The sequence below is a fragment of the Enterococcus sp. DIV1208 genome (assembly GCF_050530455.1).
Classification (GTDB): Bacteria; Bacillota; Bacilli; order Lactobacillales; family Enterococcaceae; genus Enterococcus_B; species Enterococcus_B hirae.
In genome coordinates this window covers 922,501-980,171 of the sequence record NZ_CP172887.1, presented here as the reverse complement: position 1 = coordinate 980,171, position 57,671 = coordinate 922,501, and the positions used below count along the sequence as shown (strand labels likewise).

General features: G+C 37.0%; 50 protein-coding genes, 2 tRNA genes and 2 riboswitches (2 of these 54 only partly in view). Of the genes, 19 read left to right on the top strand and 33 right to left on the bottom strand.

Features of this window, described 5'->3' with window-relative positions:
* On the top strand, positions 1-967 hold the 3' portion of the coding sequence (gene mprF, locus IGK91_RS04565) for a bifunctional lysylphosphatidylglycerol flippase/synthetase MprF (RefSeq protein ID WP_010737339.1). It extends 1,619 nt beyond the left edge of the window; only the last 967 of its 2,586 coding nucleotides appear in the window; its start codon lies beyond the left edge, outside the window; its stop codon occupies positions 965-967.
* Positions 968-1,072: 105 nt separating this feature from the next.
* Here the strand turns inward: mprF and tuf are convergent, their stop codons facing one another.
* The 4 genes from tuf to IGK91_RS04545 all read right to left on the bottom strand — a co-directional run bounded on the left by tuf (position 1,073) and on the right by IGK91_RS04545 (position 4,699).
* Positions 1,073-2,260, bottom strand: a complete 1,188-nt coding sequence (gene tuf / locus IGK91_RS04560) for an elongation factor Tu (RefSeq protein ID WP_010719593.1) — start codon at positions 2,258-2,260, stop codon at positions 1,073-1,075.
* 263 nt (positions 2,261-2,523) lie between these two features.
* Positions 2,524-2,928 carry a GNAT family N-acetyltransferase gene (locus tag IGK91_RS04555; protein ID WP_010737338.1) on the bottom strand — a complete coding sequence of 135 codons (405 nt, stop codon included), beginning with the start codon at positions 2,926-2,928 and terminating at the stop codon, positions 2,524-2,526.
* Between the two features lie 44 nt (positions 2,929-2,972).
* Positions 2,973-3,353: a VOC family protein gene (locus IGK91_RS04550; RefSeq protein ID WP_010737337.1), complete on the bottom strand. Its 381-nt coding sequence runs from the start codon at positions 3,351-3,353 to the stop codon at positions 2,973-2,975.
* A 341-nt stretch (positions 3,354-3,694) separates the two neighbouring features.
* Complete coding sequence (locus IGK91_RS04545; protein WP_010719596.1) at positions 3,695-4,699, bottom strand: nucleoid-associated protein; 1,005 nt, start codon at positions 4,697-4,699, stop codon at positions 3,695-3,697.
* Positions 4,700-4,870: 171 nt separating this feature from the next.
* Here IGK91_RS04545 and IGK91_RS04540 point away from each other — a divergent pair, with 171 nt between their 5' ends.
* The 3 genes from IGK91_RS04540 (at position 4,871) to IGK91_RS04530 (ending at position 6,945) form a co-directional block, all read left to right on the top strand.
* Positions 4,871-5,722, top strand: coding sequence for an aldo/keto reductase (locus IGK91_RS04540; RefSeq protein WP_034700247.1), 852 nt, complete (start codon positions 4,871-4,873; stop codon positions 5,720-5,722).
* Positions 5,723-5,742: 20 nt separating this feature from the next.
* Positions 5,743-5,997 (top strand): hypothetical protein, encoded by a 255-nt coding sequence (locus IGK91_RS04535; RefSeq protein WP_010719598.1) that lies wholly within the window; start codon positions 5,743-5,745, stop codon positions 5,995-5,997.
* 231 nt (positions 5,998-6,228) lie between these two features.
* A complete protein-coding gene (locus tag IGK91_RS04530) occupies positions 6,229-6,945 on the top strand; it encodes a hypothetical protein (protein ID WP_081122892.1) in 717 nt (238 codons plus the stop codon).
* 249 nt (positions 6,946-7,194) lie between these two features.
* Here IGK91_RS04530 and IGK91_RS04525 read toward each other — a convergent pair whose 3' ends face one another.
* The 3 genes from IGK91_RS04525 to IGK91_RS04515 form a co-directional block, all read right to left on the bottom strand.
* Positions 7,195-7,971, bottom strand: a complete 777-nt coding sequence (locus tag IGK91_RS04525; RefSeq protein WP_010737334.1) for a phosphatase PAP2 family protein — start codon at positions 7,969-7,971, stop codon at positions 7,195-7,197.
* Between the two features lie 45 nt (positions 7,972-8,016).
* Complete coding sequence (locus tag IGK91_RS04520; protein WP_010737333.1) at positions 8,017-9,156, bottom strand: FtsW/RodA/SpoVE family cell cycle protein; 1,140 nt, start codon at positions 9,154-9,156, stop codon at positions 8,017-8,019.
* A 281-nt stretch (positions 9,157-9,437) separates the two neighbouring features.
* A riboswitch (M-box (ykoK) riboswitch) is annotated at positions 9,438-9,605 on the bottom strand.
* A gap of 219 nt (positions 9,606-9,824) precedes the next feature.
* Positions 9,825-12,266: a hydroxymethylglutaryl-CoA reductase, degradative gene (locus IGK91_RS04515; protein ID WP_010737332.1), complete on the bottom strand. Its 2,442-nt coding sequence runs from the start codon at positions 12,264-12,266 to the stop codon at positions 9,825-9,827.
* A 185-nt stretch (positions 12,267-12,451) separates the two neighbouring features.
* On the opposite strand from IGK91_RS04515, the gene IGK91_RS04510 reads away from it, so the two are divergent.
* Positions 12,452-13,603, top strand: a complete 1,152-nt coding sequence (locus IGK91_RS04510; RefSeq protein ID WP_010737331.1) for a hydroxymethylglutaryl-CoA synthase — start codon at positions 12,452-12,454, stop codon at positions 13,601-13,603.
* A 207-nt stretch (positions 13,604-13,810) separates the two neighbouring features.
* Here the strand turns inward: IGK91_RS04510 and IGK91_RS04505 are convergent, their stop codons facing one another.
* From IGK91_RS04505 to IGK91_RS04495, 3 genes are all read right to left on the bottom strand, one after another.
* Positions 13,811-16,036 carry a putative mucin/carbohydrate-binding domain-containing protein gene (locus IGK91_RS04505; RefSeq protein WP_228012152.1) on the bottom strand — a complete coding sequence of 742 codons (2,226 nt, stop codon included), beginning with the start codon at positions 16,034-16,036 and terminating at the stop codon, positions 13,811-13,813.
* 639 nt (positions 16,037-16,675) lie between these two features.
* Entirely contained in the window at positions 16,676-17,404 is a 729-nt protein-coding gene (locus IGK91_RS04500) for a class I SAM-dependent methyltransferase (protein ID WP_034867499.1), read from the bottom strand.
* 384 nt (positions 17,405-17,788) lie between these two features.
* Complete coding sequence (locus IGK91_RS04495; RefSeq protein ID WP_430605335.1) at positions 17,789-20,455, bottom strand: cation-translocating P-type ATPase; 2,667 nt, start codon at positions 20,453-20,455, stop codon at positions 17,789-17,791.
* Positions 20,456-20,805: 350 nt separating this feature from the next.
* Between IGK91_RS04495 and cls the strand changes: the two genes are divergently transcribed.
* Entirely contained in the window at positions 20,806-22,257 is a 1,452-nt protein-coding gene (cls, locus tag IGK91_RS04490) for a cardiolipin synthase (RefSeq protein ID WP_010737327.1), read from the top strand.
* A gap of 197 nt (positions 22,258-22,454) precedes the next feature.
* Here the strand turns inward: cls and IGK91_RS04485 are convergent, their stop codons facing one another.
* From IGK91_RS04485 to pfkB, 9 genes are all read right to left on the bottom strand, one after another.
* A complete protein-coding gene (locus IGK91_RS04485) occupies positions 22,455-24,185 on the bottom strand; it encodes a hypothetical protein (RefSeq protein WP_181934232.1) in 1,731 nt (576 codons plus the stop codon).
* Between the two features lie 13 nt (positions 24,186-24,198).
* Positions 24,199-25,212 carry a DUF916 and DUF3324 domain-containing protein gene (locus IGK91_RS04480; RefSeq protein ID WP_430605334.1) on the bottom strand — a complete coding sequence of 338 codons (1,014 nt, stop codon included), beginning with the start codon at positions 25,210-25,212 and terminating at the stop codon, positions 24,199-24,201.
* Positions 25,213-25,225: 13 nt separating this feature from the next.
* Positions 25,226-25,936 carry a WxL domain-containing protein gene (locus IGK91_RS04475; RefSeq protein ID WP_010737324.1) on the bottom strand — a complete coding sequence of 237 codons (711 nt, stop codon included), beginning with the start codon at positions 25,934-25,936 and terminating at the stop codon, positions 25,226-25,228.
* Positions 25,937-25,964: 28 nt separating this feature from the next.
* The gene (locus IGK91_RS04470) at positions 25,965-26,624 is read right to left on the bottom strand and encodes a WxL domain-containing protein (RefSeq protein ID WP_010737323.1); all 660 of its coding nucleotides are present in this window, start codon (positions 26,622-26,624) and stop codon (positions 25,965-25,967) included.
* The gene (locus tag IGK91_RS04465; protein ID WP_010737322.1) at positions 26,621-26,932 is read right to left on the bottom strand and encodes an LPXTG cell wall anchor domain-containing protein; all 312 of its coding nucleotides are present in this window, start codon (positions 26,930-26,932) and stop codon (positions 26,621-26,623) included. Before IGK91_RS04465 ends, IGK91_RS04470 begins: the two co-directional genes overlap by 4 nt.
* A 359-nt stretch (positions 26,933-27,291) precedes the next feature.
* On the bottom strand, positions 27,292-28,269 hold the full coding sequence (lacD, locus tag IGK91_RS04460) for a tagatose-bisphosphate aldolase (RefSeq protein WP_181934231.1): 978 nt from the start codon (positions 28,267-28,269) through the stop codon (positions 27,292-27,294).
* Positions 28,270-28,728, bottom strand: a complete 459-nt coding sequence (locus tag IGK91_RS04455; protein WP_010737320.1) for a fructose PTS transporter subunit IIA — start codon at positions 28,726-28,728, stop codon at positions 28,270-28,272.
* 11 nt (positions 28,729-28,739) lie between these two features.
* Positions 28,740-30,152: a PTS fructose transporter subunit IIC gene (locus tag IGK91_RS04450; protein ID WP_181934230.1), complete on the bottom strand. Its 1,413-nt coding sequence runs from the start codon at positions 30,150-30,152 to the stop codon at positions 28,740-28,742.
* Complete coding sequence (pfkB, locus tag IGK91_RS04445) at positions 30,149-31,087, bottom strand: 1-phosphofructokinase (protein ID WP_010737318.1); 939 nt, start codon at positions 31,085-31,087, stop codon at positions 30,149-30,151. Before pfkB ends, IGK91_RS04450 begins: the two co-directional genes overlap by 4 nt.
* A gap of 177 nt (positions 31,088-31,264) precedes the next feature.
* Here pfkB and IGK91_RS04440 point away from each other — a divergent pair, with 177 nt between their 5' ends.
* Positions 31,265-32,011, top strand: coding sequence for a MurR/RpiR family transcriptional regulator (locus IGK91_RS04440; RefSeq protein ID WP_081122900.1), 747 nt, complete (start codon positions 31,265-31,267; stop codon positions 32,009-32,011).
* 195 nt (positions 32,012-32,206) lie between these two features.
* Here the strand turns inward: IGK91_RS04440 and thiD (IGK91_RS04435) are convergent, their stop codons facing one another.
* The 4 genes from thiD (IGK91_RS04435) to IGK91_RS04420 form a co-directional block, all read right to left on the bottom strand.
* On the bottom strand, positions 32,207-33,055 hold the full coding sequence (thiD, locus tag IGK91_RS04435) for a bifunctional hydroxymethylpyrimidine kinase/phosphomethylpyrimidine kinase (protein WP_010737316.1): 849 nt from the start codon (positions 33,053-33,055) through the stop codon (positions 32,207-32,209).
* A gap of 280 nt (positions 33,056-33,335) precedes the next feature.
* Positions 33,336-33,776 (bottom strand): universal stress protein, encoded by a 441-nt coding sequence (locus IGK91_RS04430; protein WP_010719609.1) that lies wholly within the window; start codon positions 33,774-33,776, stop codon positions 33,336-33,338.
* 75 nt (positions 33,777-33,851) lie between these two features.
* On the bottom strand, positions 33,852-34,439 hold the full coding sequence (locus IGK91_RS04425) for a hypothetical protein (protein WP_223603422.1): 588 nt from the start codon (positions 34,437-34,439) through the stop codon (positions 33,852-33,854).
* Positions 34,440-34,911: 472 nt separating this feature from the next.
* Positions 34,912-36,309, bottom strand: a complete 1,398-nt coding sequence (locus IGK91_RS04420) for a glycoside hydrolase family 1 protein (RefSeq protein ID WP_010737313.1) — start codon at positions 36,307-36,309, stop codon at positions 34,912-34,914.
* A 153-nt stretch (positions 36,310-36,462) separates the two neighbouring features.
* Between IGK91_RS04420 and celB the strand changes: the two genes are divergently transcribed.
* From celB to IGK91_RS04385, 7 genes are all read left to right on the top strand, one after another.
* Positions 36,463-37,734 (top strand): PTS cellobiose transporter subunit IIC, encoded by a 1,272-nt coding sequence (gene celB / locus IGK91_RS04415; RefSeq protein WP_010719614.1) that lies wholly within the window; start codon positions 36,463-36,465, stop codon positions 37,732-37,734.
* A 214-nt stretch (positions 37,735-37,948) separates the two neighbouring features.
* Positions 37,949-38,668 carry a GntR family transcriptional regulator gene (locus IGK91_RS04410; protein ID WP_010719615.1) on the top strand — a complete coding sequence of 240 codons (720 nt, stop codon included), beginning with the start codon at positions 37,949-37,951 and terminating at the stop codon, positions 38,666-38,668.
* A gap of 157 nt (positions 38,669-38,825) precedes the next feature.
* Positions 38,826-39,800, top strand: a complete 975-nt coding sequence (locus tag IGK91_RS04405; RefSeq protein WP_113803531.1) for a VOC family protein — start codon at positions 38,826-38,828, stop codon at positions 39,798-39,800.
* A 63-nt stretch (positions 39,801-39,863) separates the two neighbouring features.
* The gene (locus tag IGK91_RS04400) at positions 39,864-40,472 is read left to right on the top strand and encodes an alpha/beta hydrolase (protein WP_010737310.1); all 609 of its coding nucleotides are present in this window, start codon (positions 39,864-39,866) and stop codon (positions 40,470-40,472) included.
* A gap of 458 nt (positions 40,473-40,930) precedes the next feature.
* The gene (locus IGK91_RS04395) at positions 40,931-42,289 is read left to right on the top strand and encodes an adhesive domain-containing protein (RefSeq protein ID WP_081115063.1); all 1,359 of its coding nucleotides are present in this window, start codon (positions 40,931-40,933) and stop codon (positions 42,287-42,289) included.
* Between the two features lie 21 nt (positions 42,290-42,310).
* Positions 42,311-42,919 carry a WxL domain-containing protein gene (locus IGK91_RS04390; RefSeq protein WP_010737308.1) on the top strand — a complete coding sequence of 203 codons (609 nt, stop codon included), beginning with the start codon at positions 42,311-42,313 and terminating at the stop codon, positions 42,917-42,919.
* A gap of 16 nt (positions 42,920-42,935) precedes the next feature.
* Complete coding sequence (locus IGK91_RS04385) at positions 42,936-43,931, top strand: DUF916 and DUF3324 domain-containing protein (protein WP_181934228.1); 996 nt, start codon at positions 42,936-42,938, stop codon at positions 43,929-43,931.
* A 155-nt stretch (positions 43,932-44,086) separates the two neighbouring features.
* On the opposite strand, the gene IGK91_RS04380 is transcribed toward IGK91_RS04385, so the two are convergent.
* Genes IGK91_RS04380 through srlA form a run of 6 tightly spaced genes read right to left on the bottom strand, consistent with a single transcriptional unit; the run spans position 44,087 to position 49,429 of the window.
* The gene (locus tag IGK91_RS04380) at positions 44,087-44,449 is read right to left on the bottom strand and encodes a PTS glucitol/sorbitol transporter subunit IIA (protein ID WP_010737306.1); all 363 of its coding nucleotides are present in this window, start codon (positions 44,447-44,449) and stop codon (positions 44,087-44,089) included.
* A gap of 15 nt (positions 44,450-44,464) precedes the next feature.
* A complete protein-coding gene (locus tag IGK91_RS04375) occupies positions 44,465-45,712 on the bottom strand; it encodes an NAD(P)H-dependent oxidoreductase (RefSeq protein WP_034867482.1) in 1,248 nt (415 codons plus the stop codon).
* Between the two features lie 40 nt (positions 45,713-45,752).
* A complete protein-coding gene (locus IGK91_RS04370; RefSeq protein WP_181934227.1) occupies positions 45,753-46,748 on the bottom strand; it encodes a 2-hydroxyacid dehydrogenase in 996 nt (331 codons plus the stop codon).
* Positions 46,745-47,818 carry a zinc-binding dehydrogenase gene (locus IGK91_RS04365; RefSeq protein WP_010737303.1) on the bottom strand — a complete coding sequence of 358 codons (1,074 nt, stop codon included), beginning with the start codon at positions 47,816-47,818 and terminating at the stop codon, positions 46,745-46,747. Before IGK91_RS04365 ends, IGK91_RS04370 begins: the two co-directional genes overlap by 4 nt.
* Positions 47,819-47,833: 15 nt before the next feature.
* The gene (gene srlE, locus IGK91_RS04360; protein ID WP_010737302.1) at positions 47,834-48,871 is read right to left on the bottom strand and encodes a PTS glucitol/sorbitol transporter subunit IIB; all 1,038 of its coding nucleotides are present in this window, start codon (positions 48,869-48,871) and stop codon (positions 47,834-47,836) included.
* A gap of 24 nt (positions 48,872-48,895) precedes the next feature.
* Positions 48,896-49,429, bottom strand: a complete 534-nt coding sequence (gene srlA / locus IGK91_RS04355; protein ID WP_010737301.1) for a PTS glucitol/sorbitol transporter subunit IIC — start codon at positions 49,427-49,429, stop codon at positions 48,896-48,898.
* Positions 49,430-49,675: 246 nt separating this feature from the next.
* On the opposite strand from srlA, the gene IGK91_RS04350 reads away from it, so the two are divergent.
* From IGK91_RS04350 to tenA, 5 genes are all read left to right on the top strand, one after another.
* Complete coding sequence (locus IGK91_RS04350; protein ID WP_010737300.1) at positions 49,676-50,623, top strand: sugar-binding transcriptional regulator; 948 nt, start codon at positions 49,676-49,678, stop codon at positions 50,621-50,623.
* A 113-nt stretch (positions 50,624-50,736) separates the two neighbouring features.
* Positions 50,737-50,835: riboswitch (TPP riboswitch) on the top strand.
* A gap of 75 nt (positions 50,836-50,910) precedes the next feature.
* Positions 50,911-51,714 carry a bifunctional hydroxymethylpyrimidine kinase/phosphomethylpyrimidine kinase gene (thiD, locus tag IGK91_RS04345; RefSeq protein ID WP_081122912.1) on the top strand — a complete coding sequence of 268 codons (804 nt, stop codon included), beginning with the start codon at positions 50,911-50,913 and terminating at the stop codon, positions 51,712-51,714.
* A 4-nt stretch (positions 51,715-51,718) separates the two neighbouring features.
* Positions 51,719-52,540, top strand: coding sequence for a hydroxyethylthiazole kinase (thiM, locus tag IGK91_RS04340; protein ID WP_010737298.1), 822 nt, complete (start codon positions 51,719-51,721; stop codon positions 52,538-52,540).
* Positions 52,533-53,162, top strand: coding sequence for a thiamine phosphate synthase (thiE, locus tag IGK91_RS04335; RefSeq protein WP_430599001.1), 630 nt, complete (start codon positions 52,533-52,535; stop codon positions 53,160-53,162). The genes thiM and thiE overlap by 8 nt, the downstream gene beginning before the upstream one ends.
* Positions 53,163-53,166: 4 nt before the next feature.
* Positions 53,167-53,850, top strand: coding sequence for a thiaminase II (tenA, locus tag IGK91_RS04330; protein WP_010737296.1), 684 nt, complete (start codon positions 53,167-53,169; stop codon positions 53,848-53,850).
* 419 nt (positions 53,851-54,269) lie between these two features.
* Here the strand turns inward: tenA and yqeK are convergent, their stop codons facing one another.
* The 4 genes from yqeK to IGK91_RS04310 form a co-directional block, all read right to left on the bottom strand.
* Positions 54,270-54,863 carry a bis(5'-nucleosyl)-tetraphosphatase (symmetrical) YqeK gene (gene yqeK / locus IGK91_RS04325; protein ID WP_010719632.1) on the bottom strand — a complete coding sequence of 198 codons (594 nt, stop codon included), beginning with the start codon at positions 54,861-54,863 and terminating at the stop codon, positions 54,270-54,272.
* An 889-nt stretch (positions 54,864-55,752) separates the two neighbouring features.
* Positions 55,753-56,766, bottom strand: a complete 1,014-nt coding sequence (locus IGK91_RS04320; protein WP_081122915.1) for an acyltransferase family protein — start codon at positions 56,764-56,766, stop codon at positions 55,753-55,755.
* Positions 56,767-57,534: 768 nt separating this feature from the next.
* Positions 57,535-57,619: transfer RNA gene (locus tag IGK91_RS04315), tRNA-Leu, on the bottom strand.
* An 8-nt stretch (positions 57,620-57,627) separates the two neighbouring features.
* A tRNA-Gln gene (locus IGK91_RS04310) sits at positions 57,628-57,671 on the bottom strand (it continues 28 nt past the right edge of the window).

Genomic DNA, 57,671 nt, shown 5'->3' with positions numbered 1-57,671 from the left:
GATTTTCTTAAAAGACAAGCGCATGTTTATTTACGAAAAAGACCAAGTTGGAACGGTTTTATTACAGTTTGCTTGTTACAATAATAAATGTATCGTGATGGGTGATCCTTCGGGTAAAAAAGAAGATTTTCCTGCTGCTATCGAAGCGTTTATTGAAGAAACTGATCGTTTGTGTTACCTACCCGTCTTTTATGAAACGAGTGAAGAAATCGTGATGATTTTACATGAATTTGGCTATGATTTCATCAAAATGGGCGAAGAAGCACATGTTGAATTAGCCAATTTCACTACTTCTGGAAAGAAAATGAAAGGGTCACGTGCGATCTTGAATCGGATTGACCGAGAAGGTTTTACTTTTGAGATTATTCAGCCACCTTTTTCTGCGACACAGATGACTGAACTCAAACAAATTTCTGATCAATGGTTAGGAAGCCGAAAAGAAAAAGGTTTTTCACTGGGGTTCTTCTCAGAAGATTATCTACAGCGGGCACCGATCGCTGTTTTAAAAGACCCGCAACAAGACTTAGTAGCATTTGCTTCGATCATGCCAACCTACACAGATAACAAAATCGGCACGATTGATTTGATGCGTTATGATCCTGAGAAAGCACCAGCTGGAAGTATGGATTATCTTTTCCTTCATTTATTTGAGTATATGAAAGAGGAACAGATTGAGTTTTTCAACTTGGGGATGGCGCCATTATCCAACGTTGGAACCTCAAGAAAAAGTTTTATTCAAGAACGAATCGCTTACTTAGTTTATGAATTTGGTTCACATTTTTACTCTTTCCACGGCTTGCGTGAGTATAAAGATAAATATGCGACTCATTGGACTTCCCGCTATACTTCCTATTCACGTGACAGTTGGATTGCCTATGTCATGATCGCATTATTGATCATTGATAATGCACCAGTTGACCATAAAAAGCGATTAGTAGGTTTAAAGAAATGGTTACAAAAACGCTGAATATGACAACTTATATCTAATGATGGATGAAAAAAAGACGCATGATTCTAAAAGTCATCTGACTTGTTGAATCGTGCGTCTTTTTTATTTATCTATCCTTTGTTCTTAGGCTTCGATTTCTGTTACGATACCTGAACCTACTGTACGACCACCTTCACGAATGGAGAAAGTCGTCCCGTTTTCAATAGCAACAGGATGAATCAATTCTACATCGATCGTTACGTTGTCGCCAGGCATGACCATTTCCGTTCCTTCTGGCAAAACAATTGTTCCTGTTACGTCAGTTGTGCGGAAATAAAATTGTGGTCGATAATTATTGAAGAATGGTGTATGACGTCCGCCTTCTTCTTTAGTCAAAACATAAACTTCTGCTTTGAATTTAGTATGAGGTGTAATTGAACCAGGTTTGGCAATCACTTGGCCACGTTCGATGTCTTCTCTTTGAATCCCACGTAATAACACACCTACGTTATCCCCTGCTTCACCGTAATCAAGCGTTTTGCGGAACATTTCAACTCCTGTTACTACGGCTTTTTGCGTTTCTGGTTTGATCCCTACGATTTCGATTTCGTCACCGACTCTAACAGCCCCACGGTCAATCCGACCAGATGCTACTGTTCCACGTCCAGTAATTGAAAATACATCTTCGACGGGTAACAATAATGGTTTGTCCGTATCACGTTCTGGTGTTGGGATGTATTCATCGACTGTGTCCATCAATTCCATGATAGCTGCTTCTGCATCAGGATCACCTTGTAATGCTTTTAATGCTGATCCTTTGATAACAGGTGTATCATCACCTGGAAATCCATATTCGCTTAATAGTTCACGAACTTCCATTTCTACTAGATCAATTAATTCTTCATCATCGACTAAATCTGTTTTGTTCAAGAAAACAATCAAATATTTCACGCCTACTTGGCGAGAAAGTAAAATGTGTTCACGAGTTTGAGGCATTGGGCCATCCGTAGCAGAAACAACCAAGATTGCTCCGTCCATTTGAGCTGCCCCAGTGATCATGTTTTTCACGTAATCCGCATGCCCTGGTGCATCGATATGTGCATAGTGGCGTTTGTCTGTTTCGTATTCCACATGAGCAGTATTGATCGTGATTCCACGTTCACGTTCTTCTGGTGCTGCGTCGATACTAGCATAGTCTTGAGGATTTGCTAAGCCTTTTTTACCTAGTACTGTAGTGATCGCAGCAGTTAAAGTAGTTTTCCCATGGTCGACGTGTCCAATGGTTCCAATATTTACGTGTGGTTTACTTCTATCATAATGTTCTTTTGCCATAATTAACAAACCTCCTAATTAATTTAGAGCTTTAAAGTTTTGCTCTCATCTGTTGTCCATTATAGACTTCTTTGGAAAAATCCAAAAAGAATCTGTCTGTCTTACTTTTTGTAAGTATCGAACAATTTGTATTATACGTCAAACTTGGTCAAAGTCAACCAAGAACACTTATGCTGATTAATGACTAATTTTTCATCAGCCAACCATGCGTAATTGTTGTGACTATCTCCTTGTTTTCACTACAATGGGCTCTTTCGTAACTATCAATATTCGCGATAAAAACAAATCATTTCTTGTGTCGCTACCGACTGAAATTGGCATTTTTCATAAAATCGACGGGTTCGTTGTTCATTTTCTGTCAATAAAACTTTTTGTCTGACTTTTGGATAAGCTTGTACCATTTTTTCGATTAATTGTGTCCCGATCCCCTTGTTTTGATAAGCAGGATGAACAAGCAAATCTTGAATATAAAGAATTGTTTCGCCATCTCCGACACTACGGATCAACCCAATCAATTGTTGTTCGTGCCATACCGTTATTACTTCGAGTGACTGCTGGATTCCCAGAGCTAATTGTTGGATGTCCTTCGTATAGGCTGACCATCCTACAGCTGTATAGAGCGCGAACAATGCATCAAGGTCAATTTTTTTCTCTTCGCTGAATTCCATGTGCTTCCTATCCTTTGCTATATTTTTGTATGATGTAATCTGTCTCAATCTGTCGTTAACTCAATCAGATTTCCTTCAGGATCTTGGATAACCGCTTCATAATAACCGTCGCCCGTAGTTCTTGGACCACTGATCAATGGATAGCCATCTTTTACAAATGTTTCAGCAAATGAATCCACCTCTGTTTTTGTTCCCACTGAAATTGCTAAATGAGCATAACCAAAAGTATCGACTGCACGATCTGATAAAAAAGGCTTTGTAATCAATTCAATCCGACTTCCTGAGGTGAAATTCAGGAAGTAAGATTGAAACCGGGTTTTAGGATTCGTGTATTTCTCTGAACTTTCTGCAGCAAAATAATTCTCATAAAACGCTCTCATTTTTTCTAAATCATTAACCCAAATAGCAATATGTTCAACTTTCATTTTGTAACACTCCTTTATATTTTCGTTATCTCTTCCTATCCTTTATACCATTTTCTCTTTATTTGATAAAGAATGATGTGATTATTTTGGCTTTTGCTCTTAGTGATCAGTTCATAAAAGAAATGGTGTTATCTGGTAAAAAGAAAGCTGTCATTCTGAAACATCTAAAGATATGCACTACTTATATAGTTTACACCTGCAAAAAAACCAAGAAAAACTTTATACTGACCGAAAAAAGTTAACTTTTTAATCCAACTTTTAACGTTCACTATAGTTTCTCTTGGCTCTTTTCTTGTCTGCTACATTTTATTGTATTCTCTGAATAAGCATTCTTTTAATAATTATAAACGATTTAATACTTCGTCTACATTTTTGATCATGACTGAGATTGTTCCATCTGGGTTATTAACAAATTCGATCAAATCTGGATTTCGGTAGACGTCTACAGGGACGATCAATTCGATTCCATTGGATAACTTGAATTTTTGTTTACCAAATTTTTTCTCAGAAATTTCTTGGACTTCTCTGACTGGCAAAGCTTCAGCAACAAATCCCTGTTCTTGGACTTCTTCTTGAAAAGCTAATTTCGCTGTGATATTTTCTTTGAAGACTTTTTCCGCAATCATTTCATGGTCTAGTCTGCCCTTTTCCTCGATCGTATCATAAACAGCCTCTTTTAAATCAGCCACTAGATCAAATTCTTCAGTTTCAAATTTTTTCCCTAAACTTTTAGCTACTTTTTGGATCACTTTGACATTCTCTTCTAATGAAGGCGCAGGAACACTTTCGATGACTCTCCCCGAAAAATAGAGTTCTTTTTTTCCAGAAAACTCATATTTTTTTTCAATCAATTCATAGGTTAAATCAGTTAATGCTACCGCAAACGCTTCATCTGCCTTTTGGGATTTTGCCCCCAATATCGCTCGATTCAAAATCAATTGATTGGCGATTCCTGTTTCGTCTGCCTCTACAAAATGTGTATAGGATTCTCGGTAATTGACTTTTAACAAAGCCACATACATCACCGTATCTACTTCATACAAAACAACAAAGACATCAGCGCTTGGCGCTTCTTCGCTTTCTTGATAGATCTCAAACCAGCGTTGAACGATCCCTTCACTTGCTGCTACAAAGTTTTCTTGACAGTCCTGGACTTGTTTCGCCATCATACTTTCAGGTGACAGCTGTCCTGTTTTCGTTTGTGCAGAAGAAATTTTTTGGATTTTCTTTTGTAAAAAATCTCGAATAAACTCTTTAGTCAGATCCAATTCTTGTTGAGAAAATACGGGTGATCCCGTTTCACGATCAATAATATGCATAATTGCTTTTTTTAAATAAATATCCATGTTCTCATTCCCTTCTGATTTAGTTTACGGAAAATCAATACAAAATACCAGAACGAAAATCATTATTTTCCTTTTTTTGAAAAAAATAATTGTCTCCTAAACAAAATGGATTCCTTTTTTGAGAAAATGCGCTACACTTAAAAGTGAACTAAAAATTAAGGAGTTGAGAATATGGATTCATTAACAAATACGTATCGTTTATCAAATGGTTATGAAATTCCGATTGTTGGTTTTGGTACTTGGCAAACACCGGATGGCGATGTCGCAGTTTCTTCAGTCAAAGAAGCGCTAGCTGCTGGTTATCGCCACATTGATACAGCACAAGGTTACAAAAATGAGGAAAGCGTCGGTCAAGCGATCAAAGAAAGTGGGATTCCCAGAGAAGAGATTTTTCTAACAACAAAACTTTGGAATGCCAATCACAGTTATGACTTAGTGATGTCTTCGTTTGAAGAATCACTACAAAAATTACAAACAGATTATATTGATCTTTTCTTGATCCACTGGCCTAATCCTGTGGCTTTCCGTGACAATTGGGAAGAAGCAAACGCCCAAACTTGGCGAGCTTTTGAAGAGCTGTATGAAGCTGGAAAAATCAAAGCCATTGGCGTCAGCAACTTCTTGCCCCATCATCTAGATGCGTTACAAAAAACAGCCAAGATCATGCCAATGGTCAACCAAATTTTCTTAGCTCCTGGTGAATTACAACCAGCAGTCGTTGACTATGCCAAAAAACACGAAATGATCCTGGAAGCTTACAGCCCACTTGGCACAGGGAAAATTTTCGATGTACCAGAGATGCAGGAAATTGCCAAAGCCCATCAAAAGAGTATTGCTCAGGTTGCTTTACGCTGGTCCTTACAACATGGTTTCTTGCCTCTGCCAAAATCCGTAACTCCTAGTCGGATCAAAGAAAATGCTGAACTTTTTGACTTTGAACTGTCAGAAGAAGAAATGCAACAAATCGATCAATTAGATGGCGTAGTTGGTAAAGCAAAAGATCCAGATACTACCCAATTTTAATTTAAGGATGTTTGATAACAATGACTCCGATTGAACGTTTAGAAAGGCTCTCAGAAGAAATCACTCGTACTTTTCATCCTGATTTTATCTTTTTGATCGGACCAGACAAGATCCAACACTTCCCAGCACGTAACTGGTCCCATGATCAAAAAATTCAAGAGCTAACCAACCGTTTCGATCATTCGCTAATGGTTACGACTTGGCAAGGACATGAAGTGATCTATTCACCTGAACTGTCTGTCTTTGCTTTGATTCCTTGTTCCAAAACAACGTAGCTGACTTCAATGATCGTGATAAGCCGATACACACTGAGTTTTTCTTGCCGGTGTCGTATCGGCTTATCTTTTGATATACACCTAAAAAGAGGAAACATTTCTGTTAAAAACAAATATTTTCCTAAAAAAATGCGTATAAATACATACATATCTAAGTTTTTTTCGTATAATCCTTTTCATTTCATCTTTTTTTTCTTATAATCGAAAGGGTATGAGCGAAGGAGAGAACATATGAAGAAAAAACAAAAACAAAAATTACTCAATCAATTCCGTCCTTCTTTAGATGGAATCAGAAGTCAATTATTTCATTCTTTAGAGGATGAAAGTCTACGTCGTTACGGCTTACCTTTACAAGTCATGCTTGATCCGAAAGACCGCCACATCTTAACGATTGGACTTGCAGGAAAAACAAATGAAGATACTCGCATCAATGTACCGATTGATGATAATTTCACAACTGTCTTAAAACGAATCCGTTCAGGAGAAAAAGACATCTTTGAACGCTTCCGTGACAACTTATTGATTGAAATCGTTTCTTATTGGAATGATCAACGTCTTAAAAATGATGAACCAACTGCTCAAGAGATTTCTACACCTGTTGCTGAAACAAAAGTTGCTGACTCAAAACCTGTGGAATCACCTAAAACAGCTGAAGTATCAAAAGCGGAAACAACTGAAAAACAACGCTCAACTGAAACTGCCGCTTTGAATTTCGCTGATTTTTCAAGCGCAGTAGCGGAATATCCAAAATTTTATGTAGAAAAAGAAGCGGATGCAGCAGTCATCTATGAAAAAACCTCAGATGAACCACGTAAATTAGCTGAAATTTCAATGACAGCAGAAAACCAATTTACAATTGAAAAAGCGTTAGAACGCAAATACAAAGTGAAACTGACATTGATCCCATTGATCGAACAGTTTGCTGCAACAGCTATTTCAGAAAGATAACCAGTTTCACAAATCTATCCACCGCATCAAAAAACGGATTTTTGTCAAATGATGCCGGTAATGAGAAATCATAAAATGTTAAATGAGCAGAAAGGCAATTGCCCTCTGCTCATTTTTTTATAGTAAAATATTTTTTCTATTACTTTGAATCACCAAAAGTTGTCAATAATCTTCACCAATCTTAAAAAAGATAGAACCAAAAAACCAAGCGGTCTCTTTCCCTTAGTTTATTGGTTATGTTTTCCCAGCTTACCCATGCGCATGATAAAAGACATTCAGTTCATAAGCGACACCAGAAATAATTACTGCTAGTAAAAGGACTAAAAGACCTAAAACTACTTTTTGCTTTTTAGAAAAAAGCGTTTTTTTCTTCTCTAATTGCCTTGTTTTCAATATTGAATCTGTGGAGATAAAAGAGAAACAAACAACATAAGACAATAAAACTACTACTGCACTTAACGAAAATCCAGCTAAAATATCACTTGGATAATGGACTCTTAGATATAATCGAGTTGCTGCAATCAGCAATGGATAGCTGATAAAATACCAAGCAACTCTTCTGGTATCCTGACGACTCCAAATAATACTTAACGATAAGATAATTGTTAGGAAAAGCGCAAAGGATAATAAAGAATGTCCACTAGGAAACGAGTAACTCGTACGTATTTCCAATTGTGAAACGGCAGGTCTGATTCGTGCAATGAGCTTTTTTAGAATATACCCAAAAAAACTAACCGCAAAGATATTACAGATATTCCAAATCGCTAACAAATGGTAATTCTTTTTCCAAATATAAAAAGCAAAAAGAAAGGCGAAACATAAGGTCGGACCAATCGTTGCTAACTTAGCAAACAAACGAACAATCGTTGTTAGTTGTGGAAAATTAGGTAAATCGATCTTTGTATAAACCGCTAAATCTAGTGTTTCGAACCATGGAGGATTGATTTTTACGCATAAAATCAATCCAATCAAAAGACATAATGGAACGATTGATAATTTCAGTGCTTTTTGTTGATAATCACTCATAAAACTTTCACTTACTTTCTAACTTCATCTGACTAAACAAATGACTTATTCTACTTTTTTAAAACCTAAAATCATACCTAATCCGCCTCCCATGATCAACAAGGAGGTTCCTCCTTGACTTAGAAAAGGCAAAGGAATTCCTGTTAAAGGCAGTAAACCAATCGAAGCGCCGATATTTTCTACGATTTGAAATAATAGTCCAAATACGAGTACTACCGCTAGATATAGATTTCCTTTATTGTTTGTCTGTATCGCAGTGTAAATAACTTGGTAGAAAAGATAGAAATATAGAAAAACGACGGTCACGCTACCTAAAAAACCAAACGTTTCGGCAATTACAGTAAATACCATATCTGATTCACGTACCGGTACATAGATTGGTGGTATTTCAGCTGGTCGTCCACTAAATCCACCTGCACTAACAGACAATAAGCTTTGTGATTGTTGGTATCCGATCGATTGACTGTAAGCAAAAGGATCGATCCAAGCTCTCACCCGGTCTAATTGATACGTCTTAAAGTTCAGACTATAAAGGATCTCATTACCGTATTTCGTAAAAACTAGACAAATCAATATGACCCCAATAATAAATAAAAAACTAGCACATACGGCCAAGATCTTCCAATGGACCCCTGCAATCATGAACAGAGCCCCCAAACAAATAATAAATACCAAACTTGTCCCAAAATCTTTTTGCATATACATCAACAAGAAAGTTGGTAAACTGATCAACAGAACTTGAAAGACATAGATCAGATCCGTTTTCACGGTACGTTCACTGACTTTCTTTTCATAAAGCAAGGTGAAATAAACGAGAACTAATGCAAAAGTCAATTTAACCAATTCAGAAGGTTGAAAAGTAAAACTACCCATCCTCAGCCAACGTTTCGTATCGGTTAATTGGTACATCACCGGATCATAAAATTTGTAGAGCAAACTCATAATTGCTAATGAAATGGCATAAAAATAAGGAGACAATCGTAACAATAACGCTGTCTTGATTTTTTGTGTCAGTAACAAAAGTCCTAATGAAGCAATGCAAAAGATCACTTGTTTTAAAACAATAGTTTTATAAGGCACTTGGTCGTAGACTGCTGCTCCATATTGCACACCGATACTTAATAAATAAAAGAGAAAAATCGGCAAAAATAACGCATAATTAAACTCAAATGATTTTGATTTCACACACAACACCTCTTAAACGAAAGTTTTCGTAACCAGAATTTCTCTAATCTTCTTATCAAAACATCCGTTATCAACTAGTATCCATTTTGCCATCCTTTCTATTAGGCAAAAGGAGTCACTTTCACATGAGGAAAAATAAAAGTAGCGTGATCAAAATGTGCTGTGATTTATTTTCAAGTAAGTGGCGTAAATATCCAACTCCAAAAAATAAGCCGAAAATTCACAAAAATCAGCAAAGATTTTTAGAAGTTTCGGCTTATTTGTTAAAGTTGCGTACATCAACAACTATCTCATCGTGTGAGTTTTGACACTAAACAACGTAAAGATTTCTCTTAGCTATCTTATGAAGAGCCTTAATTCGACAATTCCTGTTTTACACATTGGCGTCTTTCGACGTTTCTGCGCAATAGCCTATGTTTGTTTAGGAGCCTCGCCTAACAAGTATTAAATTTGAAAAAAGTATATCCTTTAACGAACAATTTCACAATAGCATCCCGTAGAAAGTTCGCAAAAATTTAGTCATATTTAACCTTTTCCTTAATTTTACCGGCAATTAGCAAAAAAAGAGAGCTTTTGACTAGGAATAATATGAATAAATATAATAAATATATAGTAGCTTTTTATCCATTCTGCTGTTATCCCAATCAGTCTCTCTTTTTTATAAATACTTATTTTTTACGTAATTGCATCAAAAATTTTCTAGCTACGTCCTGATTCATTCCTTCGGCTTTTCTTAGAAATTCAGCGACTTGTTCAATTTCAGTTCCTTGTGCCCCGACTGTGATCGCTAAGGCTCTAGCTTGAAGCGACATATGCCCCTTTTGGATACCGTCTGTCACTAATGCCCGCAAAGCAGCTAAATTTTGTGCTAAACCGACGGCAGCAATGATTTGAGCTAATTCTTTTGCTGATTCAATCTTCAACATGTCTAGTGCAATCTTTGCTTTTGGAAGAATCCTAGAAGCTCCTCCAACTGTTGCCACTGCCAAAGGTACCGTTAATTGTCCAATTAACTTATCTCCAATCATTTGCCAGTCTGACAGGCCTTGGTAAGCACCATCTTTCGCAGCATACGCATGAACGGCAGCTGCACAAGCTCTCGTATCGTTTCCAGTAGCAAGAATGACAGCTTCGATGCCATTCATGATCCCTTTATTATGTGTTGCTGCCCGATAAACATCTAATTTAGCATACTCGGAAGCTTGTTGGATTTTTTCAGCAATTCTCTTTCCTGCTTCAATCGTTTTTCCCAATCGCTCGAAGGGAATCTCACAACTAGCTGTTACTAATGATTCTGTTGCGAAATTGCTTAAAATACTAAATAAAATCTCTTCTTTAGGAAACCAGGAACGTATTTTCTGGGCAACACCTTCTAAGATAGCGTTGATGATATTAGCTCCCATCGCATCTTTTACATCAACCAAGAAATCGATCGATAAGTAATCCAAATTATTACCCTTAAAGTTTCTTGTTGCGATTTCCTGCACTCCACCACCACGTCTCACGATCGAGGGATAACTTGCATTCGCACATGCTAGTAGTTCATCTTGTCTGGCGATGACAGCATCAGTTATACCTCGATTATCCAGTTCCCCTGATAGTACAATCTGACCACGCATCAGGCGTTGTGGTGTAATTGCTGTAATGTCTCCACATATTTTTGCACCGTTACTGGCTGCAGCAATTACAGACGGTTCTTCTGTCGCCATCGGTACTTGCCTTTTGATTCCATTGATTTGAAAATTAGGTGCAATCCCTAGAGGAATCTCAACTTGACTGATTTGATTTTCAATCAAATGATTGGCTACTTCTTCAGAGAGTGTTCCTACTTTTAATTCATCAGCTTGTGATTGACTGATGATTCCTTCACTAACCAACTGACTCCGACGTTGTTCAGGCGTCAGTTGATAAAACTTTTTTTTTTGGTCACTTGATTGTTCCGTTTCTAGATTTGCTTCAAGTAACATGGCTAGTCCTAAGCCTCCACCAATACATAAAGAAGCCACACCATATTGTTGGTTCATTCGTTTCAAGCCATAACTTAATGTTGTCAAAATACGAGCACCACTTGCACCAATCGGATGACCGAGTGCGATGGCACCACCATCTACATTGACTTTTTCTTCAGCTAGTTTTAAGTTGCGATTGACCACGATCGATGAAGCCGCAAATGCTTCGTTGATCTCAAAACGATCGATTTGATCAATAGAAATTTCTGCTTTTTTCAATAATGTTTGGATTGCTGAGATAGGTGCAATTCCCATAATGCTCGGATCAATCCCAATTTCAGAAACAGCCTTGATCGTTGCAAGATAAGGAAGCCCATGTTTGATCGCATATTCTTTTGAAGCTAAAATCAATACCGATGCTCCATCATTTAACGGAGAAGCATTCCCTGCTGTCACAGTCCCATTTTCGGAAAAAACAGTTTTCAAAGTCCCTAATTTTTCCAGTGTACTATTCCCTCGGATGGCTTCGTCTTTATCCATGATTCTTTGATCAGGTAAAGTAACGGGAATAATTTCTGCTTCAAATACCCCGTTTTCACTAGCTTGAGCTGCTTTTTTTTGTGAGTTGAGCGCATATTGATCTTGTTCTGTTCTCGTAACGGAAAATTCGTTCGCTACTTTTTCAGCAGTTAAGCCCATATGTGCATTTGAGAACGCATCTGTCAGCCCATCATTGACCATACTTGAGATCGGCTCTTCATAAGTTGCATTTTCTGCTTCATATTGCTGAAGCAGTGGCGCACGTGACATGCTTTCAGTGCCTCCTGCGACTACTAGATCAGCTTCACCTAACTGAATCAATTGGCGAGCCAAAATAACCGCCTTCATTCCTGAGCCACATACTTCGTTGACTGTCATGGCAGGAACCTGAACAGGGATCCCACTATTGACAGAAATTTGTCTGGCAACATTCTGACCATTCCCCGCTTGTAATACATTTCCAAATATTACTTGATTGATGTTTTCTTTATGGATACCTGTTTTTTCTAACAGTTCTTTTGTAATGATTGTTCCTAATTCTACAGCAGAAAAACTGCTTAAACTGCCACGATACTTTCCAATTGGCGTTCTCGCAGCATCTATAATAACGACTTCCTTCAAGTCAGTCACCTCCTAGAAAAATATACCATTGTTTATGCTAAAAACAAATACCTCACTACAGCTTCAAAAAAATCTAGGAATAAATTTTACAAATCCTTAAATATTCGCTTTTTTATATTTCTTTTAATCTTTTTATGATACTTTAGTAAAGTAAGTTTTTTTATCATGAGTAAAGAGGTGTTGAAATGAAAGTAGGGATTGATCGTCTTTCCTTTTTTATTCCAAATTTATATTTAGATATGACAGAGTTAGCTGAACGTCGGGGAGATGATCCTGCTAAATACCATATCGGTATTGGCCAAGATCAAATGGCCATCAACCGAGTGTCAGAAGATATCGTGACTTTAGGAGCAAATGCAGCTACTAGGATCGTCACAAATGAAGATCGCGAGCTGATCGATATGGTTATCGTAGGAACGGAATCTGGCATCGATCATTCAAAGGCGAGTGCTGTAATTATCCATCATTTATTGAAAGTCCAACCTTTTGCTCGTTCGTTTGAAGTAAAAGAAGCTTGTTATGGTGGAACTGCTGCTCTCCACATGGCAAAAGAATATGTAAAAAATCATCCAGATCGAAAAGTTTTAGTGATCGCTAGTGACATCGCCCGTTATGGTCTAGCTAGTGGTGGAGAAGTGACACAAGGTGTGGGTGCTGTCGCTATGATGGTTACCAAAGATCCACGAATCATCACTATCGAAGACGATAGTACTTTCTTAACCGAAGATATTTATGATTTTTGGCGTCCTGATTATGCGCAATACCCAGTGGTTGATGGTCCTTTATCCAACTCCACTTATATCGAATCTTTTCAAAAAGTTTGGAATCGACATAAAGAGGTAACAGGATTTACTTTAGAAGACTATGATGCGCTAAGTTTTCACATTCCTTACACAAAAATGGGGAAAAAAGCCTTACAAAGTGTCTTGGATCAGACAGATGAAAAAACACAAAATCGCTTATTGACTCGCTATGAAGAAAGTATTCGTTATAGTCGGCGAATTGGTAACCTTTATACTGGTTCTCTTTATCTAGGATTGATTTCTCTTTTAGAAAACTCACAAGTGTTAAAATCAGGTGATCGAATTGGCTTATTCAGCTATGGTTCGGGTGCTGTCAGTGAATTTTTCACAGGTTACTTACAAGACGGCTATCAAGATTTCCTATTGACTGAACTACATCAAGAAATGTTAGAAGGTAGAGAAGCTGTCACAGTCGATCAATATGAAACAATCTTCAAGGAAAAATTACCTGAACATGGGGAAACAGCCGAATATTCTTCCGATGTACCATTTTCAATCTATAAAGTTGAAAATGATATTCGTTACTACAAGTAATCCTATGAGACAACTGCCTGATTGATTTAATAGGTAATCAAAAATGTTTGCAAAAAAGCAACTTTTGACATATAGCTACAAAAAGCAGTAAAACAAAAAATAGCGGCTTGCAATTACTTTTGTCAACATTGTTGTGACAATAAATAACTGTAAGTCGCTATTTGATTTTCTATCCTATTTCATAAACTATATGATGCTTCTTGATATTTAGAACCATTTTTTGAATAGTATATAATATAAAATTTGATATTCTGATTTTTCTTTTAATGTTGTTTGATCCATCATCACCCATAACAATTTCTTTTCTGGTGATCGGTCACTTGGAACCGGATTGACTAACTCTTTATCCCAAAGTTGAGTGGCTAATGACGTAATTCTTTTTTTGAGATCCTCTTTGGCATCATTTTTCAAAGCTAGGTTTTCTAATCCAAATTGGGTTACTACCCAACGATTGGTCGATTGCGTAGTATCAACGATCCCTTCTGAAGAAATGAAGCGGTTTTTAGGTTCTGCATGATAAATTTCAACGATATCACCTATTTTCAATGATACATTTTCTTCACCAGTAACAGACTCTATGCCTTCGATCGTTTTTTCGTATTTCAGTTCTCCTGTACTACTTTTGACCATTACTTTTACATAAGTTTCATTCTCATAACGATAATGAGGTCTCGAATGCGTAACTGAAACAATTGCTTCTTGAGTATCACTGTTCTTGTTTGTTCTAAATGTAAATGAGCCAAACTTCCTGTCATTCACTCCATGAAAATCAATGACTTGGCTATCTTTTACTTCGTCCAACGTAATAACCGCATGATTTGTTACTTCTTTCACGTAAACATAACTATTCTGTGGGATGAAATACATCATTTGATTTCCAGAGAATTCTGCACAATAGATGCCATTAGGAATGTTTTTAAAAGTGACTACTCCTCCAGTGATTTCTTGAGTAGCTATTTCTTTCGCTCCATCTTTTAAAGTTATTTTGGTACCTTTTAATAGGTTTAAATCTTTCAAACTTAATTCAATCGTAAGATCACCTTTTAGATTTAGCGCAGCAATCTCCTTATTTTGCACCATCTCAAAATTAGAATTGATCAAATAAGATGGGTCGACTAATTCACGCGCACGTGCCAACTCACTTTCTGGTACGACATCAGCTAAAGAAGCGACTGCCGGATAACCATGCTCACGATTTTTTTGAACTTGTACTTGATCAAGCGTCAATCCCCATTTCTCTAAAACACCTGAAAAATCTAGTTGACTATTTTCACTATAGATACGATTCATTAAATCAGGTAAGGTATGATCTTCACGGACGAAATCTGATTGATTAGCTATTTTACGATATTCTTGGTACATTTTAGCAAAAGCCTCATCTCCAGCTTTTTGTTTCAACATCGCTAATAAAATTAGTTTTTCGTTGGCTTTAGCCTCAGCATATGTACGTTTTTCGTAGATCATATGTTCATACATACTTCTTTCTACTGTATCTTTTTTCCCTTCAAATAGCCCGCCTTTTTTATCTGCTTCTTTTCCAAATAGGATATTGTACTCATACTGAACACCAAACAAATTATTTGATATTTCTCCCGTATACATTCCAACTCCATCAAAACCAGCTTGATAGCCATGACCAATTTCATGCAACACTTTCCAACTGTCTTCAGTTAACCAGCACTCGACTGTGCTATAGCTATTTGCTGCCCATTCTGAGGAATAATAAGCACCGCCACGTCCGTTTTTATCTGCTTTAAAGAAAAAACGGTTCACTCCATTTTGATTTTCTTTAGACGAGTTATCAAAACCAGCGATTTGATTATAGTAACCAAACAATTCGATGTAGTGTTCGATCAATTCATCTAAGGAACGGTAATCTTTCAAGTTTCTTACTTTTTCTTTATCATTTTTAGGAACAAGCAATTGAAAATCTGGTCCTTTAATCAAAGCATATTCAGCATCGAACTTGTCCCACATTGAAAGAAACATAGTATCATCTCCATGATAATTATAAACTGGTAATGGTTTAATATTTTCAGAAGTGACGATTTCATATTCAATCTGAGCAGCTTCTTCTCCATATGGCGTATCAATAAACGGAACCAAAGGATCATCTGCACTTATACTTACCCATTCTGAACCAACTAAGATACTTTTTTCGATACTTGAAGCATTACCTAACAATCTCAATCTTAATTTATTTTTGAATTGTTTATTTGTTTGTCTAATCCTCAATTCAACATTTTCGGACAAGATAAATCCTAAATCCTGGCGATCATGATTTTTTCCTTTATCCATCCCTGCATTGAAGATCCAAGTTGGTTCAGGAATACTAAAAATCTCTTTTTTAATTACCTCTTGCGCCTGAACATTCGTAGAAAACAAACAACCAAAAAACAACACTGATAACCATATCAAAAAAATCTTTTTCAAACAAAAAACCTCCTGTTATGTAATTTTATACAAATTGCCATTTAATCAAACAAAGCAATCGTATACATTTAAGTATAAATAAAATAGTCAACAACCACAATAAAAATTATACTTTCACTTCAATTAAACTATTTTTTTAAAGAAATAATTAAGATGCAAGCTATAATTTTCTAAAACAAACATTTCAATGATTTGTTATTTTATAAAATAATAAAAATGATTTAAAACAGTTAAGAAAACATAAGGCCAATATATCTGACAACTCATTTTTCTTCGTTTATTATTTTAGAAAGATAACCAACAGTCAAAAAATAGTTTTAGGTCGATTTCTTAGAGTGAATTGTTAAGACACAAGCAAATATAAGTGTTTTTTCTTTTACGTTGATTTTCGATTACTCCATTAGCCACAACAAAAAAAGACTGAGGCAAGTTGTGATATGCTCTCCCTATACAGGACTTTTATATTTCAGTGTCCTATATAGGGGGGAGCATATCAGATTGGCTCAGTCTCTTCTCATCATATCTCTAAAGACGGATAAACGGTGTTCAAAAAGTCATTCCTCGTCAATCCGTCCTAAGAGATAAATCGTTTTTCTCTATATTCTTAGAGTAAACAAAACTAGTCATGCCCATTTGGGGTCACTCCTTCTTGATTAGTAGTAGCCGATAGGTCAACATCGTTGTACTAACAATTTTTTCTTTTGGGTCAAAATATTTTTGAATATACTCTTTAAAAATTGTTTCTTCTAGATATTCTTGATAATAAGCTCTCATAAAATCTTCCGTAATTTCTTCTTTAAACGTATACGTAAATTCTTTTCTTTTATAGGACCATTCTTCATCTTTTAAATAAGTTTCCAATTGATCCATTATTACTGGTGAAGTCACAGCATCTTCTTCGAAAATTCCTAATTTTTTTTCCAACGATGTAAACAGATCTTCTTTAGAAGAGACAACTCTTAGGATGACACAATATTTTTTCATCTTTGTTAACATTCTACTTAACTTTACGGAATCGTCTAAAGCCGGATTAGAAGCAGAGAAAATAAAATCATACGTTTTTCCATTTTCCAGAAATTCAGAAAAAGTCTGTTTCGTTAGATGAATGTTTTCCCTCCCCAATCTAGCTGCTTCTTCAGTAGCAAACTTCAACATTTCATCCGAAAAATCTATCAATTCATATGTAGTTGCTTCTTTTGACATCGCTAGATAGCGTCCAGCGCCACCTGCTACATCCACTATTTTCTCAGTTGGTAATGCAGCTTCTTTTTTTAGATATTCAATGACATCTCGGACAATTGTTTTGTCTGATTCTTTTTGATTCATGTAGTAATCGCTTGCAAAGGCGTCCCATTCTTCTTCGTTCATTTTCATTCCTCTATTTCTCTATTTTTATATCGCTTTTTCACTTTTCGGAATAAATAATATACTGACTAATTCATAACCAAAACCTACCTGCTCTTAGGCTTATCGAAATAATTATTTTTAAAATTTCTGTCCTTTCATTATACATGATTCACATGTGTTTTCCTTTCTTTCTATCTCATCAGAGCCAAATTTTTAAATTACCGATATAGTTCTTCACTATGTATATTAGACAGCTATCATCAAGTAAAGAATAAAGATGTCATTGAACAAAAAACTGGCTGGTATACATTCGGTTGAATCCCGAAGCCATACCAGCCAGTTGGTGAAATACTCTGCTATTAACTTTTGAATAGCACATCAAAAAATTATCCCAGGTATTCCTTTTTATTTCTCTTTTTGTACGTGTACAAGGATCAGTTTTGTGATTTCCATTAAAATGATTGTTACTAAGGCAATCCCGATTGACGTAAAGACTTCTGTCAAACCAAATGCTGCTGGAATTGAAAAGACTTCTTTCAAGCCTGGGATCATCGTCAAGCAATACAATGCACTACATACTACAACAGCTAACAATACGCTTCGATTTGCGAAGAAACCTGCTTGGATCGCTGTTTGTGTGTTAGAACGCGCAGGGAATGTTTGTAATGTTCGACACCAGATCAATGTAGAAAACGACATTGCTACGCCAAATTCTGGTGAATGTTGCATTCCTAACCATTGCGCAAAAATGACTGCGATACCGATTAATACGCCTCGATAAGTAACCGAGATCAATGTTTTATCGGTAAAGATTCCTGAATTTGGATCTCTTGGTGGACGTTTCATTGTAGCTGGTTCGGCTTTTTCTGTTCCTAAAGCAATCGCTGGTAATGAGTCGTTGACTAAGTTGATAAACAATAATTGTAATGCTGTAAATGGATTGGACCAATCAGCAACTAAAGCGAAGACAATCGCAATGATCGCACCTAAGTTTCCAGAGAATAAATAGGCAATCGCCTTTTTGATATTATCAAAAACATTACGTCCTACTTCTACGGCACTAACGATTGAAGCAAAGTTATCATCGGTCAAGACCATCGCTGCCGCATCTTTCGATACATCCGTACCCGTACCCATGGCAATACCGATATCCGCTTGTTTCAGGGCCGGAGCATCATTAACACCATCGCCTGTCATCGCAGAAATGTGTCCTTTTGTTTGCCATGCACGTACGATTCGGATCTTGTTTTCAGGAGATACACGTGCGTATACAGTCACTTTTTCCAAGACTTCGTTTAATTGATCTTCGGTCAATTCATCTAACTCTGTCCCTGTAAGTGCTTGATCTCCTTCTGCAAAGATCCCAATTTCTTTCGCGATCGCAACAGCAGTCGTTTTGTGGTCTCCAGTGATCATAATTGTTTTAATTCCAGCGCTTCGAGCTTCTTTAACTGCTTGTGTGACTTCTGCTCTTGGAGGATCGATCATGGCAAGTAATCCAACTAGAATCAAGTCATTTTCATCTTCAAATGACAACTCTGGACTTTCAATTGGGCGATAAGCAAAGGCTAAAACACGCAATGCCTTGTTTGAGAAAGCTTCATTTTGTTCTTTGAATTGTTTCATCAATTCCTCTGTCATTGGTACAACTTCACCATTTAGCAAGACCTTTTTACTGCGAGCAAACACGATATCTGGTCCACCTTTAACAAAAAGATAGTGTCCCTGATCAATGTTATGAGCAGTCGACATTAATTTTCGGTCAGAATCAAATGGTAATTCAGCTTTTCTTGGATAGTTGTTACGGATTTCTTGATACGGTTGATTCAATTTTTCACTAAAATCAATAAACGCTACCTCTGTCGGATCTCCAAGTTTCGTACCATCTTCACTGATGGAAGCATCATTGGCTAATACACTGATTTCAATCAAGCGTCTTTCATCGTCTGTCCATTTTTTTGGATCATCGGTAAAATCTCCAGTCGAACCATTCGCTAGATAATAATCAACTACCGTCATCTTATTTTGGGTCAATGTCCCAGTTTTATCTGTACAAATAATACTAGTCGAACCCAATGTTTCCACTGCTGGTAATTTTCGGATAATGGCATGTCGCTTCGCCATTTTATTGGTTCCCAAGGATAAAACGATCGTTACGATTGATTGTAATGCTTCTGGGATGGCAGCAACCGCAACAGCGACTGCAAACATTACTGCACTAACGATATCAGCAGTTAAATCACCTGTGCCTCCGCCAAGATAGATTCGGAACAATTGGATACCTAAAATAACTAACGATAAAGCTAAAATCGCTAAACTTAACTTCTTACTAAATTTATCTAATCCACGCTGTAGTGGTGTTACTTGTTCAGTTGTTGATTCAAGTAACCCTGCCACCTCACCGATTTCTGTGTTATTTCCAGTAGCGGTAACTAAGAATTTCCCACGACCATAAGTAATGATTGTTCCACTAAATACCATGTTGATACGATCACCAATCGGCACTGTCTGACTAATATCAGTTACTTCTTTTTCCGATGCTGTCGATTCACCAGTTAGCATCCCTTCATCCACTTTCAATGATCCAGCTTCTAACAACCGACCATCGGCAGGGACATAATCTCCCGCTTCCAATAAAACGATATCTCCTACAACCAGTTCATTCGCAGGGATCGTTTTTTCTTTTCCATCACGAATCACACGTGCATCAGGTGCAGAAAGATTTTTCAATGCCTCTAAAGAACCTTCTGCTTTCTTCGTTTGGATCACACTAATCACGGAGTTCAACATCAATACGGCAAAAATAACGAAAAATTCGATATAATCTCCCATGACCATTTGAATCAAAGCGACAATCAATAAGACAATAACCATTGCATCTTTAAAAGTTTCTAAAAACAATTTCCACGTTGGCTTCTTAGGTGCTTCTTTTAACTGATTCAATCCGTCTCTTTCTAACTTTTCTTTTGCTTGTGATGTACTCAAACCATCGGTTGAGCTCTGTGTTTTTTGCATCAGCGAGTCAATTGGTTCTTTATAGACAACTTGCTGAGCCTGTTCTTTGTTTTCCAAATTCCATCCCCCATTTTGTTTTTCGTTACCAAAAAGTTTTCTGACTGAAAAAAAAGAGACCTAAGACAAATGCGGATTTGTCTTAGGTCTCACCATTTCATACAATACCAGAAAACCAAATGGTTAACTTACTGTTGATATTATCACAACAAACGTTGTCGGTTACTCCCCTAAGGAGATATTCAACTATATTCTTATCCTACATGAATGAATAGAAAATTGCAACCACTTTGCCTTGTGGTTCTTTATTTTTTCAAACCACTTTATAATCTCTGCAACTTCAAATTTAGGATTCTAAGGATTCTCATGATATAATACTGTTTGTTATTCTAAATAAGGAGGAAGCTATTTTGGTTATCACTATTCTCACGATCCTTTATTTCATCAATGCACTAATTGCTTTAGTAACTATTTTAATCAAACCTCGTGACGTAGCTGCAATCTGGGCGTGGTTGCTCGTACTATTTGCTCTTCCAGGTCTTGGATTTATTCTATATCTCTTCTTCGGTCGCGGATTGACTGATAAGAAAAAATTTTATTTGAGACAAAGCGACTTGAAAGAACTAGAAAATTTTCAAGATTTCAAAGGAGATACGATCGATCACTATGATCCCGTCATGGATAATGAAGAGCATCAACAATTTGTTGACTTCTTCTCTTCTTTGAATCGCATGCCATTAACCCGACGTAATTCCGTCACTTTATTAACAGATGGTCAACAAAAATTAACTTCTCTATTAAGTGATATTCGGCAGGCAAAGCATTCGATTCATATCGAATATTATGCATTCGTCACGGACAACATCGGACAACAAATCTTGACATTACTTGAAGAAAAAGCTGCTGAAGGGGTTGAAGTCCGCTTATTATATGATGCGTTTGGCTCACACGGCACTAAACCGAAAGACTTTAACCGTTTGATCCAAAATGGTGGTCACGTCCACACATTCGTCACGTCACAAAGAGCATTACTTCGATTCCGCTTAAATTATCACGACCATCGTAAAATCGTCGTGATCGATGGTAAAATCGGCTATACCGGTGGCTTTAACATCGCCAATCAATATGTCAATCCAACCAAAAAGTTTGGTTATTGGCGTGATACTCATATTCGAATCTATGGCGCTGCTGCTTCATTATTACAGCTACGTTTTCTAACGGATTGGAATGTTTCAGTACCCGAACAAAAGAAGGTTGCCTATCATCTTGATTACTTTTTTCAAAAAGAACTTGGGAAAGACGACAAGCATGAAAATACTTCGATTCAACTAGTATCAAGTGGTCCTAACAACGAACGTGAACAAATTAAATTATCCTTTATTAAATTGATCACAGCTGCTAAAAAACGGGTATGGATTCAAACACCTTACCTGGTTCCAGATGAAAGTGTGATCGCTGCCTTAAAAATTGCCGCTTCTTCTGGCGTAGAAGTCAAGATCATGATTCCTAATAAACCTGATCATCCGTTTATTTACCGAGCAACCCAATATTATGCACGTCAATTGATCAAAGAAAACGTTCAAATCTTGGTTTATGAGAATGGTTTTTTACATGCGAAAACATTGATCATGGATGATGAAATTTGTATGGTCGGCTCTGCCAATCAAGATGTTCGAAGTTATCGGTTGAACTTCGAAACCAGTGCTGTCATTTATGATCCAGCCTTTTTAACCCAGTTAGCAGATCAATTTTTACAAGATGAAAAACAATGTACACCGATGACCACAGAAACAGTCAAAGAAATGTCTGGCTGGTTGTTATTCAAACAACAAATTTCTCGTTTGTTTTCACCTATCTTATAAATCATACGCAGGAAAGACTTACAAAACATGAGAAACTAGTGTTTTTTCCTTGAGCCACAAAAAAAGCCAAGAGCTTCAGAAACATTTTTTGTTTCTGGATTTCTCGGCTTATTTCTTTATGTTTAACTATTGCTTATTAAGAAACGTCGAAAATTGCTAGCGGAAAAATGAAGTAAGTCTCTTATCAAAAAATGACTCTATCCAGGAGCTTTTACGATAGTCCATTCTAATTCAGATTGATATACCCCACTTTTCCCTCCTGGAGCAACTGTTAGTTGGAATTGATGAGCTTGGTCTTGAGGTAAAGAATACTCCCTATCATTGATCTGTCTTAATGAAAGATTGACAGGTGTCGTTGAAATCACTGAACGGACCGAGTCATTTTGATAGGCTAACTGAGCCGCTAACTTTTGATCTCCATTACTAAACGGTTGAACTTGTTTAACGGTTAAATCCCAATCCTTTGGCTTGCCTGTTGTATCCTCTACTATCACATTCACTGCTTTTTGTGTCGTTGATTGGCTCGTTTGCCCTGTGATCACTAAATCTTGAAATAACATCTCTGGATCAATCTGTTTAAATGAAATCGTTCCTTGAACCAATTGGATAATCAATTTCTCCTTTTCAGAAACCTGTCCTTCCGCATCTTTTCCATAAATTTCTACGTGGTTTTCTCCTAATTGGAGCTGATCTAGTGGGAGTTTTTGACAAAAATCTGTCCACGTATCTTTCTTTTCATTACTAATAGAATTTACTAAAACATTTTCCGTACCACTTAATTGATAGAAAAGACGAATACTCTCACTTTCTTTATCTTTCCATTGACCTTTGATCACTAGTGACTGATCGGTCGGTGAAACCGTGACTTCACTTGTGGGTTCTAATAGTTTGACCTCTGGTGGTGTGTCTGCTTGAACAAGTGATAGCACTGCATCATCTTCAGCTACTTGCGTGCCGTTAGTGATCTTAAGATGAACTGCATTATCTCCTAATTTCCCATGATTTTTCAAATCAACAGGAATTGAAAACGTCCCGTCTTCCTTAAAATCTGTTACTGATACTGGGATCGTTTGCCCATTGATCGTCAAGTCAGGAGAAAGATTGCTTTGATCGCCCACCCAATTTCCTGTCAATGTTGTTTGGTAGGACTGCTCATCTGAAACAGTGATTTGCTTATTTTTTGTTGCTTCATCAAAAGAAAGGCCTAGTTCTTGAATCTTTGGCGCTGATACTGTTAGGAAATTATCCCAGTCAATCGTAGCTGTCTGACTATCGAAAATAGCTGTATGAAAAGTAAATTTACTTTTCGTTAGTGCTTCTTTTGTGATCTCCGCTTGGTAAGATAATGACACTTTATCCCCTTGATGAAGCAATAATTTTTGTAAGGAATATTGATCGTCGTAGTTTCCATCTGTAAAACCTGAGTCAGAGATTTGGGTCATCCTACCGTTATATGTGATATCGTCTGAATATAATATTTTTACATTCGTATTAAAATACCACAACATCGTTGATTGCAACTGTGTATTGCTATCAATAAAGGCACCTGTTTGATTTTCCCCATTTATTGGCTGATAAGTAAAGGCTGGATCCCCGAATAATTTTAGCCCTTGAGTTTCTTCGGGATATAAAATCACGACAGAAGACTGCTTGTACACATCTGGCAGAATTCCTTCGTCCTGTTTTTCTAAAGTCGTCGTGACAGTAATTTTATCGCCTACAGCTGTGTAATTAGGTGCATGATCTTTTGTATAAGAAATGGTTGCTTTTACATGCCCATCAAAAATGAGTCCTTCCGTCTTTTCTGGATAAGTAACATCCGCTAACACCGAAGTAGTAGAAAAGAAAAGAGTGATCAAAAAACAAAAAAAGAATAAAAAGAATAAAAAGATAAAGAGCTCTTGTCTTAATTGTTTTTTTGCATCCATTTGACTAGCTCACCTACCTTTTTGCTTTCAGTAATTTCCAACTTAAAAATAAAATGATCAGCACAAGAAATAGTCCAATTCCGATAATGAGGGATAAATAAGGGATTCCCTTTTCATTTGTCACAGCATCATGATTTAGTTTATTTGCTTTATCAGCTTTAATTGTCAAATCAGAGGTCATATGCCAGCGATGAGTGGTTCCTTGCTCTTTTGCATCAATGGTCACTGTATAGTTACCTGCAGCGATTTTGTCTTTGTTCAAACCGATCGGAAAATCAAAATTTGTATTGGGTGCGATCGACAAATTCTCCTTTTTCGTTTCATACAGTATCTCATTACTGTCTTTTTTCGTCACTTTAGCATCAAATGCCACCTTACTAATGATCGTAGCTGTCGGATTTTGGATATTTGCAAAGATTGTCGTATACGAGTTTTGTAATCCTACGTTGACTTTTTTTAATTTTAAGTCAGGAGTCACTTTAACCAAACTATTTTGTAATTTAACGCCAATGACATAGGCATATTTATTACGGATCGCCGTTCCTTTTGCTTTTTGGCTAATGTCATCCTTCTTACTAACGTGAATCCCGCCAAGAATGATCCCCTTAAAAGCAGTTTTTGGCATGGTGATCTGGAATTGAACATCCTCAGCTTTTCCCGCAGGTAATTCTACTTCTTGTGTTTTGGGTTTTACTAGTTGATTCAACTCGTATTTGGCTGACGGATCTTTTTTAAATTCATTTTTTCCATAATCGATCACACCATTGCTATTGGTTGCAGCATTATTCACGTTCACAAGAAAAGCAGCTTTTTCTTTCCCAGTATTCGCTAGATGGATCTTAATTGTTTTTTGTTGATTGGGCTGAAGGTGTAAATCAAAATACGAAAGATTCTTGTCAACTTGGAAATCTGGAATATCCGCGCTAACGCTATATGCTGATTCATTTGAATCAGCATAGACGGACATTGGCAACATAGTCACCCATAATCCAAGAACCAAAACAATCAATGCTCGTAGTTTATTCATCTTACTCCTCTTTCTATTCCGTTGGGCCTGCCGTCAATGTCCAGGTAATCGTAGCCGTATATTCTTTTGCTTGTGCCGATCCTGAAGGAACCGCTAACTGCACATTTGCATTGTCTCCTTGTGTTCCATTAAAGACATCTACCCAAGTGCCTTCTCCAGCTAAACTATCTGCTGTCATGACCGTTTGTGCTTCTGTATTGGCAAAAACGACATCATTCGTCACTGGCTTTTTACTGATATTATCTGAATTAGTAGCTGCTTCACCATTTTTAAATGAAAGAATGGCTCCTTTTAATTCTGAGTTGTCACTAGCTGTAAATTTTGAGGCTGAGGCTGTCAAAACCCAACCACCTTCTACACCACGCTTATCCGTTACTTGGACATAAGGGGAAGCATTGACTGCATGATATACTTGTCCAGTCGTAGCAATATCTTTGGTACCAAATGTAATATTCGAAACATAATCGATCGATAATGGACCATTGTCTCCTGTCCCATGGTTATCTGGATCATCTGGATCAATCGGATTATTTGGATCAACTGGCGTATCCGGATCGTTAGGATTGACTGGTGTGACCGGATCGGTATTGGTTCCATCAAAAGTGATCTTTGCAGTAGAAGTAGTTGAATCATCAATCGTTTCGTCTGCTTTCACCATCGTAGATAATAAGATAGTAGAAAATAATGAGGCCGTTGCTAGCGTATAAAGTACTTGTTTTTTCATTGTTATTCCATTTCTCCTTTAATTAAAACTATGCTGGTGCATCAGTTAATGTCCAAACTAAAGTGGCCGTGTAGGCTCCTGCCAAATTCCCTGAAGGAACTTTTAACTTCACTTGAGACGTTGTCATTTCATCTGCCCAAGTACCCAGACCAGTATCTTTCACTGCTGACATGATATTTTGGGCATCATCATTGACGGTGATTTCATTTGTAGCAGGCGCAGCGGATTGACTATCTGCGACAGTTTTAGTTTGCCCAACTGGTAGCGTGAGTTCTGCCCCTTTTAATGTTTGATCAGCTGAAGAAAAACCAGATTGTGCTGGATCATAGTTTACTTGCAGATTCCAACCAGCCCCTGTTCCTCGTAAATCTGAGATTTGAGCTTCGACCATGTTAGCTGGTGCTGTTGCTTGGTAAGTCTCTGTCTTCCCAGAAATCATTTGAGTCCCAAAATCAATATTTGAGATATAATCAATACGCAAATCACCTGTGTTACCAGTAGGTTGATTCGATGATGGGTTATCATCTGGATCAAGAGGGTCAATCGGCCCTACTGGATGATCAGGATCTTGTTTCGTCAAGCCGATTTTTGCTGTACTTTTTCCACTTAAATCATCGGCATGTACGGTTAAAGCCCCCATTAAAAAACTTGTACTGAGTAATACAGTCGTTAAGATTATTTTTTTCACTGTTGTTCCTTCTTTCTTTTCCTGAACAGTTGCCATAGACCTATCACTAAAGTAAGAAAACCCAGCCATTCTAAAAAGAACGAGGATCGGTCATTTGTCTGTGGAAATCGTGTTTTTTCTTCTTTTTTTGTTACCTGATTTTTTTCAGATGCAGAAAATAGAGTACTTGGGTCTTTCGGAAGCTCCCCTTTAAAGGTGATCCCCACCTGACTTTTTTCACTTGAAGCAAATACTTCATCATTTAAAACGGATAATTGGACCGATAAAAAAATCAAAACATACAAAACAATCTTTTGAAATGTCTTCACATGTATTTTGCATCTCCCCTTTTTAAATAGTTATTAAATGTCAGATAGGATCGATTTTTCGTTCATGACTAGTTAGAACACTCAAAAACAAAAAATAGGTCTATATCTTTTCAAACCAGAATCATACACGCTTCCTCTTTTCCCAGCAACGTAATAAATGTATGCCATACAATTTTCAATGAGAGTTTTTTGAGGTTTTTGAATTTTTTTTTAACTAGTTAAACTAAACTAGCTGAGACTAGGTCATTCATGAAACAAAATAAGCCGAAGTGCCCCAAAGTTAAACTACTTTTGGCTCTTCGACTTTCTTCTCAAATATAGATACTTTTCTTTCAGTATAAAAATTATGAAATGAAGATTTATTGAATTTTATTGAATATGGAAGAAGCAGTTTGCTCTAATACGTTGTTTAACGAATGTAACTTTTCTTTTCCAATGGTTTGAAACCAATCTACTGCAGCTTCGTTGCCTTCTTTCACAAATGGTGACACTCCTTCTGGCCAAGTAGCTCGTCCACATAATACTCCATTGAAATCAGAACCTGCTTCATGAGCAAATCGTAATGTTTGCTGAAATAATTCTGTGCTAACTCCTGCACTCAAAAAGATAAACGGACGTTCAGTTGCAGCGCTTTGTGCTAGAAAGAATGTTTTAGCTTCTTCTCTTGAATACACAGCTTCTTTCCCAAAGCCTTCGACAAAGTTCATATTGACAGGAACTTCTACTTTTAATACATCTACATGATATCGCTCTTTTGAAAATTCCGGCATCGCTTCAATTACTTTTCGCGGTTTTATTTTTGCATATTCTTTTGTCGTTGTATCAGAGTGAATTGCATCGTACGAAATGATTTCTAAAAAAAATGGTAGTTCTTCTGCAAGACATTCTGAGCCGATTCTTTCGATATAGGCTTTCTTTTGTTCATTGATTTCTTCGTTTTCATCCACATCGTAATACAATAAAAATTTGCAGGCATCTGCCCCCACCTCTTTTAATCTTTTTACAGACCAAGTATTCAAACTATCTGGTAACCGTCCTGGCAGCGAACTATCATAACCGTTTTTTTCATAAGCTAATAATAGTCCTGTATTATGGGCACGATCTTTCGCTGCTGGTAATCCATACTCCGGATCTAACAAAATAGCTGAGGCATAAGGTGTTAATTCCTTTGAAACGATTTCTTTAAAACCAACTATATCGCGATCGTTTGTTTCTCTGTATTGACCAATTAGTTTCTTCAATGCGCCCCGTTGATCAATTGCTAAGGCACCGATCCTTCCATTTTCATCAACTATATTTTTTAAATGGTTTCGTTTCCCTTGACTGATCTTTTTCATTTAAGCTACCTCGTCTATCTGATTATTTAGTAATTTGGCTATTTCATCTGCTGAACTGGCTTCTTTTAAACTAGCTCTTATATCATCACGCATCAATAAACGTGCCACTGTTGACAATAACTTTAAATGCGCGTCATCAGCTTGTGTATCGGGAACAAACAAAGCAATAATAAATTGGATTGGCTGACCATCCAAACTTTGCCACACTACTTTTTCTTTTAGTTTTAAAATAATCGCTGCCGGGTGATGAATCGCTGAAGCTTTCGCATGAGGAATCGCAAAACCGTCCATCATTCCAGTAGTACCTTCATTTTCTCTTTCAATTAACTTTTCCAATACTTCTTTTTGATTGTCTGCAATAGTCAAATCAACGGTTTTCTTAGCTAAAAACTCAAAAATATCATTTTGAGTTTGACCTATTTGATTCAAAAATATATTTTGCTCTTGGATAAAGCCCATTTTATTATCTCCTAGTCTATTGATTTAACCATGATTTTATTTTTCATAGTTACAGTTCTTTTTTGCAAAAATCCTAATAAAAAGCCGCCAATTAAAGAGCCAATTAAAATAGCGATCAGCCATTTCACCCCATGTGTAACAACAGGTAATACTAAAAATCCACCATGAGGAGCAGGGACTTGTACCCCGAAAATATAGGTTAAAACTGCAGCAATCGAGGATCCAAACATCATGATTGGCAAAACCTTCAATGGGTCTTTGGCAGCAAAAGGAATAGCGCCTTCGGTAATATGTGTCGAACCTAGAATAAAGTTCACTAAACCAGCGTTTCGATCATTTGTCGCAAAATATTTACCAAAAAACAATGTCGCAAAACCGGTAATTAACGGTGGGGCAATACAAGCAGCAGAAACTCCTGCCATAAAGGTTGTATTTCCTTGCGCTAGCAAAGCGGTCCCAGTGACATACGCCGCTTTGTTGATTGGTCCGCCCATATCAAATGCACACATACATCCCACAATGATTCCTAAAACAAGTGGACTAGAATGTTGAAAACTAGCTAACCAATTCATCATTCCTTCATTGATCATTTTCATTGGTTCTGCTAAAAGGGCCATAATTGTCCCAATCGTCGCTACACCAATCACGGGATAAAGAAAAATTGCTTTCAATCCATCTAATGACTTTGGCAAGTTTTTTAATAGTTTTTGCAAAAGTAGAATAAAGTAACCTGATAAAAAGCCTGATAAAATCCCCCCTAAAAAGCCTGTTCCTCCTGCATTTGCTACCAAGCCACCTACTAAACCTGGTCGTTTGGCAATTCCTTCTGCAATATAAGCTGATAAGATAGGAACCATCATCCCCATCGCTGCATCTCCGACACTTTTCAGCATTGCAGCAGTTGCATTGTATTGGGCATTTGTCGGATCAAAGGAATAAATGCCCCACACAGCAAAAGAGATAGCAATTAAAACACCACCGGCTACAACAAATGGCAGCATATGTGAAACACCATTCATTAAATTCTTATAGACACTGTGTCCCAGTGAATTAGCGGAACGCTGGTCCACATCTTCAATCGTATCGGCTACTTGATCTTTTGTTACAATTGAGCCTTTACCAGCTAGCGCCTCTTCAATCAAACGATCTGCTTCTTTAATCCCCACACTAACAGAAACATCAATGATTCGTTTCCCCGCAAATCGTTCTGGCTGAACATCTTTATCTGCTGCAACAATTACCGCATCAGCTTCTTGAATCTCTTCATGTGACAGTTCATTCTCTACTCCTATTTGTCCGTGCGTTTCAACCTTGATCGTAATACCTTTTCGTTTGGCTGCTTGTTCTAATGCTTCTTGTGCCATATACGTATGGGCAATTCCTGTTGGGCAACCAGTGGCTGCAATCAGTTGATACTTCGTCATACTTTCTCCCCCTCTTCTTGAATCACATTGATTTGTGTCATTAATTCCTCAACATCCGAAAAATCGGTTAACCCTTTACGAAAAGCCGTAGAACTCCCAGCTGCGAGCCCTTCTTTCAATGACTCTTGAATTGTTTTTTGTTTCAACCACCCAGCTAAAAATGCCCCCAGTAAACTGTCACCCGCACATGCGGTATTCACTACTATTCCTTTTGGCGAATTACCGAATAATACTTGTTCTTTATTCAGAAATAAAGCGCCTTCACTGCCGAGTGAAATTAACACATTTTGAGCTCCTTGTTTTAACAACTCTTTTCCATAAAAAATATACGCTTCTTTGGTATTCCTCTCTGTCTGGAACCATATTCGCAATTCTTCTTCGTTTGGCTTTAACAAAAACGGTTGGTATGGTAAACAATCCAATATTTCGTAGTAGCTGCTGTCAATGATCAAAAAGACTTTATTCTTTTGACAAATGCGACTGATTTCGACTAAAACTGCTGGAGAAACACCTTGAGGCAAGCTTCCTGAAACACAAAGATAATCGCCCATTTTAAGATTCTCAATTTTCTTTAAAAATTGCATCACTTGGTTTTTAGTTAATTCTGGGCCTTTATTTACCAGTTTGTATTCTGCTTTTTCTTTTTTTACCTGAGTAAATACATTGATCCTAGTCATCCCAGGAACTTCTAAAAAGTCCGTTTTAATGCTTCTTTCTTTTAAAAAATCTTCGATATATTGTCCAGTAAAACCTGCTTTAATCCCCATTGCTGTACTTTCGATACCTAACATTTTTAAAATCATCGACACATTGACACCTTTACCATTCGCTTGAATATCATCTTGATTTGTACGATTTACAACAAAAGGATTTAATTGATCCGTTTCAATAAATAAATCAATTGCTAGATTTAGCGTACATGTATAAACGGCCAATTGACTCCCTCCCTTCTTTCCTTTATTATGAAGCAGAGCCTATTGTAAATGTTTTCATAATCACTCATATTCAATGAAAAGTTTTACAAACAACAAAAAAACAAATATTTTTATTCTTTTTTACAGAAGAAGTGCCGCAATTTCTTTCTATTCTATACATCAAGCGGGGGATCATACATGGAAAACAAGCTAAGTGAGTCTGAACAATTTTTGTGGCGTTTTATTGAGGCACATATTTTAGATATTCCTGATTATTCGATCATCAAACTGAGTGAATTAGCTAATGTGTCAACAGCAACCATCGTTCGAACTATGAAAAAGAAAGGTTATGAAGGTTTTACTTCTTTCAAACACCATTTAAAAGAAAAGGGAAATCAAACGATCAACTTTTCTACTTTAGAAAAAGTGGATCGAGGGATTCGGAAAGCTATTTTAAAAAATGAAGAAGAAGTAACTCGTACGATCAATATGATTGAAATCGGCAACATTGAGGATGCCATCCAAAAAATCAAAGTTGCACGTCGGATCATTATTTTTGCTCGTGGCTTTTCAGAATTAATCGCCCAAGAAATGATGGTTAAATTTCAACTTGCAGGCAAATACTGTGAGCTTCACACTGATCCTGAAATCATCAAAAATATCAGTAAAACGTTACATAAAGAAGACATTGCTATTTTTGTTTCTTTAAATGGCGAAACAAGCGAATTAGTAGTTGCTGCTCAAAATTGTTATAACGCAGAGATTGGGACGGTACTCTTAACCGCGAATCAATACTCTAGTATGATGCAAATTATTGAAATCGCTTTCGTTAGGTTTAAATCAGAGGGTTCATTTTTTCCTGATTACGAGGTAAGATCCAGACTCCCATTGTCGATATTAGCGCGTATATTATTAGATGCATACGCATTGAGAACAAGCGAGTAAAAGAGAACATGGATCGTTTACTTTCATACTCTATGAACTTATTTTTTTGAATAAAACAAACGAAAGACAGTGGAGTGATCATCAATGAATGATCCTCCTCTGTCTTTCTCGGTTACTTTAACCAGCTATTTATATGATTCACTTATACTTTTTTGAAAAATTATAAAAGCAAAAAAAAACGATTCTTTTAGATAGCTATTGATTCTTCTTTGAAGAACAGTTTTTTGCTGAGAGTTGCTTTTCTGCTGCCCAGTGATTGATGGGACCATACTTGTGACCGACAATGATTTCTTCACCAATTGCAATATTGACATAGTCTTTTGCCGTTCGGATTGCTTCTTCTACTGTTTTTCCTTTCGCTAATTCTGCAGCAATGCAAGCCGACAATGTGTCTCCTGTACCGTTGATTCGATCTGTCGGATAAAAGACTGCACTTAACCAAAATGATCGTCCAGATTCCAGCAACACATAATCTCTTACTTCTTCTTGATTACTTTCTTTCGTATGAAATCCTTTGATCATCACATTTTTGGCACCCATTGCCTGTAAGTCAACAGCGGCCTGAACATAATCTTCATCTGTCGTTAAGGTTCTTCCAGTTAATTTCTCTGCTTCATAGAAATTCGGCGTCAAGACAGTCGCTAACGGTACTAGTTTTTCTTTCAGACTACTTAAAGCAGCCTCTTCTAATAATAGATTTCCATGCTTCGTCACGATTACCGGGTCGACCACTAAAGGACCGAAGTTATACTGTTGATAATTTTTAACTACTGTTTCAATCAATTCTGCATCAGCTAACATACCTGTTTTAGCCGCTCTTATTTGGTAGTCTTCAGCGATCAAAGAAAATTCTTTATCAATGAACGCACTTGGTAAGGTCACACTTGCTCCGATCCCATAAGAATTTCCTGCCACACAAGCCGTCATAACTGATACACCATAGACGCCACGGGTAAAGAAAGTATGCATATCTGCTTGCATTCCTGCACTTCCATCACTGTCTGATCCCGCGATCGTCATGACTTGTACATATTGGTCGTTCATACGCTTCATTCCCTTTTTTATTTTTCCAACTCATTCCCTATTCTACACAACTATACCACTTCTTACTTTAAGGAATCAAATCGTATATAAATAGGCATTTCCATCCACTAATCATTTGCTGATTAGTAAAAAAGGGAAAGCAAAAAGAAAAAAGCATGACAAAAAACCGAAGAATACTGACATAAAAGAGATGATGCTCAGCTTCTTCGGCTTACTTTTTTATTTGCTTCTTCAGTGTACTGCTCAGTTCTAGCATCCTCTCACTAACTAGCGAGTGACGTTATTTTACTACCAACACATTGCACGGTGCATGTGTGACTACATAAGAAGTAGTTGACCCAACTAAGACACGTTCCACGGCATTCAATCCTGTAGCCCCCATAACAATCAAATCAATTTTTTCCTTTGATTCATTGAAATTTGCAATCAATGTTTTCGGATATCCATACAAAATATACGTCTCGATATCAGTTAGTCCCTTTTCAATTGCTAAGTTGCGATGCTCTTTCATTTGGTTTTCTGCAACTTCATCTAATTCCTCTTGTAAGTTCGTTGTAACAAATGCAAAATCACCGAAATAGTTACCCGTTACTTCGTTTACGTACAAAATGTGTAGCTTTGCCTGATTTCTTTTTGCAATTGTAACTGCTTCAGAAAAGGCTTTTTCTGCTTTTTCTGATCCATCAATTGCTACTAATATATTTTTATAGGTGTCTGCCATTGAAACCGCCTCCTTTACAATCAGTGTAGCACGATTATTTTAAGGGAACAACTAATTTACTAGCACTGACCAAACTTAGCGATTCGCTTGTCTTTGAACTTGTTCATGCGGTTTTCTTTCATTAGAGCTGTGACCTTCTTGGCTTGCTTTTTCTTTTATCTGAGTCATACGCAGTTTTTTTTCTAGCGGCTTCATTTGTCCTAAATTACTTTTCGGTTCAAAATGATCCGTGGTAGGAAATAACCTTTTCTTTCCGTCTGTCTCTGTTAAATCCATCATATTATTATTTAACTTCTTATGCTCGCTCACTGTTGATTCTGTTAATATTTCAGTCTGGCTTTCCTTATCCACTGATTCTTTTTGTTGAAGTTCTTTAGGTAATATTTTTTTTAAATCTGAAGCGATACCTGTATAAAAATCCGTTATTTTTTGTGCTTTACCCAGTAATCTCCATTTATCAGAATCCCCATCCGCTTGAAAAGAGTATAATTCAGGTCTATATATTGGGTTTAAATTTATATTCTTGAACCCAGCATAATCGACGAGGATCGCTCGTAAATTTTCACAGCACCAAGCTGGACTTTCTTGATACAAATCATAGATTTGTTTTTCTACTGTCGTTTGGTTTCTTAACTTGGTGTTGTTCCCAATTCCTTGGAACAAATGCCGGCTTATTCATGAATAAAAGATTATATAAATAAATACTATCTGACATCAAATTCGGGTTATTCTTTAAATTGATAGATTCATAACCATTTTTTCCATAGTCCACTCGATCTGCTTTAAAATATACATTAAATAAACCTTCGTTTTTTTCCATTCGATCTCCTTTTCTTTATCGACAGTTTTTGTAAATTGCAACAAATTTTAATCACTCGTATCCATGTTCTTACTAGTTTGGATAACTGTGTCGGTTCACACTGCTTTTTAGTATTGTTTCCTACCATTTTTTATGTAATAAACCAATGAAATTGAGACAAAAAGTTTTTATTTTCAAGAAATGAGCAGATAAGCCGAAATTTCTGAAGATTGGTAAAAATAATAAAATCGTTTATTGCGATTATGACCTTTGTACTTCACAACTTTTTGTCCCAGTTTCATTCGTTTTTATTCTAAAAACTATTTACAAAACTTTTTAGGCTTCAAACCCATTTTTCATGGCTACGGTTTTAAACCAATGGCCCGACTTTTTAATCGTCCGTTTACCGTCTTGGTTTAGATCGACAGCAATCAGTCCATAACGATTTTTATAAGCGTTCGTCCAAGACCAGTTATCCATGCAAGTCCACATGTGGTAACCCACACAATTCGTTCCTTCTTGGATTGCCTGATGCACATATTTCAGATGGTCTGTGACAAAAGTGATCCGATAATCATCTTCAATCACGCCTTCCGAGTTAACGAAACGTTCTTCCCCTTCTACACCCATACCATTTTCAGAGATATAACATTTGATATTGCCATAGTTCTCTCTCGTATTCGTCAAGATATCATAGATCCCTTTTTCATAAATTTCCCAACCACGATAGATATTCATTTTTTTATTAGGCATATCATAATAATCAAAATAATCTTCTGGCATTGGTCCATTCTGATGATCAAGCGGTGTTTCTTTTGCCTTGATTCTCCGAGGTTGATAATAATTGATTCCTAATAGATCAATCGTATTTTCTTTGATAATCGTTAAGTCATCGGGCCCCATCTCTGGCATTATCGCTAATTCTTTCACAATAGCAACCAACTCTGATGGAAACTCTCCTTTTACTGCAGGATCAAGAAAAGAACGATTGAAAAAAGCATCAGCGACTCTAGCAGCCTTGACATCCTCAGGGTTTGTTTCGTCTCGCGGGTAGCTAGGAGTTAAATTCAAAATGATTCCAATTTCTCCTTTTTGTCCCATCTTATGATAGGCTTCAATTGCTTTGGCACTTGCCAAATTTTCGTGGAAACCAACTTGAATAGCCTCTTTTAGATTGATATGGTTAGGATAATGGAACTGATAGAGATAACCGCCTTCTACTGGAACAATCGGTTCATTATGGGTAAACCATTTCTTTACTAAATCCCCAAATAACTCAAAACAGGTTTTTGCATAGGCCACATAGGCGTCAACCGTATCACGAGACAACCAGCCACCCGTTTGTTGTAATTCTAAAGGCATATCAAAATGATATAAATTGACAAATGGTTCAATTCCCTGCTCCAGTAATTCTGTAAAATATGAGCGGTAAAATGATACAGCCTGTTGATTCACTTCTCCTTTTCCTTTAGGGAATAGACGACTCCATTGAATGGATGTTCGGAAAGTATTATGACCTGTCTCTTTCATCAATTGAACGTCTTCTCGATATTTCGTGTAAACTTGAGAGGTTTTCTCAGGACCAACTTGATTGAAAAATTTTTCTGGCTCTAGATCATACCAATAGTCCCAAATGTTTTCTCCTTTCCCATCTCCTTTGATTCTGCCTTCTGTTTGTGGTCCACTTGCGGCAGTTCCCCACCAAAAATTCTTTGGAAAATCGTAGTGTTTCATTTCATAATCCCTCAATTCTTTTAGTAATTACCGTAATCATAAACAATCACCGAAAATAAATCAATACTTTTTATAAAAATGACTAGACATTTAAACAGACAGACGTTATACTACGTTTGTAATCGATTGCAAAATAAATTTGAGGTGAAAAAAATGAATGGTTTTATGGATAAACTTTCTCAAAAAATTATGCCCTTAGCCAATCTTTTAGGGCAAAACCGTTACTTAACTGTGTTACGGGATGCATTTATGTTGTCATTTCCGCTAACAATGTTTGGATCAATTGTGGTCGTTGTGAATAATCTACCGTTCTTCAGTGATGGTACCAAAGGCACGTTAAGCACCCTTTTTGGTAATGGTCAAAATGCGACGATGAGTATCATGTCCGTTTTTGTTACATTTGGTATCGGCTATTATTTATCAAAATCATATGATGTAGAAGGTATTTTTGGTGGCGCTGTTTCATTCGCAAGCTTTTTGATTCTCACACCTTTTGTGATGACAACAGCTGGTGGTGAAGAAGTTTCGGGTGTCCTATCACTTGATCGTCTAGGTGCTAAAGGAATGTTCATTGGAATGATTGCTGCCTTTTTAGCTGCGGAAATCTACTGTCGAATCACCAAACGTGGTTGGCAAATTAAAATGCCTGATGGCGTACCACCTGCAGTAACGAAATCTTTTGCCGCTTTGATTCCAGCTGTAGTCACATTGACTGTTTTCTTGATCATCAACGCTGTCATGACTGGCGTATTCAATGCGAACCTTCATGACTTAGTCTATGAAGTTATCCAAAAACCTCTAACTGGTTTAGGTAGTAGTTTACCTGCCACGTTGATTGCCTTATTCTTTGTTCAATTTTTGTGGTTCTTTGGTCTTCACGGTCAAATTATTGTTAATTCTGTTATGGACCCTATCTGGAATACATTGATGCTTGATAATTTAGAAGCTTATCAGCATGGGAAAGAACTACCACATATCATCACAAAACCATTTATGGAAACCTTTACCGTTGGTATCGGTGGCTCTGGAATGACGTTAGCAGTAGTATTATTGATGGCTTTTGTCTTGAAGAAAAAACAATACCGTGATGTTGGTCGTTTAGCGCTAGCACCTGGAATCTTCAATGTCAATGAACCTGCAATTTTTGGTCTACCAATCGTATTGAACGCAACCATTTTGATTCCTTGGGTCGTTGCTCCTTTGGTCGTGACGACGTTCAACTACTTGATGATGGCAGCTGGCATCGTTCCTCCGCCTACTGGTGTTTCAGTTCCGTGGACTGTGCCGATCATTGCTAGTGGTGTTTTAGCTACCAATTCATGGCTAGGCGGTCTCTTACAAGTAGTCGATTTTGTGATCGTCGCTTTTATTTGGTACCCATTCTTAAAAGTATTAGATAAACAACCTGATTTGGACGTTGTGTAAAGCCTTATCTACTCACCTGTGAAGCAAATCATCTTCTTTCTAATAGAGATTAAGTAAATTTTATAATCTAGCATGAACAGTCAAAACATGGAATGATGTGAATTGATTTGTTCATGCTTGTTTCATTGAAATGAGTGATTCAACAACTAAACTTCGTTATTTCTTTCTTGTCGAACGAAATAACTTTCGTTATACTCAATACGAGGTGAATAACGTGCCAAAATATGAAGAAATCGCAAATGTTTTAAGGGAAAGAATCCGTTCAAAAGAATATCCACCAAACAGTTTTTTACCTAATCAGATCACTTTAGTCGAAGAATTTGGCGCAAGTCGAATGACCATCAAAAAAGCCATCAATATTCTGGCTATGGAAGGATTAGTTTATTCGCAAAGAGGGGCTGGAACCAAAATTTTAGATCATCCTTTTATCGAGAAAGATACCTCCCCTGCCAATGAGTATGAGGGACTCAGTCATCAAATGAAGCGTCGTCATCGTTCACTGACGAGTCAAATCATTCAATTTGATGTCGAGTTTCCGAACCCATTTATTCAAGAAAAACTAATGATTGGTGCCGAACAACCGGTTTATAATATTCACCGTCTACGAATTTTAGACAACGAACCTTATATTTTGGAACATACATTTATGCCTGTACATTTAGTTCCAGGTCTAAAAAAAGAACATCTGCTTTCTTCTATCTATGATTACTTGCACCAAGATCTAAATCTTCATTTTGCAGGCGCCTATCGAGCAATTTCAGCAGATAAAAGTACGCACTTTGATCAGGAATACTTGAATTGTTCGGAAATAGATCCTGTTTTGGATGTGCAACAAGTCGTTTATCTAAAAGATGGTCAGCCCATCGAATATTCATCTAGTAGAAATCGGTTTGATGTCCGCAACTATTCCTTACTTGATGTCCGTTCAAACTAAAAAAATCCGTTTCAAAAATAGGAAACTATTGTGAAACGGATTTTTTGGTGTTTACAAAAGAGCAGAGTCAAACAGAATAATTGCCAGAAACGTTTCCACTCACTATACTGTAACTAACACAATACTTACTTTTTGTAAGTTCAAAGGAGGAACTCCCATGGATACTCAAATCAAAGGCATCCACCATGTTACCGCTATGACTTCAAGTCCCACTAAAATTTATCGTTTTTTTACGGATATTTTAGGAATGCGCTTAGTAAAAAAAACGATCAACCAAGATGATATCGAAACGTATCACCTTTATTTTACAGATGAATACGGCTCCCCTGGAACTGACATGACTTTTTTCGCTTTTCCTAATCAACCTCAAGGAAGTAAAGGAACGGATACGATTTCTAGAGTGTCCTTTCGAGTACCAACTGATGAAGCATTGACTTATTGGTTCAAACGCTTTGAAGAAAAGAATGTTCTTCACTCTGCGATCAAGGAACGTTTTTCTAAAAAATATCTGGAGTTTGAAGACTTTGACCATCAATTCTATCAATTGATTTCTGATGAAAACAATACAGGTGTTGCTGGTGGTACTCCTTGGAAGAACAGCAATATTCCATCAGAATATGCAATTACAGGCTTGGGTCCAGTTTTTGTCCGAGTGAGTCAAATGGAACCATTACAGTTACTATTAGAACAGACTTTAGAGTTTAAACTTACTGATCAAACAGGAGCTTTTTCGCTCTTTGAAGTCGGTCAAGGCGGTAATGGAGCAAGCATCATTGTTGAACAGCGAGCAGATTTACCAAAAGCAATCGAAGGATTCGGCAATATCCATCACCTTGCCTTGCGTGTCGCTGATGAAGAAGCCTTACGTCACTGGATCCATGTGATCAATCAGATAAACGTACCAAGTTCAGGGTTTGTGGATCGCTTCTACTTCCAATCAGAATACTTCTTAGCTGCCACCCACGTTCTCTTTGAATTAGCAACAGATGGACCTGGTTTTTTTGGAGATGAATCAGCAGATACAGTTGGCGAAAAACTATCACTCCCACCACAACTCGAAAGTAAAAGAGAAGAAATCGAAGCGTACATTCGTCCCTTCGATACTCAGGATGCCAACCAACAACGAGAATGATCTTCTTTCTATCCAGACAGTCGTTTTCAAGAAACATAACTTTCAAGAAAAAGAGGTCAAATCATGGAATATTTTTTTCAAGCGGGAAAACAAACAAGTAGAAATTTACTCCTTCTTCATGGTACAGGTGGCGATGAATATTCTTTACTTGAAACCGCCCAGTTCCTTGAACCGGATGCTACGATTCTTTCTTTTCGTGGTTCAATCAAAGAAGACGGAATGAATCGCTTCTTTCGCCGGAATGGGTTGAATCAATTCGATTACCAGAGCTTAGCAGAAGAAACAGCGCTTCTATACCATGAAATCTCAGCAGTTAGCCAAAAAGAAAACATCTCGTTACATGACTGGGTGATCGTAGGCTATTCCAATGGAGCGAATATCGCTGCTCACTTGCTATTATCGAGAAATACTGAGCTGCGAAAAGGAATCCTTTTTCATCCAATGTCTTTAAACGTCAATTATCCAGCAAAAATAATGACTGATACTCAGATCTGGCTTTCTTACAGCAAGACCGATCCAATCGTCTCCTCTATAGCGATTACGAATCTGATCAAAGATTTTGAAATGCAAAAAGCTCACCTCACATTGCAAGAAACGTTTACTGGTCATCAATTAACAAAGGCTGAATTAATTGCCGCAAAAAGTTGGCTTTCTTCGCTTTCGGTTAACTAATATTGGACGAAGGTTGTGATGCATCGGATTATTTTTTCAAAGTCTCTTTTTCAAAGACTCTATAATGAGGTACGCTCCAAAAGTTGTACGTGAAAACGACAATTTTTAGGGCGTATTTTTTTGTTTCGACCTTTACGCACGAAACAGAAAAATGGATGTAAGTGCTAGATCCAACTATCCATTTTTCTCAAATCATCTCTTTTAATTTTCATTTTGGAAAATCCTTCTTGGCTCCCCCTCATTTTAAACGCATCATATTAAAGATAAATAGAAACATTCCTCATTTGAAAAAACTGTAGAATATGGATTTCTATTATAAAAATTAGAAAAAAATGAGTTTTTGATTAGCTAGATTTCCGAAAAATTGCTATAGTTTAATTAATCAGAGTTGCAATCATTTTAGCGTTCGCCAATTTTTTGTCGAGTTAATATGGTTCACTCATTAGGGAGGGGGCACGATGCTTCACAAAAAAAGAAAACAGATTCAACAAGTAATCTTTCTGTTATTGACACTTCTGTCAGTCCTTGCACAAACAAATGTTGTTCAAGCAGTTTCGTTAAATTTATTTGGTACGACTACCGCAACTAATAACAGTCAAACCAGTCCAAATGCGCCTTTTTTAAACCGAGTAAATGTCCCTGTCACTTTTCTCATTGAAGGAAAAAATGGCATCAGCGCTGGTGTTATCACAACTGGCGATAAATATGCCATTTTAGAAGCACCGACTGAAATGGTCGGGTATATCCAACCTAATGGGAATGCGACTGTTCAAACTACTGTTACTGTGCCACTTAGTCAGTCCCCTTTACAATTGATTTTGCCGACCATAACCTCTGTGATTTCGTTGATCGTCAACTCACCTTTAGTTTCCACACAAAATAAAACAGCGGTTAATCAGGCATTGTCAGAATTACGTTCGGAAACTTTTGGTGCCCAGAATCTTACTCTAGCTATCGTCCCACGCTCAAGCACTCAGTATGGCGTAGCGATTAGTCAAGGGCTATTACCCATCCTGACAACGACATTAAAAAATCGGATTCAAAATTTATTAACGATCGTCCAAGCTTTACCGCTGATTGGTACTGTTTTAGGAACATTATTGTCCCCCTTTGTCACAGCTTTGTCTCAATTTATTACGAGTTTAAATTCACCAACTTCTGATAATAGTAAAAATTTGGTTGCTGCTTCGATTTTAGGTAATACGAGTGTTTCGCTACCATTTCTTTTATCTTCGCCCAAATTGACCCAAGATCTAACAGCTAATTTTAAGGGCGGTTTTATTCAAACAGATCAGTCGACGATTCAGTTAGGACCTACTACTGGTACAACACCTGTTTATTTTTCAGCTGGAGCACTCACTTGGCAGACCACAAGCTTGCCGACTCACTTGAACTTTGGTCAGCACTTGATCCAGACCCAACAGGATGAGCACTTAGTAGCCACCAATAACAATCAAGTAACTACCGGATCGATTTCGATTACTGATACACGGACAGTTGTAAAAAATTGGCAAATAAAAGTCCAACAACTTAGTCCTTGGCAAAACGGAACCAATCAATTAACGTCCCAATTACAAATCTCAACAGCAGATTTAACAACTACCTTTCCTATCACTGGGATCACAAGTACTGCTAATCAAATGGTCCCTCTATCTATAGGCACGCAACAAACATTACTCAAATTAAATGGTGTAACTGATCCTGGTCAAGTCCAATTGGCAATCAATCAGTTCTCATTAGCGGTTCCCAAAGAAAGTCTGAAAACAAAGGGAACCTACCAAACAATGGTGGAATGGCTCTTATCGGATACACCGTAATTTATTTAGGAGGAAGAAGAAATGAAAAAGAAAACGTTATCTTTTTTTGTCTTGGGGATCAGCTTGTTTTCAAGTTCTCTCGTTTTTGCTGATTCACAAACCCAAGGAGAAGTGGCCTATGTGGAAGGCGCACTTGAATTTGACTATGCTGGCGGTATACCAACTAATTTAGACTTTGGGGATCATCCCTTGCAAACTGCAGCTGCTGAAAACTGGATTGCTACTGCTACAGGTGAACAAACCGGCTCTACACCTACTACTGGAACCGTAGCTGTTCGAGACAACCGAGGAAATCCTGCAGCTACATGGACAGTTAAGTTATCTCAAACTGACCAGTTCAAAACAGCGGATGATGTTGAGCTATCAGGTGCACAGCTCAATTTATCTTTTGGCGCACTTACAAATAACTTAGGATTAGCCCCTACCAGTGCCTATGAAAACGATGAATTAGCGATCCAAGTATTCAATCAAGATGCTACGATTTTAGATGCAACCGCAGGTCAAAACTCGGGTGATACTGCACTAGCGATCAATCAATTCAGCTTATCTGTTCCAGCGAATACAAATAAAGTAGCCGAACAATATACTACTATATTAAATTGGACTTTCTCATTCAGTCCAACCAACTAAGAAAGGAGGAATGATCGTGAAAAAGTGGTTTTGGATACTACCCTTCTTCTTTCTACTGATGGGAAATCTTAACATCTACGGCGAATCCTTACAAAGTTTTGATGCACAAATACAAGTCAATGAATCAACACCATCAACAAACGACAATTATTTTGATCTACAACTAAAACCTGGACAGGAATCGACTTTGAATGTCTTAGTCACGAATCTAAAAGAAACTGAGATCACGATCATTCCGTCCTTTAATCGTGCAAAGACCAATCAACTAGGCGTTGTTGAATATTCTGGTAGAAATCAAGATCGTCCTAATAATTTGCCCATCGATATCGAGAAAATTGTTTCTGTTGATAAGCAAAAGTTTACTCTTGCGGGACATGAACAAAAAAAGATTCCTTTAACCATCAAAATGCCAGAAAAAGATTTTGATGGAGTAATTGCGGGTGGGCTCTATCTCCAAGAAGAACCAAAAAAAGATATACAAGGAAATATCCAACATGTCTTTTCTCGGGAGATTGCTGTCTTACTTAAAACACAACTAAACAAAATCCAACCGAACTTAGAACTAAAAAAAGCAGCACCTACCCAAATCAACCAGAGAAATGCCATCAAAGCAACTTTGGAAAATACTAATGCTGCTTATCTATCTAGTGCTCGTATACACTATGAGATCAAAAAAGAACAACAACAAACCCCAGTACTAACTGGGACTCAACCCATTTCGTTCGCCCCTAACAGCGGCACGGACTATTTGATTTTTTTAGAAGGAAAAGAATTCGAACCAGGAACCTATCAGCTAATGGCGAATGTCAAAAACAAGGAAATCAATTGGCAGCAAAAGATAAATTTTACTATTTCGCAAAAAACAGCTGCAACTTATAATGAACAAAATATATCTACTACAAAGGATGAGCCGCAAAACAATTGGCTCCTTTGGCTAGCTGGAGGTATTATTTTCGCTCTCGTCCTCATTATTGTCTTTTTACTGTATATTGTAAAAAAGAAAAAACGATAACTGTTATCAAACAAAAACTAACTCTACCCAAATTTTCACGAGGCAGAGTTAGTTTTTTTCTTCTGATCTAGCAGTTATTGATATACTATCAAACACATTAGTTCTTTACTACGATCAGGAACAATCCCAGCCGTTCTTCAACAACTAGCGACTCCTTATTGTGGTTCTCCAAATCGGATGGTATCCCCAATCGCAAACTCTGGAAAGATTTGAGGCTCTACAACGATTGCTCCTGGCAAGACTTCGTTTTCTCCTGTGCGGAAATAAATGGAGATATGACCGAGGGTTTCAAAGTTATGATTGGCTTCACTGCCAACTTCTTTGATTTCATATTCTTGGTTGCCGATGGTCAGTATATCCCCTGTTTTGATGACATTTTTAGCCGTTTCATGATTGTCATGGACCACACAGATGTCTTTTAATTCAGGTGGTACCTGTTGTCCGAAAAGAATCATTAAGTACTCTGCCGCAAATTCTTCCACTAAAGAACCAACCTCAACAATCTTTGTTGTGTGCATGGTTTTCTCCTCCTTCTATGATAACGTCGTATCTTGTAAATGACGTAACTGCCAAACAGTGGTACTGGCATCTAGTTCAACGTCATCTTCAGTTAAGAAAGAACCCGCCCGTATAAAACGTTTTGCTACTACTTCTCCAGAGATCAGTCCGATCGGGATATGTCCCTCTCGCTTCATTTCTTCGTGGGTCTCAAGTACTCCTCGGACACAAAAACCACCGATTCCATCTAAATGATCCCCAGGTTGAATATCTTTTTTCGCTACCGCAACGGTTTCTGAAATTGGGGCGCCTAATGGAACAATGGCATGATCTTGTTGTAAGACAGCTTTTGCAATCGTAATTGGTGTTTCTAAACTTGCTAAATGATACGGGCGATATAAGATATGATGATCCCGTTCCCCTTTCTTCATCAAGTAATTCATTTCTTCAGCTACTTCGCTATTTTGCCCCTTAACGATAACAAAGACGCCTGGCGCTAAACCATCCACATATTCCACTACACCAAATTGAGATAAGACACCACCATTTTCTTTTAAATCTAACGAAGTAATGACAGAATCTAGATCCCCTTTCAAACCATGCATACCTACCTTGTCAGGGATATAGCCAATCGCATTTGATAAAAGATTCATTTCAGCCATTGTTTTTGTTCCATCTTGGAAAGCAGCTAGCATGTGAGGAGCCATTTGTTTTTTCTGAGCTTCTTTTTCAGCAGTTGCCGGATTTGCGGAAATATTCAATTGATTATTTTTGCCTTTTCCCGCAACTAAGACTTCCATCCCCATAGACGAAGCAAATTCAAATAATTCGGTGGTTGCTGCAGGTTCATCGCCATCTGATCCTGTATAGATCAACCCTGCTGAATCATAGAGTTTATGCATCAAAGGTCCAATAGTGATATCGATTTCAACATTTAATAAGACAAGATGTTTTTTTGCTAATAACGCTTCAAGCGCAATTTTTGCTCCTGCTTCAGGTACACCAGTAGCATCTACGATTACTTCATTCCAATCAGAGTGAATAATTTCTTTAGCATCTGTTGAAATAAGGACATCATTTTTAACTTTTGCCGAAGCTAGATACGCTTCTTTCGCTTTTTGTGCATAATCAAGGGACAAGTCACTGATCCCTGTTACGATCATCCCTGGAATTGACGCTATTTGTGCAATCATTCCCCTGCCCATTTGTCCTGCACCAATTACACCCACTTTGATTGGATTTCCTGTTTTTTCTCTTAATTGTAATTCACCATATAAAGTCATCTTATGTATTTCCTCCACTCATTCAATTTTTTATGTTTTTTTATAAATATTCTCTAAAGATTCGGTTCACTAATATTTTAGGCGAATTGGCAAAATTACAAATTGTCGAGCCCGCAATATGAGGAGTGATCGTGAGATTATCTAATGTTAGATAAGGATGGTCTGCGGGTAATGGTTCCTGTTCAAAAACATCCACTGCCGCTCCCGTAATCTCTTTGTTTCTTAATGCTTGAATCAAATCTTGCTCATTGACTAATCCAGCACGGGCACTATTGATGAAAACAGCAGAAGGTTTCATTTTCTTGAAATGCGACTCATTGATCATATGTTTTGTTTGAGGAGTCAATCGATAATGCATCGAAAAGATATCTGCTTTTTCCACCAGTTCCTCTAAGCTAACTTGAGTATCAGGGGACGTACCATCAAAATAATCATCAAAGAAAAGAATGTTACATCCAAAAGGTCGCAACAAATGAGCAACTCGTTGGCCAATTTCGCCATAACCAATTAACCCAATCGTTGACTCTTTTAATTCAGGTGCTAATAGCCCATTAGGATAGTACTTTTGCCACTGATGCTCTCTTAATTTTTGATTTCCTCGTGCGATATTTCGAATTTCTGTCAAAATCAAACCAACAGTAAATTCCGACACACTAGTCTTACTTCTGCCAGGAGTATTATAAACAGCAATTCCTTTTTCTTCGGCATAGCTAACAGCGACATTTTCTGTACCTGCTCGCAGTACGCCAACTAATTCCAAATTTTCCGCCCGTTCGATCACTTTTTTACCAATCGGTGCAAATTGAGTAATGATCCACTGATACTCTTCAATATTTTCTAAGAGATACTCTGGTAATTCGACTGCATCACACCCATGTTTTTCAATCTTGATATTACCTTTTTGCAGACTATCTAAATCAGAATGCCGCCATTCTTTGATGTCTACAGAAATTCCTTTTGTCGCTAAATCTTTTAAGCCTTCTTCCATCATTTCTCGATCAATAAATAAATCTGCGATTGCTAAACATTTGATCATTCTTTATTCCCCTCCTCATTTAATACAACTGATACCCGGTAGCTTCCTGGGGTACTAGCGATCTCGAATGCTTTTTGAATATCCATTAATGGAATTTTGGTTTCGATCAATTTTGATACATCGACACGCCCTTCATTTAGGAGTGTAGCTGCGTCATAAAAATCTTCTAATGTGGAAGCATACGTACCGATCACTTCGAGACGCATATAATGAATCGTATTTGGCTGGATAGCCATTTCAGGCGCAGGATAACCCGCAGCATAAATCGAGATTTTCCCATCTTTTTCTTTCACCATCTCAAGGGATTGATTCATCGCCAAAGTTGATCCAACTGCGACAATGACGCTGTCAGCCCCTCTCCCATTTGTGAGTTCTTTGACTTTTTGGACTGGATCGTTTTGACTTGCATCAATCGCTTCAAACCCTAATTCCTTGATCAGAGCTAACTTTTTAGGCATGACCTCAGAAATAATGACCCTTGCGCCCATTGCTCGTGCTGTTAGTCCATTAAGAAGTCCCATTGTTCCTCCACCGATGATCACGATCGTTTCTTTCCCAGGCACTATTCGTAATTTTTTCATATTTTGAACGACGGAGGATAAGGGTTCGACAAAAGCAGCTTCTGAGGCAGATAAAGTTGGTCTCATCTTGACGAAGCTCTTGGCTTTACGAACAAAATAATTCGCAAATCCAAAAATCCCATAAAACTCTTTTGAATAATTCTTTCCAAATTGCCGTTTGTTTTCACAATTCGTAATTTCACCAAATTTACACTCATCACAGTAACCACAATAATCATAAAGTACACTGACTCGATCGCCGATCTGGTAGGTATCGCCGACAGCTTTGCCTTTTGCTATGACAATTCCTGAACATTCATGTCCGCCAGCCATAGGATAGCCTTGATGTTCTCTAAGTCCTAACCATTGTTGATAGTCAGTTGTACAAATGTTACAAGCTTCTTGTTTTACTAACAATTCATCTTCTGCCAATTCAGGCATCGGTATTTCCTTGATCTTTGCATTCTTCTTCTCAGCTAAATAGCCAAACGTTATGTTTTTAGGTTGCATTTTTTCACTCCTATTCTATAATCCAATTGAAAAGGCATACGCAATGATAACTGCGATCGGCCCAGTTAAAATTCGCGAAAACAACACAGCTGGCACACCATTAGAAATCGTTTCTGGTTTTGCTTCTCCCAAAGTCATTCCTACGGGTGCAAAATCACAGCCAACTTGTGAATTGATAGCAAACAGTGCTGGTAGAGCGTAATGTGGCGGGATTGTACCATTAGCGATCTCTGTTCCGATCAATAAACCAATCACCGAAGCAATCACCGCCCCTGGTGCTAATAAAGGAGATAAAAACGGCAAACTAGTAATAGCACCTAATAGAACTAAGCCAAGTAAGCTACCGCCTAAAGGTGACAAAAACTTCGCAATAATATCCCCAATTCCTGTATAGTTGATAATACCAATCAAAGTTGCAACAAAAGCCATAAATGGAATAATATTTGTTAGCACGGTATCGATCGTTTCACGCCCTGCTTGATACATGATATTGATAAAGCTCCCCGCACCACGTCCGATGGTATCGATCAAGCCAAAAATCCCACCTTTTTTATTGCTATGATTTTTCTTTTCAGTGGTTTCTTTTGTTATTTCTGTAGTTGTTTCCGGTTTATTTGTGTTGATATTTGATGTTTTTTCATTCTTATCTTCTTTATTATGTACTTGTGCAGCTTCGCTTTCACTAATAATTTCTATGTTTGTAATCGTTGTTCCTGAAACAAAAATATCTTCTGTCATAAATTTCGCCAACGGCCCAGAAGGCGCTTGCAATTTTACGTTGATTGTTGGGATCTTCATTCTTGGATACGTTCCACAGCGTGCTGTTCCGCCACAATCAATGACTGCACACAAGGTTTCTTCTTTTTCCACTGGATTTTTAAATGCATCAACCGCTGTTACCCCAGCTAATTCCGCAATCTTTTCAGCGACGGGATGAATACCACCACCGGTTACACTGATAACGTACTTCTTACGTTCATCATTTAACGGAATGGTTAATGGTCCTCCCCAGCCTCCATTTCCTTTATGGATAATTAGTTTTTTCGCTTCCATCTCTACCTCCATTCTCAGTTTCGTCTATGCCTCTGTTGTTTTTTTTGCTTCTCTTTGTGTTAAGAAACGAGCAATTTTTTCTGTAATGATTCCTCGTACTAAGATAATCATAAAAGCAGCCAATAAATACCTTAGACCTAATTCACTTTGATTTCCCACTTTACCAAAGCCAGCTGCTACACCAAGATAAACAAATAGTTCAGCTGAATTTGCATGAGGAAATAATCCCACGATGGGATGAAGCATTGACACCGTTGCATCATAGTAAGCTGCCTTGTGTTCTTCTTTTAAAAATCGTCCAAATGTATAACACATTGGATTTGTTAAAAAGAAACACGCTAAAAACGGAATCAATGTATAACGTAATAACGTGAATTTCGTACATCGTTGCATGAATCCAAATACTCTTTTTTCTCCGATAATTTTTATTAGAGCGTTTACAAAAAGAATCAAAGAAATCAACAGCGGAACGATCGTCGTTAAAAATCCAACAAAAGTATCTGCTCCAGCTTGAAACATTCCCATAAAGCCATCTGACAACTTCACCAGAAAATTCAAATCCCATTCCTCCTTTTAAGATCAAATTGCGCGCTTTTATCAAAAGACAATTCATTTGTCATATGATACCACACCAAGAATATATCATTTGACAAAATTAATGTCAATTGATTTTTTTGAAAAAATAAAGTACACTAAAAATGGAAATGTTTTTTATTAAATGTATGACAGTTATGATTACCCGATCGACTTGATCTATTTAAGTGAAGTGAATAACTGGAGTGAAACGATCAATTGGAGGAAAAAATGAGTAAGTCTGAAGAAAGAAACATGGTGAAAGTAGCAACTTTATATTATAAAGAAGGTCTGACACAAGCACAGATTGCTAAGAAAATGGGAGTCTCTCGTTCACTCATTTCTAAATGGTTAATTGATGCTCGAAAAGCAGGTTTCATTGAATTTTTTATTAATAGTGAAAATATCTATGCCATTGAATTAGAAACCGAACTAGAGAAAAAATTTGCCTTATCTTTTGTTAAAGTGGTGGACACAACGAATCTATCTTATCCAGAAATCGAGAAAATGGTTGGACAAATTGCAGCAATTTCTTTAAAAGATAAGATTGCAGCTGCGAAAACAATCGGGATTTCATGGGGAAAGTCAATCAAAAGCTTAGTTACTCAATTTCCATTTGAGAATTATCCTGATACAACATTCATTCCATTAATTGGCGGCATGGGATATGATCATTTTGATATCCACTCCAATCAACTTTGCCATGAATTTGCTCGAAAGACGCGTGGTTCTTCAAAATATCTTTACACTCCAGCACTGGTTTCTAATGAGATAATCCGTCAAGAATTTGAAGGTAATATCTACATTGATAAAATTCTCTCTGAAGCCAAAAAAGTCGAATTAGCACTTGTCGGTATCTCCTCCCCTGATCATTTCAACACGATGGAAGAAATCGGGTATACTAATAAAAAAGAAATGGCACAATTAAGAGGGATTGGTGCAGTTGGGGACATCAACTCCCGTTTTTATGATAAAGATGGGCAAGAAGTAAATCATCCAATCAATAAGCATGTGGTTGGCCTAAGTCTTGAAGAGCTTAAAGCGATTCCTGAAACCATCGCTATTGCTTATGATGATGCGAAATGGCAAGGAATCTATTATGCTTGTAAAAATCAACTGGTTGACTCCATCATTACTACCGACACCATTGCGGATCACTTGATTCATATGGATATTTAGCAATGACAAAAACGGAAGTTACGTAAGAGCAGTTCCGCTTCTCACCTGTTTCCTTTATCTGCTCTTGAATCTCCTAACTATTTCCGCTATGATTAAAAAGTAATAAAATATGATTTTGTTTGCAGGGGGACGCTGTTGCGTTGAGAAGGTAAAACCTGACCCTTTGAACCTGTTTGGTTGATACCAGCGTAGGGAGCAAATGTCCTTTTTGTTGATGCGAAATCAAAACAAACAAGACATTCTTCTTTCTAGGGGAATGTCTTTTTCTATTTTAAGGAGGATCACAGATGAAAAAAGTGCTTAGTATTGCAGGATCAGATTGTAGTGGTGGTGCGGGTATACAAGCCGATTTAAAGACTTTTTCTGCTCATCGAGTGTATGGAATGTCGGTTATCACCTCAGTCGTAGCTGAAAATACGGTTCGTGTATTGACCTACCAAGATATTTCCCCTCAAATCATCAAAGATCAAATGGATGCGGTTTTTGAAGACATTTTTCCCGACGCTGTAAAAATTGGGATGCTTTCTAGCCAAGAAACAATGCTTGCAGTGACCGAAAGTTTAAAAAAATGGCAACCACAAAATATTGTTTTAGACCCAGTGATGTACGCTAAAAACGGCAATGCGTTGATGGAGCCAACTGCGATTGATACACTGATCCAGACAGTTCTTCCCTTAGCTAACTTGATTACACCTAATATCCCAGAAGCAGAAAAAATTGCACAATATACGATCTCATCAATAGCAGATATGGAACAAGTCGGACGAACCATCTACGAAAATAGTGGAACAGCTGTTTTAATCAAAGGTGGGCATAAATCTGGTGAAGCTACCGATGTGCTCTTTGATGGAAAGAAAGTCTATCATTTTACTGCAGAACGAATCGAAACCAAAAATACTCATGGGACAGGGTGTACGTTATCTTCTGCTATTGCTTCTGAATTAGCTCTAGGAAAATCCTTAGAGCAGGCTGTCTGTGAAGCAAAGAAATACGTTACACTTGCAATCCAACATTCGTTGGCGATCGGTCAAGGACATGGTCCTACGAATCATTTCTACTCGCTTTACCAAAATACCGTTGAAGAGGAGTAATTTTATGTCATCATTCGAAACTATTATCCAACAAATTCGTGCATGCAATCCGTTGGTTCACCATCTAACGAACTATGTAACAGTCAATGATTGTGCCAATATTACTTTAGCTATTGGTGGTTCTCCGATAATGGCTGATGCGATTCAAGAAGTAGCAGAAATAACAGCTAAAACGGATGCACTCGTTCTCAATATAGGAACCTTGAATGAACAAACCGTTGATTCGATGATTCTTGCTGGCAAAGAAGCGAACAAGCATGGAATTCCGGTCATATTCGATCCAGTCGGTGTGGGTATTTCTCAATTTCGTATGGATGTGACTAAAAAGTTATTAAACAGTATCCATTTTACAGTCATTCGTGGAAATTATTCAGAAATCCTTTGTCTAGCAGGTATTCAAACTTCAGCTAAAGGAGTAGACACTTCGCTTGTGAATCAAAAAAAAGAAACTGAAGTCATCAATATTGCACGAACACTAGCTTCTTCTTTTCACTGTATCATCGTCATAACCGGCGCAATCGATATCGTTTCAGATGGTGTTCGAACGATGCAGGTAAAAAATGGTTGTGCTGCAATGCGCCATGTTACTGGTACTGGTTGTATGTTAGATTCCCTAATTGCTACTTTTTGTGGTGGTTATTCCGATGATTTTTTTGAAGCAACCGTAAGTAGCGTGATTGCAATGGGTGTTGCTGGTGAATTAGCTTTTGAAAAGGCAAAAACCAACGGAACAGGTAGTTTACGTACTCATTTAATAGATGAAATAAGTAAACTAACTGATCAAACCTTATCAGAACGAGGTGACTATATTGCATTCGATGATTGATTACCGGCTCTACCTAGTAACAGATCCACTCTTGTTCACTACCAATACACTGCTAGAAGCTGTCTCACAAGCACTTGAAGGAGGCGTTACTGCTGTCCAACTCCGAGAAAAACAGTTAGATTCTAGAAAGTTTTACGAAGAAGCCATACAGATAAAGCGATTAACCAAAAGATATAACGTTCCCTTGATCATCAATGACCGCCTTGATATTGCTCTGGCATGTGATGCAGACGGTCTCCATATAGGTCAAAATGACTTACCCTTAACTATAGCTCGTAAGCATCTTGGACCAGATAAACTAATCGGTGTTTCAGTACAAAAGGTTGAAGAAGCCATCGAAGCAGAAAAAAATGGTGCGGATTATCTAGGAGTCGGTGCAATGTTTCCTACAGATACCAAACCAGATGCAATGCATGTCACAACTGAAGAATTAGAAAAAATCTGTGCGCAAATCTCGCTTCCAATCATTGTGATCGGTGGAATCAATCAGCAAACAATCCCAGCTTTTCACTCACTTCCCATTCAAGGTTTTGCTGTCGTATCTGCTATTTTGTCAAAAAAAGATATCAAAAAAGCCAGTCAGGAACTTTTAGGATTGATTGATCAGACGATTGGGAGGTAAATCAATGTCATTTTCAAAAAATTTAAAAATCGAAGCTTATGACAGCTGGGAAAAAGGATTTAATCATCCATTTATTCAAGAATTAGGAAAAGGTATTCTTGCTAAAAAGACATTTCAATTTTATTTACTACAAGATTACTTGTATTTATTTGAATATGCTAAAGTATTCGCATTAGCTGCCACCAAATCAGACAATGAACATCAATTGTTTCATTTTGTGGAAGCACAATACAGTATTCTAGCAACAGAACTTGACTTACATCGCCAATATATGTTGGATTATGCTATTGAAAAAGAAGAATTTAACACCGTACAACCTTCTTTTTACAATCGCTCTTATACAACAAATATGCTAGCGATCGGCCATAGTGGAGGTGTAGCTGAAATCATCGCAGCTATCCTTCCCTGCGCTTGGACCTATTACGATTATGCGAGTCGTTTAAAAAAACGATATCAATCGAGTTTAGAAAAGAACCCCTATCGCTCCTGGATTGATTTATATGCAGATCCTAGTTTTGAAAAATCATTTGAGTGGATGTTTGACCTGTTGGATGAATTAGCCGAAATGAAAAGTGCGAAGGAACAACAAAAAGTAAAACAAATTTTTATTTCCAGTTTGGAATTTGAATATCTTTTTTGGGAAATGTCTTATTATGAAGAAATGAATCTGATTCCATTATCAGAATAAATTGTATAGTGATTTCAGTAGACAACTTCTTCTGCTTTCGTTTAAAGCAGATCTAGTAAAACATGTTAAGTCTAGGACACTCACCTTTTAGTCTCTAGACCAGACGAACACTCAATCATTGTAGGACTGATAGAGTATTCTATCGGTCCTAATTCTTTTATAAAAAACTACTACACTACCGCTAAGATGAAGTTATTCAACCCATCAATCTGAAAGAACTTATTTGATCACGCCAAACTACTAAGTAAAATTGTGTATGTCTTTTACTGCTTTGAGAATAACCGTTTGTCTAGTCCTCATTGGTGATTACACTCATTCGACATAAAAAATAGTAATCTCTCTATAAAATTAACTGACGAAAATATAATCATAAAAAAGCACAAATTCTTTATTGAACCAAATAGAATTTTCTCATAAACTCACATTCCTAAGTCACACATTGCGTCTTTTAGCCAAGGATGTAAAACGAAAATATCCGTTAAAGCCCACTCAATATAGGTTTTACACCCTTGATCTAAAGAGATGTCTAAAGCTTTGTTCAATTGTTTTAAATAAGGAGCACTATGGTCTCTATCCCATTTAATCTTATCTGCAATGAAAACAACTTTATCTAAACTAGAAGCATTTTTTTTAAGCGTTGTATGACATTCAATAGCTGATAATATTTCTCTATCCTTTATATTGAATAGTTCTTTTGCTATACATACTGATTGTTTTTGGTGGAGAATCATAGGTAGTTTCTCTTCTTCTTTTAGAACTTCCTCCCCTAAACTCTTTTGTAGTTCTATCCTTTCATCATCAGGAATGATTACGCTAATATCATGTAACAAACCAGCAAGATAGGCTTTATCTTTTGGTACGTTAAACTTTTCTGCAAGTTCTTTCGCCTTGTTGGCTACTTCATACGAGTGAAAGACAGTTTTATCTTTCTCATAATAATTCAAAAATTCTCTGACTTGTATTTCAATATTTTTAGAACTAAAGGGTATCTTATACTCAATAATGTTCTTCATTTTAACTCACCTTCCAATGAATGCCTTTACATTATTATGTATTAATAAGGTCAAAAATAAAGTTCGACAATCATTCCATCCTCTGATGGTTTTGCTCCTTTTTAGCTTTTCGATTCCCCTGGATCAGGGTACAACGAATAAAATCATCAAATCAATCTAAGTGCGTTTTGATTTCTTACTGTCTGACTTATTCCTATCAGATAACAAACCATAAGTGGCATAAGCAGGAATTACTACAGCTAAGAACATTTTAACGAGAAACTTAAAAACTTTCATATGATTCACCATCCTTTATATGTTACTCATACTTTATCATACTACCTATTAATAACCCAGCTATCACAGGCAATCGTTTATCCTTAGAGACTAACTACTTCTTACTTCTCTCTCATTATTTCATGAGGTTGTGAAAAGAGTGTCTTGACCTGAGCGCTCACCAAGTAAAAACTGCGACGAGTAATCGCAGGAGCATTAAGGATGAAAATCTCGAAATAGCTCCTCATGTTTTGAGATTTTTTGACTTATCGCCGAAGGTCAGCTCTTTGAACACCGTTTATTCGTTTTTAGAGATACTAGAATATTATCTGTCATGGTAATACTATTTTAACCAAAAAAGAACAGAAAGAAATTTTCTTCTTTGTGTCCAAATGATTCTAAGAATTTTCTTTACCAACATCATTTGACAAAGAGACCAAAAATGTAAGATTCATTAGTGGTTCTATGATACCCGAAGGCTGGGGTTTAGCTAGAACCCTGATTATTTTAATTAGATGATTACCCATCTCGTATTTTCTTAGTTCAGTTTAACTAGATGATTTATTTCAAAACAAGATTGCTGACTTAAATCCTAATTCAGCATAATCAAACAAATATGCTGCATCAATTCATCTCACATTTTAATTTTGTAAAAAATTGATATTTGTTTCACAATTTTATTGTAAAATAAAACAATGCTTATTGGAACAAACACACCTAACATCAAGCGGAATAATCCATTTATAGGTGTTATTTCGCCATGCCTCATATTAAAGATTTGAATAAGTATCATATGAAACAAGAATATATTCTTACTATAGGAATTTAAATTTTCAAAACTTTTGATTTTACTTTTAGAAATAACCAACAGTCCATACAAACTAAAAATAAAAGGGATTGTGAAATACATAAAATTCTTATCGATTCCTTGATTATAAAATGTGATTATCCCTTCGACTCCTCCTAAAAAACACGCAGCGACTAGTCCATATATGAATAACTTTCGATGCTTTTCTAAATTATGTACATTATCAGCCAAAACAAATCCTATGGAAATAAAGAGTGGACTAAAGAATAACCCATTTCTTGTAGTAAAAAAAATATTAAAGTATTTTTCCATAACTGATATGACCATTGGATTTGATATAAATAAGGAATACGTTTCAAGGGAACCAACTGAAAAAAATAAAAAGCAAACCAGAAAAATCCATTTATATCTAAATCTTTGAAACATATATTTAACTATAGCTAATGAACTTATCAAAGCAGGAAAATACCATAAGTGATAGAAGCTTCCAGTATATAGGAAACTAACTACCAATGCCAATAATATTGACCATAAATTCCACTGAATATCAACTGTATCTTGTAACAGTTGAACACCAAACGGAATGTACAACAAAAACACTATAGTATATAGACGTACTATTCTTCTTAGCCACATCTTCGAATAGCCTTCCCTCTTACTATTTATCCGAAAGAAATATGCATTATTTACAAAAAAGAATGGAACAGCAATACGACAAACCATACTTTTTAGAAAAAAATGCACTATCGGGTGATTAGTAATGGTTCCACAATGAATAACAACAACACAAATTGTTGCAATAAACTGAGCAATAAATAGTTTTTGATTCTTATTATCCATAATCCCTCCAACAAGCAAATTTGACTTTAATAGGCTAGAAATAAAAATAGAATATGTACCAAAAAAAATTTGGAGATAATTAACTCTAACATCTATATTTTCTCTTTCCTCTTTAATTTCTTAAATCCACAATACTATATTAATTATAGTATTGATTAATGTAAAAAACATTAGACTAAAGTCCAATTCATTTAATTCATAATTGTATAGAGCGGGAGCAATTTTAAACTATTGAGGTATTCAAAAAAACAATAGATAGATCCCTATTTTTTTAAAATTAGATGATTACCATTATTGTATTTTCTTGGCTCAGTTTGATTAGATGAATTATTTCAAACACAGATGAGTGGGTAAAAACGACTTTCACTATATCTAGAAGCCAGAAAAATCATAGGCTATCTAACGTTTGAATCCCTGTAGGACCCTCACCAATGATAATGAATGATAAGGACCATTTTCTGCTCTTTGCAGTAGCGAAAGCAACTCATAAAAGTCATCAGACAGAAAAACGTTTTCTTCATCTTCATTACCTCTATTCATTTTAGCATCTTATACGGCAGTAGGTACGGTTCTTTTCATGATGTGGAATGATTTTCTGTATAGAGAGTAGGACAACGCTTCAAAAAGAAAATGGCTCTATAACAAAAAAATCTGAGACAGAATGAGGTTCATTCTGACCCAGATTTGTTTTTACACCACGCATCAGTTCTTATTGACAAAGAGCTAAAGAAAACCCCTAATGTAAGACACATTAGGAGTTCATTATGATACCGGCGGCCGGGGTCGAACCGGCACGCCCTTAACGGGCACTGGATTTTGAGTCCAGCGCGTCTGCCAATTCCGCCACGCCGGCGTAAAAAACTGGGGTAGCTGGATTCGAACCAACGCATGAGGGAGTCAAAGTC

What these genes read in the sequence shown, in the direction of transcription:
- IGK91_RS04390 (WP_010737308.1), top strand. Translation starts at nt 42,311, where the DNA reads ATGAAAAAGAAAACGTTATCTTTTTTTGTCTTGGGGATCAGCTTGTTT.
- IGK91_RS04440 (WP_081122900.1), top strand. Translation starts at nt 31,265, where the DNA reads ATGGAAAACAAGCTAAGTGAGTCTGAACAATTTTTGTGGCGTTTTATT.
- IGK91_RS04380 (WP_010737306.1), bottom strand. Translation starts at nt 44,449, where the DNA reads ATGCACACAACAAAGATTGTTGAGGTTGGTTCTTTAGTGGAAGAATTT.
- lacD (WP_181934231.1), bottom strand. Translation starts at nt 28,269, where the DNA reads ATGAAAAAGATCAGTCAAGGGAAACGAAACCATTTAAAAAATATAGTT.
- IGK91_RS04475 (WP_010737324.1), bottom strand. Translation starts at nt 25,936, where the DNA reads ATGAAAAAACAAGTACTTTATACGCTAGCAACGGCCTCATTATTTTCT.
- IGK91_RS04420 (WP_010737313.1), bottom strand. Translation starts at nt 36,309, where the DNA reads ATGAAACACTACGATTTTCCAAAGAATTTTTGGTGGGGAACTGCCGCA.
- IGK91_RS04365 (WP_010737303.1), bottom strand. Translation starts at nt 47,818, where the DNA reads ATGCAACCTAAAAACATAACGTTTGGCTATTTAGCTGAGAAGAAGAAT.
- IGK91_RS04350 (WP_010737300.1), top strand. Translation starts at nt 49,676, where the DNA reads ATGAGTAAGTCTGAAGAAAGAAACATGGTGAAAGTAGCAACTTTATAT.
- IGK91_RS04530 (WP_081122892.1), top strand. Translation starts at nt 6,229, where the DNA reads ATGAAGAAAAAACAAAAACAAAAATTACTCAATCAATTCCGTCCTTCT.
- thiD (WP_081122912.1), top strand. Translation starts at nt 50,911, where the DNA reads ATGAAAAAAGTGCTTAGTATTGCAGGATCAGATTGTAGTGGTGGTGCG.
- tuf (WP_010719593.1), bottom strand. Translation starts at nt 2,260, where the DNA reads ATGGCAAAAGAACATTATGATAGAAGTAAACCACACGTAAATATTGGA.
- IGK91_RS04500 (WP_034867499.1), bottom strand. Translation starts at nt 17,404, where the DNA reads ATGAACGAAGAAGAATGGGACGCCTTTGCAAGCGATTACTACATGAAT.
- IGK91_RS04485 (WP_181934232.1), bottom strand. Translation starts at nt 24,185, where the DNA reads ATGGATGCAAAAAAACAATTAAGACAAGAGCTCTTTATCTTTTTATTC.
- IGK91_RS04540 (WP_034700247.1), top strand. Translation starts at nt 4,871, where the DNA reads ATGGATTCATTAACAAATACGTATCGTTTATCAAATGGTTATGAAATT.
- IGK91_RS04455 (WP_010737320.1), bottom strand. Translation starts at nt 28,728, where the DNA reads ATGGGCTTTATCCAAGAGCAAAATATATTTTTGAATCAAATAGGTCAA.
- IGK91_RS04370 (WP_181934227.1), bottom strand. Translation starts at nt 46,748, where the DNA reads ATGATCAAATGTTTAGCAATCGCAGATTTATTTATTGATCGAGAAATG.
- tenA (WP_010737296.1), top strand. Translation starts at nt 53,167, where the DNA reads ATGTCATTTTCAAAAAATTTAAAAATCGAAGCTTATGACAGCTGGGAA.
- IGK91_RS04545 (WP_010719596.1), bottom strand. Translation starts at nt 4,699, where the DNA reads ATGGATATTTATTTAAAAAAAGCAATTATGCATATTATTGATCGTGAA.
- IGK91_RS04550 (WP_010737337.1), bottom strand. Translation starts at nt 3,353, where the DNA reads ATGAAAGTTGAACATATTGCTATTTGGGTTAATGATTTAGAAAAAATG.
- IGK91_RS04375 (WP_034867482.1), bottom strand. Translation starts at nt 45,712, where the DNA reads ATGACTTTATATGGTGAATTACAATTAAGAGAAAAAACAGGAAATCCA.
- IGK91_RS04430 (WP_010719609.1), bottom strand. Translation starts at nt 33,776, where the DNA reads ATGGCAGACACCTATAAAAATATATTAGTAGCAATTGATGGATCAGAA.
- IGK91_RS04405 (WP_113803531.1), top strand. Translation starts at nt 38,826, where the DNA reads ATGGATACTCAAATCAAAGGCATCCACCATGTTACCGCTATGACTTCA.
- yqeK (WP_010719632.1), bottom strand. Translation starts at nt 54,863, where the DNA reads ATGAAGAACATTATTGAGTATAAGATACCCTTTAGTTCTAAAAATATT.
- thiM (WP_010737298.1), top strand. Translation starts at nt 51,719, where the DNA reads ATGTCATCATTCGAAACTATTATCCAACAAATTCGTGCATGCAATCCG.
- IGK91_RS04510 (WP_010737331.1), top strand. Translation starts at nt 12,452, where the DNA reads ATGAAAGTAGGGATTGATCGTCTTTCCTTTTTTATTCCAAATTTATAT.
- IGK91_RS04400 (WP_010737310.1), top strand. Translation starts at nt 39,864, where the DNA reads ATGGAATATTTTTTTCAAGCGGGAAAACAAACAAGTAGAAATTTACTC.
- IGK91_RS04395 (WP_081115063.1), top strand. Translation starts at nt 40,931, where the DNA reads ATGCTTCACAAAAAAAGAAAACAGATTCAACAAGTAATCTTTCTGTTA.
- celB (WP_010719614.1), top strand. Translation starts at nt 36,463, where the DNA reads ATGAATGGTTTTATGGATAAACTTTCTCAAAAAATTATGCCCTTAGCC.
- IGK91_RS04525 (WP_010737334.1), bottom strand. Translation starts at nt 7,971, where the DNA reads ATGAGTGATTATCAACAAAAAGCACTGAAATTATCAATCGTTCCATTA.
- IGK91_RS04320 (WP_081122915.1), bottom strand. Translation starts at nt 56,766, where the DNA reads ATGGATAATAAGAATCAAAAACTATTTATTGCTCAGTTTATTGCAACA.
- thiE (WP_430599001.1), top strand. Translation starts at nt 52,533, where the DNA reads ATGATTGATTACCGGCTCTACCTAGTAACAGATCCACTCTTGTTCACT.
- srlE (WP_010737302.1), bottom strand. Translation starts at nt 48,871, where the DNA reads ATGGAAGCGAAAAAACTAATTATCCATAAAGGAAATGGAGGCTGGGGA.
- IGK91_RS04555 (WP_010737338.1), bottom strand. Translation starts at nt 2,928, where the DNA reads ATGGAATTCAGCGAAGAGAAAAAAATTGACCTTGATGCATTGTTCGCG.
- thiD (WP_010737316.1), bottom strand. Translation starts at nt 33,055, where the DNA reads ATGAACGACCAATATGTACAAGTCATGACGATCGCGGGATCAGACAGT.
- IGK91_RS04450 (WP_181934230.1), bottom strand. Translation starts at nt 30,152, where the DNA reads ATGACGAAGTATCAACTGATTGCAGCCACTGGTTGCCCAACAGGAATT.
- IGK91_RS04480 (WP_430605334.1), bottom strand. Translation starts at nt 25,212, where the DNA reads ATGAATAAACTACGAGCATTGATTGTTTTGGTTCTTGGATTATGGGTG.
- IGK91_RS04535 (WP_010719598.1), top strand. Translation starts at nt 5,743, where the DNA reads ATGACTCCGATTGAACGTTTAGAAAGGCTCTCAGAAGAAATCACTCGT.